The organism is Methanoregula sp. (assembly GCA_041645435.1).
GTDB lineage: Archaea > Halobacteriota > Methanomicrobia > Methanomicrobiales > Methanospirillaceae > Methanoregula.
This window is the reverse complement of record JBAZQB010000011.1, coordinates 1-41,426: the sequence shown is the minus strand read 5'-3', so window position 1 is coordinate 41,426 and position 41,426 is coordinate 1. Positions and strand designations below refer to the sequence as shown.

General features: G+C 49.1%; 50 protein-coding genes and 1 tRNA gene. 46 read left to right on the top strand and 5 right to left on the bottom strand.

Annotated features, from left to right (window positions below):
• The 15 genes from WC593_15220 to WC593_15150 all read left to right on the top strand — a co-directional run.
• The coding region (locus WC593_15220; protein ID MFA4826499.1) for a hypothetical protein at nt 1–379 on the top strand (379 nt) is incomplete at its 5' end.
• A 590-nt stretch (nt 380–969) separates the two neighbouring features.
• Nucleotides 970–1,158, top strand: coding sequence for a hypothetical protein (locus WC593_15215; GenBank protein ID MFA4826498.1), 189 nt, complete (start codon nt 970–972; stop codon nt 1,156–1,158).
• Nucleotides 1,155–1,337: a hypothetical protein gene (locus tag WC593_15210; GenBank protein ID MFA4826497.1), complete on the top strand. Its 183-nt coding sequence runs from the start codon at nt 1,155–1,157 to the stop codon at nt 1,335–1,337. The genes WC593_15215 and WC593_15210 overlap by 4 nt, the downstream gene beginning before the upstream one ends.
• Nucleotides 1,338–1,344: 7 nt before the next feature.
• A tRNA-Gly gene (locus tag WC593_15205) sits at nt 1,345–1,419 on the top strand.
• A gap of 214 nt (nt 1,420–1,633) precedes the next feature.
• Nucleotides 1,634–2,083 carry a hypothetical protein gene (locus WC593_15200; protein MFA4826496.1) on the top strand — a complete coding sequence of 150 codons (450 nt, stop codon included), beginning with the start codon at nt 1,634–1,636 and terminating at the stop codon, nt 2,081–2,083.
• Between the two features lie 50 nt (nt 2,084–2,133).
• The gene (locus tag WC593_15195) at nt 2,134–2,841 is read left to right on the top strand and encodes a hypothetical protein (GenBank protein ID MFA4826495.1); all 708 of its coding nucleotides are present in this window, start codon (nt 2,134–2,136) and stop codon (nt 2,839–2,841) included.
• A 450-nt stretch (nt 2,842–3,291) separates the two neighbouring features.
• The gene (locus tag WC593_15190) at nt 3,292–3,948 is read left to right on the top strand and encodes an HNH endonuclease (GenBank protein ID MFA4826494.1); all 657 of its coding nucleotides are present in this window, start codon (nt 3,292–3,294) and stop codon (nt 3,946–3,948) included.
• Nucleotides 3,929–4,717, top strand: a complete 789-nt coding sequence (locus tag WC593_15185; protein MFA4826493.1) for a hypothetical protein — start codon at nt 3,929–3,931, stop codon at nt 4,715–4,717. Before WC593_15190 ends, WC593_15185 begins: the two co-directional genes overlap by 20 nt.
• Nucleotides 4,678–5,109, top strand: a complete 432-nt coding sequence (locus WC593_15180) for a hypothetical protein (protein ID MFA4826492.1) — start codon at nt 4,678–4,680, stop codon at nt 5,107–5,109. The genes WC593_15185 and WC593_15180 overlap by 40 nt, the downstream gene beginning before the upstream one ends.
• Before the next feature lies 1 nt (nt 5,110).
• Nucleotides 5,111–5,275 carry a hypothetical protein gene (locus WC593_15175; GenBank protein MFA4826491.1) on the top strand — a complete coding sequence of 55 codons (165 nt, stop codon included), beginning with the start codon at nt 5,111–5,113 and terminating at the stop codon, nt 5,273–5,275.
• Nucleotides 5,272–5,403: a hypothetical protein gene (locus tag WC593_15170; protein MFA4826490.1), complete on the top strand. Its 132-nt coding sequence runs from the start codon at nt 5,272–5,274 to the stop codon at nt 5,401–5,403. Before WC593_15175 ends, WC593_15170 begins: the two co-directional genes overlap by 4 nt.
• The gene (locus WC593_15165; protein MFA4826489.1) at nt 5,400–5,618 is read left to right on the top strand and encodes a hypothetical protein; all 219 of its coding nucleotides are present in this window, start codon (nt 5,400–5,402) and stop codon (nt 5,616–5,618) included. The genes WC593_15170 and WC593_15165 overlap by 4 nt, the downstream gene beginning before the upstream one ends.
• Before the next feature lie 289 nt (nt 5,619–5,907).
• The gene (locus WC593_15160; protein ID MFA4826488.1) at nt 5,908–6,657 is read left to right on the top strand and encodes a phage protease; all 750 of its coding nucleotides are present in this window, start codon (nt 5,908–5,910) and stop codon (nt 6,655–6,657) included.
• The gene (locus WC593_15155) at nt 6,658–6,858 is read left to right on the top strand and encodes a hypothetical protein (protein ID MFA4826487.1); all 201 of its coding nucleotides are present in this window, start codon (nt 6,658–6,660) and stop codon (nt 6,856–6,858) included. It begins immediately after the preceding gene.
• Nucleotides 6,855–7,286, top strand: coding sequence for a RusA family crossover junction endodeoxyribonuclease (locus WC593_15150; protein MFA4826486.1), 432 nt, complete (start codon nt 6,855–6,857; stop codon nt 7,284–7,286). Before WC593_15155 ends, WC593_15150 begins: the two co-directional genes overlap by 4 nt.
• Before the next feature lie 578 nt (nt 7,287–7,864).
• Here WC593_15150 and WC593_15145 read toward each other — a convergent pair.
• The gene (locus WC593_15145; GenBank protein MFA4826485.1) at nt 7,865–8,794 is read right to left on the bottom strand and encodes an IS1595 family transposase; all 930 of its coding nucleotides are present in this window, start codon (nt 8,792–8,794) and stop codon (nt 7,865–7,867) included.
• Between the two features lie 168 nt (nt 8,795–8,962).
• The gene (locus WC593_15140; GenBank protein ID MFA4826484.1) at nt 8,963–9,283 is read right to left on the bottom strand and encodes a hypothetical protein; all 321 of its coding nucleotides are present in this window, start codon (nt 9,281–9,283) and stop codon (nt 8,963–8,965) included.
• 207 nt (nt 9,284–9,490) lie between these two features.
• On the opposite strand from WC593_15140, the gene WC593_15135 reads away from it, so the two are divergent.
• From WC593_15135 to WC593_15120, 4 genes are all read left to right on the top strand, one after another.
• Nucleotides 9,491–9,760 (top strand): hypothetical protein, encoded by a 270-nt coding sequence (locus WC593_15135; protein MFA4826483.1) that lies wholly within the window; start codon nt 9,491–9,493, stop codon nt 9,758–9,760.
• Between the two features lie 125 nt (nt 9,761–9,885).
• Nucleotides 9,886–10,068, top strand: a complete 183-nt coding sequence (locus WC593_15130) for a hypothetical protein (GenBank protein MFA4826482.1) — start codon at nt 9,886–9,888, stop codon at nt 10,066–10,068.
• A gap of 215 nt (nt 10,069–10,283) precedes the next feature.
• On the top strand, nt 10,284–10,655 hold the full coding sequence (locus WC593_15125) for a hypothetical protein (protein MFA4826481.1): 372 nt from the start codon (nt 10,284–10,286) through the stop codon (nt 10,653–10,655).
• Nucleotides 10,645–11,862 carry a PBSX family phage terminase large subunit gene (locus WC593_15120; protein MFA4826480.1) on the top strand — a complete coding sequence of 406 codons (1,218 nt, stop codon included), beginning with the start codon at nt 10,645–10,647 and terminating at the stop codon, nt 11,860–11,862. Before WC593_15125 ends, WC593_15120 begins: the two co-directional genes overlap by 11 nt.
• Here the strand turns inward: WC593_15120 and WC593_15115 are convergent.
• Nucleotides 11,859–12,155: a hypothetical protein gene (locus WC593_15115; protein MFA4826479.1), complete on the bottom strand. Its 297-nt coding sequence runs from the start codon at nt 12,153–12,155 to the stop codon at nt 11,859–11,861. The two genes, WC593_15120 and WC593_15115, sit on opposite strands and share 4 nt — an antisense overlap.
• 470 nt (nt 12,156–12,625) lie before the next feature.
• Here WC593_15115 and WC593_15110 point away from each other — a divergent pair, with 470 nt between their 5' ends.
• From WC593_15110 to WC593_15070, 9 genes are all read left to right on the top strand, one after another.
• Entirely contained in the window at nt 12,626–12,811 is a 186-nt protein-coding gene (locus WC593_15110; GenBank protein MFA4826478.1) for a hypothetical protein, read from the top strand.
• Nucleotides 12,789–13,421, top strand: coding sequence for a hypothetical protein (locus tag WC593_15105; GenBank protein MFA4826477.1), 633 nt, complete (start codon nt 12,789–12,791; stop codon nt 13,419–13,421). The genes WC593_15110 and WC593_15105 overlap by 23 nt, the downstream gene beginning before the upstream one ends.
• 215 nt (nt 13,422–13,636) lie before the next feature.
• On the top strand, nt 13,637–13,903 hold the full coding sequence (locus WC593_15100) for a hypothetical protein (protein ID MFA4826476.1): 267 nt from the start codon (nt 13,637–13,639) through the stop codon (nt 13,901–13,903).
• A 126-nt stretch (nt 13,904–14,029) separates the two neighbouring features.
• Nucleotides 14,030–16,102 (top strand): portal protein, encoded by a 2,073-nt coding sequence (locus WC593_15095; protein ID MFA4826475.1) that lies wholly within the window; start codon nt 14,030–14,032, stop codon nt 16,100–16,102.
• Nucleotides 16,102–16,227, top strand: coding sequence for a hypothetical protein (locus tag WC593_15090; protein ID MFA4826474.1), 126 nt, complete (start codon nt 16,102–16,104; stop codon nt 16,225–16,227). Before WC593_15095 ends, WC593_15090 begins: the two co-directional genes overlap by 1 nt.
• A gap of 158 nt (nt 16,228–16,385) precedes the next feature.
• Nucleotides 16,386–17,285: a hypothetical protein gene (locus tag WC593_15085; protein MFA4826473.1), complete on the top strand. Its 900-nt coding sequence runs from the start codon at nt 16,386–16,388 to the stop codon at nt 17,283–17,285.
• A gap of 15 nt (nt 17,286–17,300) precedes the next feature.
• Entirely contained in the window at nt 17,301–18,545 is a 1,245-nt protein-coding gene (locus WC593_15080) for a P22 phage major capsid protein family protein (GenBank protein ID MFA4826472.1), read from the top strand.
• Between the two features lie 11 nt (nt 18,546–18,556).
• The gene (locus WC593_15075) at nt 18,557–19,072 is read left to right on the top strand and encodes a hypothetical protein (GenBank protein MFA4826471.1); all 516 of its coding nucleotides are present in this window, start codon (nt 18,557–18,559) and stop codon (nt 19,070–19,072) included.
• Between the two features lie 262 nt (nt 19,073–19,334).
• Nucleotides 19,335–20,009 carry a hypothetical protein gene (locus WC593_15070; protein ID MFA4826470.1) on the top strand — a complete coding sequence of 225 codons (675 nt, stop codon included), beginning with the start codon at nt 19,335–19,337 and terminating at the stop codon, nt 20,007–20,009.
• Nucleotides 20,010–20,012: 3 nt separating this feature from the next.
• On the opposite strand, the gene WC593_15065 is transcribed toward WC593_15070, so the two are convergent.
• Complete coding sequence (locus WC593_15065) at nt 20,013–20,399, bottom strand: HNH endonuclease (GenBank protein MFA4826469.1); 387 nt, start codon at nt 20,397–20,399, stop codon at nt 20,013–20,015.
• A gap of 55 nt (nt 20,400–20,454) precedes the next feature.
• On the opposite strand from WC593_15065, the gene WC593_15060 reads away from it, so the two are divergent.
• The 8 genes from WC593_15060 to WC593_15025 all read left to right on the top strand — a co-directional run bounded on the left by WC593_15060 (nt 20,455) and on the right by WC593_15025 (nt 32,668).
• The gene (locus WC593_15060) at nt 20,455–21,084 is read left to right on the top strand and encodes a glycosyltransferase family A protein (protein ID MFA4826468.1); all 630 of its coding nucleotides are present in this window, start codon (nt 20,455–20,457) and stop codon (nt 21,082–21,084) included.
• Nucleotides 21,085–21,112: 28 nt separating this feature from the next.
• Nucleotides 21,113–21,595, top strand: a complete 483-nt coding sequence (locus tag WC593_15055) for a class I SAM-dependent methyltransferase (GenBank protein MFA4826467.1) — start codon at nt 21,113–21,115, stop codon at nt 21,593–21,595.
• Nucleotides 21,596–21,647: 52 nt separating this feature from the next.
• Nucleotides 21,648–22,370, top strand: a complete 723-nt coding sequence (locus tag WC593_15050; GenBank protein ID MFA4826466.1) for a hypothetical protein — start codon at nt 21,648–21,650, stop codon at nt 22,368–22,370.
• The gene (locus tag WC593_15045) at nt 22,371–23,951 is read left to right on the top strand and encodes a hypothetical protein (GenBank protein MFA4826465.1); all 1,581 of its coding nucleotides are present in this window, start codon (nt 22,371–22,373) and stop codon (nt 23,949–23,951) included.
• Nucleotides 23,948–24,400, top strand: a complete 453-nt coding sequence (locus tag WC593_15040; GenBank protein MFA4826464.1) for a hypothetical protein — start codon at nt 23,948–23,950, stop codon at nt 24,398–24,400. The genes WC593_15045 and WC593_15040 overlap by 4 nt, the downstream gene beginning before the upstream one ends.
• A 2-nt stretch (nt 24,401–24,402) precedes the next feature.
• Nucleotides 24,403–24,699, top strand: coding sequence for a hypothetical protein (locus tag WC593_15035; GenBank protein MFA4826463.1), 297 nt, complete (start codon nt 24,403–24,405; stop codon nt 24,697–24,699).
• Nucleotides 24,700–25,515: 816 nt separating this feature from the next.
• Entirely contained in the window at nt 25,516–26,550 is a 1,035-nt protein-coding gene (locus WC593_15030) for a hypothetical protein (GenBank protein MFA4826462.1), read from the top strand.
• 4 nt (nt 26,551–26,554) lie between these two features.
• On the top strand, nt 26,555–32,668 hold the full coding sequence (locus tag WC593_15025) for a hypothetical protein (GenBank protein ID MFA4826461.1): 6,114 nt from the start codon (nt 26,555–26,557) through the stop codon (nt 32,666–32,668).
• A gap of 148 nt (nt 32,669–32,816) precedes the next feature.
• Here the strand turns inward: WC593_15025 and WC593_15020 are convergent, their stop codons facing one another.
• Nucleotides 32,817–33,104: a hypothetical protein gene (locus WC593_15020; GenBank protein ID MFA4826460.1), complete on the bottom strand. Its 288-nt coding sequence runs from the start codon at nt 33,102–33,104 to the stop codon at nt 32,817–32,819.
• Between WC593_15020 and WC593_15015 the strand changes: the two genes are divergently transcribed.
• The 10 genes from WC593_15015 (at nt 33,103) to WC593_14970 (ending at nt 40,875) form a co-directional block, all read left to right on the top strand.
• The gene (locus WC593_15015) at nt 33,103–34,269 is read left to right on the top strand and encodes a hypothetical protein (protein MFA4826459.1); all 1,167 of its coding nucleotides are present in this window, start codon (nt 33,103–33,105) and stop codon (nt 34,267–34,269) included. The genes WC593_15020 and WC593_15015 overlap by 2 nt on opposite strands.
• Before the next feature lie 33 nt (nt 34,270–34,302).
• Entirely contained in the window at nt 34,303–34,740 is a 438-nt protein-coding gene (locus WC593_15010) for a hypothetical protein (protein ID MFA4826458.1), read from the top strand.
• Between the two features lies 1 nt (nt 34,741).
• Complete coding sequence (locus WC593_15005) at nt 34,742–35,434, top strand: hypothetical protein (GenBank protein MFA4826457.1); 693 nt, start codon at nt 34,742–34,744, stop codon at nt 35,432–35,434.
• A gap of 12 nt (nt 35,435–35,446) precedes the next feature.
• Nucleotides 35,447–38,947 carry a hypothetical protein gene (locus WC593_15000; protein ID MFA4826456.1) on the top strand — a complete coding sequence of 1,167 codons (3,501 nt, stop codon included), beginning with the start codon at nt 35,447–35,449 and terminating at the stop codon, nt 38,945–38,947.
• An 18-nt stretch (nt 38,948–38,965) separates the two neighbouring features.
• Nucleotides 38,966–39,247 (top strand): hypothetical protein, encoded by a 282-nt coding sequence (locus WC593_14995; protein ID MFA4826455.1) that lies wholly within the window; start codon nt 38,966–38,968, stop codon nt 39,245–39,247.
• Nucleotides 39,248–39,263: 16 nt separating this feature from the next.
• On the top strand, nt 39,264–39,707 hold the full coding sequence (locus tag WC593_14990) for a TIGR02594 family protein (GenBank protein ID MFA4826454.1): 444 nt from the start codon (nt 39,264–39,266) through the stop codon (nt 39,705–39,707).
• Nucleotides 39,708–39,716: 9 nt separating this feature from the next.
• Nucleotides 39,717–39,842, top strand: a complete 126-nt coding sequence (locus tag WC593_14985) for a hypothetical protein (protein MFA4826453.1) — start codon at nt 39,717–39,719, stop codon at nt 39,840–39,842.
• Nucleotides 39,839–40,042 carry a hypothetical protein gene (locus WC593_14980; GenBank protein MFA4826452.1) on the top strand — a complete coding sequence of 68 codons (204 nt, stop codon included), beginning with the start codon at nt 39,839–39,841 and terminating at the stop codon, nt 40,040–40,042. Before WC593_14985 ends, WC593_14980 begins: the two co-directional genes overlap by 4 nt.
• A 273-nt stretch (nt 40,043–40,315) precedes the next feature.
• On the top strand, nt 40,316–40,636 hold the full coding sequence (locus WC593_14975) for a hypothetical protein (protein MFA4826451.1): 321 nt from the start codon (nt 40,316–40,318) through the stop codon (nt 40,634–40,636).
• A gap of 107 nt (nt 40,637–40,743) precedes the next feature.
• Nucleotides 40,744–40,875, top strand: a complete 132-nt coding sequence (locus WC593_14970; protein MFA4826450.1) for a hypothetical protein — start codon at nt 40,744–40,746, stop codon at nt 40,873–40,875.
• Nucleotides 40,876–41,426 lie beyond the last annotated feature (551 nt).

Sequence of the window (41,426 nt, the reverse complement as noted above, 5' to 3'; positions counted from 1 at the left end):
AGCCCCAAACGTGGCCTTTGACTTCCGTGAGCACCGGAAACTGGCAGTTGGTAGCCCAAACGTGGCCTTTGACTTCCGTGAGCACCGGAAACTGACAGTCTTTGCAGTCCCGAACGTGGCCTTTGACTTCCGTGAGCACCGGAAACTGGCAGTTGGTAGCCCAAACGTGGCCTTTGACTTCCGTGAGCACCGGAAACTGGCAGTTGGTAGCCCGAACGTCGCCTTTGACTTCCGTGAGCACCGGAAACTGGCAGTTGGTAGCCCGAACGTCGCCTTTGACTTCCGTGAGCACCGGAAACTGGCAGTTGGTAGCCCGAACGTGGCCTTTGACTTCCGTGAGCGATTCCCAATTCAGGCCAGGGAAATCAATAAGGCTTAAATTTCCATTGATCGTCGTGACTTTGGCTACTTCTTTGGGAGGATAAAAATAATTGGGGCCAACTTTTTTGAGCCAAGTCAGCACTTCTTTTAAATCGTTTGTCGTATTGACTTGATCGGCGATAATCTCGCCAGTTTCAAAATTGAACTCCCATTTATTTAGCCGATCTTCTTTTTCACCTTTAAAGCCGTAGAAGTCAGCAATAGAGGTATGGGAGTCACAGTCGTACGATTTACCTACTAAATCACCCTCATAGATACGCTTTCGTTCTTCCCAGGAGAAAGCGTAGATATTCCCCTTACCGTCACTACAAGCCGAAATCGGCTGGCACATAAAACCTCCTTAATTTTTAGCCTTGCTTCTTTTCTCTTCCCCCAGCCTCCCCCAGGTCTCCATTAACTACAAGTGCTTAGTGGGTTTGGCCCGCTCGGTTTTCCCCTGTGTTAAGCAGCTTGGTAGCTTAGGGTCGGCGTTTGGGTCATTTGATGTTGAGTCTATTATAATCAGCCTTTTCCAAAAGTCCAGAAAAAAATGATGGTCTATTAAATTATTTCTGTACTTTCAGAATTTAGTCATTATAATAGAAAACCATGAGACTCAGGGAATATTTAAAACTGAAAAATGTTAAGGCTAACCGCTGGGCTGAGACCGAAAACTTTCCGGTTTCAATGGTATATGCTTGGCTTGGCGGGACCACTCCAAGAATTGAAAATATAATTAAAATTAAAGAAGCTACCCAAGGCGCAGTTGGTCCTGAGGATTGGGGAGAAAAACCATGACCTCCGACACGCCGACCATCCTGAGCCTCTGTCTTGACAAGGCCCTTAAAGAAACCCCAAACATCCTCCGAGAAGACCTGATCCGGATTATCCGGCATGACGCGGAGCTTGAGCTACGTAACCTGGAGTTGGCGGCAGAAAACGCAAAACTTAAGGCGCAGCTGAAGGGGCTTACTTAGATGAAATGCGGGTGTAGCTCAGCGGTAGAGCACCCCTCTCCCCGAGGGGAAGCCATCTGTTCAAATCAGGTAACCCGCTCCACTAAATTTACGCCTTGCCTGTATAGGCTGGCAGTGAACCCCCCAGACACCAACGCCGGAACGCCCATCCGGTCATATACGCTCAGGCCGTCTGAGGGATTTCATAACCCGCCTTGGTTGTGACGTAATAAGGGCCTGGACGAAAGAAATCGGGCTAAACCTATCGGGGCCTCACCTTCGGGAAAGGCCCCCGGTAGGAATTGGGGGGGGACGGAATGGCCAAAAAACGCTTTTTAACCTGTCCAGAATGCGGCATTACCTACTGGACGTTCCAGTGTGCTTCCCATACGCCCAAGACCTGCGGGGCTAAAGAGTGTCTTAATGTGAGCCGCAAGCGCGATATAGCGAAAGTCAAAAAACACAGCACCGCCCCCAAAGAAGTTAACAGCGTCTGCGAAGTTTGCGGTAAAGCCTTTAAGGGCCGCATTAAGGGGCGCAAGTATGCCTGTTGTGGCGACCCTGCATGTCGGATGGAAGTGAGGCGTAGGCGGGGCCGTGAAGCGACTCAGAAGGCAAAGGAGAATAAAGCCGCGGCTAAGATGAATCATTGTTTGGGCCATGGGTGTGATGCCATGGTTAACCCGCCGCGCCATTTTTGTGATAAGTGCCGAGAATTACAGCGACGTTATTCCGTGCGGTGTTTGGGAACAGGGGAAGCGATTTGACCCCTTCCACCCTCCGCCAAATCCGCCGAGCCAAGGGGATGAACCAAGATATGAAAATGAAAAATTACCTATCCTTTGGCGGCGGCGTCAACTCAGTCGCCATGATGCTCTTACTCATAGATGAGGGTGTGGAGTTTGAGGCGGTTTATGTCTGGATGCCGGATTGGCCCGAGACCCACGAGTATTTGATGATGCTGGAAAGTAAGGGGTATCCGATCACGGTGATATTTCCATCCGAGACGTGCAAAGGCGAGAAGGTTAGTAATCTCTACGAATACGCATGGAAACTCAAAATGTTCCCCAGGCGGATGATGAGATGGTGTACTGCAAAATTTAAGGTTAAGCCCCTCCATGCTTATTTTCAAAAGCCCTGTTTTGTCATGCTCGGGATTGATGCCGACGAATCCCATCGGGCCAGATTAGCAACCGATAGCGGGGTGGAAAATCGCTGGCCTCTTATTGAGCGGGGAATCACCCGGCAGGGGTGTATTGAGATAATTAAGGCTCATAGGCTTCCTATCCCCCATAGGTCAGGCTGTTTTATCTGTCCATTCCAACGAGTTGCCCAAGTCAAAGAAATGCGGCGAAAACACCCTGATATGTTCTGTAAATTGGTCGCATTGGAAGAACGTAATATTAAGGAACTAAAGAAGGGTCCTTATTATAGTTTAGGAAAGCCGTTTAGAGAAATAGTTAATGAACCAGATTCCTTTTTATTTGAGGAACTAGCATACCCACCCTGTCAATGCGGGCTTTAGGAGCCCTAAACTTTGACTAGCCAATCATTGCGTCAATGGCGGCTATGAACCAGGTGGAGTTCGCGGCGTACCTGGGGGTGGCCCCCTCTACCGTGTACGCATGGGAAAATGGTCAGAATCCTATCCCCCGTTGGGCCGTGAAGTTGCTCAGGGCCTTAGAGCGTCTCGAGGCGGTGTTGCAGCCGGAGTTGCCGATGGGGGTGCTGCCGGGGTTATGCGCCTGCGGATGCGGCCGGCCGACCGTCAAAAACTGGCGCACGGATCGCTCAAAGGGCTGGATTAAGGGCGAGTACAGGGCCTACATTAGCGGGCACAATGCGACGTTTGAGAGGGCGGAGAGATGAGAGTTGTTTCTGATAAATCCTTGACTGTTAGGTGGTTTTTGGGGATAATGTAGATGTCCAAGTCTTGCAGAGAAAATAATTATCCTTTAAACTCTAATTTCCCTGAGTGGCCGGTATCCGCGAGGACCGGAAGTCAGCTCTGCTTGACTTGGACCCACTCGGGGATTCTTATGTGCCTGTCCAGGCAAGCGGAGGTAGTGTGATGTCAATTTCCAAAAAAGTGCGGTTTGAAGTATTTAAGCGTGATGGTTTTCAGTGTTGTTACTGCGGCAAAACCCCCCCTGAAGTTATCCTTGAATTAGACCATATCGACCCAAAATCAAAGGGCGGTAAGGATGATATAAACAATCTCCTTACGGCCTGCTTTGATTGTAACCGTGGCAAAAGGGATATTCCCCTCGACAAGGCCCCACCTAAGTTATCTGAAAACCTGGAAGTCCTTAAACTTAAAGAAGAACAGTTAAAAGAATATCGCAAGTTTGTTAAGAAGTTAGAACGACAGAAAAACGCCGATATTGAATTAATCAATGAAATTTATTCAAGTTTCTACCCTGAATATGAATTAGCAGAAAAATTTAGGTCTGTATCGGTAAAACAATTTCTCGACAAACTTCCCTTACATGAAGTTGAAGATGCAATGAGAAAGGCTTGTTATAAATTTGAAAGTGGCAATTCTGCTGATCGAGAAAATGCAATTAAATATTTCTGCGGAGTTTGTTGGGGAAAAATAAAGAGGGATGGCCGTGAGAGCAAGAAATATTAAGCCTGGATTTTTTATTAATGAAGATTTGGCGGAAGTTGATGCTCATGGCCGTTTGCTTTTTATCGGCCTATGGTGCCTTGCCGACCGTGAAGGGAAACTTGAGGACCGGCCCAAGCGGATTAAGGGTGAACTATTCAGATATGATGCAATTTCCTATGAAATCGTTGACGAACAATTATCTAAACTGAATGAGTTAGGATTAATAATCCGTTATGAAATTGATGGTTTACGATACATATTTATTCCTAACTTTTTGAAGCACCAAAGCCCACATTATAACGAAAAACCTTCCACCATACCCGACCCACTTCTAACCAAGGTAGAAAGCACTTCTAACCAAGGTAGCAACAAAGAGCCGATGCAAGGGGGGTCACTACCCCCTGATTCTCTGAATCCTGATTCTCTGAATCCTGATAAAAAAGATATGTCCCCTCCAGAAGGAGGGAACGGCTTTTACCCTCAAGATTTTGAAGCAATTTATTTGGCTTATCCCAAAAACCAGCATGGCAGCAAGAAAAACGCCTACGGTCAATTCAAAAAGGTTAAAGCCTTAATTCCTAAAGACGTTATCCCAATAATTAAGCGCCAAATTGCCGAAAAACAAAAGGCTGATTCATTAGGCATCTTTTACCCTGAATTTAAGCATTTTGAACGCTGGTTAAAGGCGGCGGAATGGGAGAGGGAACCTTTTGATTTTGACGCCGTGAAGCCTAAAGAGGAGCAACCGCAATGGGTCCGGGAACTTTCAAGCAAGCAATCTACGAACTAAGCCTCTATTTCGAGCGCAAGCCACCACGGGATGAAACGATAGCCCAATGGTGTGAAGAGGTTCGGGATATTCCTGAACACCACACCAAAGAGATTATGGCTGTGGCTAAGAGACTGGAATCTTGGCCCAGGAATCTACCGGCCTTTATGTGGGCGAAGTCGATGGAATTTGGCGAGAAGAACGGAGAAAGCAATGCCCAGGTTATCCACGACCGGCGCTTTCACCCTGACAGATGGGCTAACAAGGCGTGTCAAAAATGCCACGGTGAAGGCATAGTGCGGACCCCGATGGATTGGCCGATGAGTCGGACTGATGAGGGTGATTTAATTACCAAACGGATTAACCCCCCGGTTCTTTGTGATTGCACAGAAAAGTTAGCTCACGGAGGTTGACATGAGCAAATACGACCCCACTCCACCCCTAAAGCTCGGAAATTGGGTAAGAATCATCGGCCAATTCGAGAAATTACCCGAAAAGCACCCGGTAGTACAACGGCTGGATATGGCCGGCATGGGACCAGACTTAAAACTCGACAACTATAGCGGAGAAGCGGCATGAAACCCTTTTCAAAGTTCGTAGGCCCACCCCGGAAGGTCTGGACGCCGATCCCGTTTCGGATCATCAAGAACGGGGCGGTGATCGTGGAACGGTACCATAACGGCGAGCAAGGGAGGGTGAAACCATGACATACCTCCTCTATCTCGGGCTCCTGGCACTCGGAAGTGTGGCCGGGTATCTCTGGGCCACCTGGGGCGAAGAAGAACGCTGGCGGGCCGTGGTTAATTATGCGTATCGTATGGGGCGGGAGAAGGAACGGGATAAGATGGCGAATGCAGCGTTCAAGCAAAAAACCGAAATATACGAGACTATAACGGCTTATAGTGAGGGCCAAAAGCCATGACTGAGTCGGTGTGCCAATTTTGTGGGGCTACTAAACTAAAATCCATACCAACCTCAACAGGTGTAAGGGTTTTGTTCGCTTGCTACACGGTTTTTAAAAATGGTGAACTTATTGATTACCGTAATCGGTCTTGCTATAGGGGGCAAATCGCCAACCTCACCGATGAAAACCAGGAGCTTAGACGGGCCGTGGGGGAGGCGGGAGAATTGATTTTTTGGCTTACAGGGCCAACCATAGCCAAAATCCTGCGGGATAAAGCTCAATTATGGCATAGCAAATGGGGGAAGAAATGAAGAAATTTGAGATTACAGAAGAGAGCTTGGCAAAGGCGAAGCTAGTTTACCGTGATATCCGAGAGAAATATTCTAACTACCCGTGGGCCACAGATGCAGCCTTTAATACCGGCCTTGATGCCCTCTGTGTGCCCGTGGAGGAATGCGTGACCATAGCAGAACCGGAATGGGTCAAAATACTCCCCCTTGGTAAGGTGGAATTGGCGGACCACCGGGAGCCCTTTATGGTGGACGAAGCGTCCCTGGAATCCATGGTGGCGGCATTCCGGGATCGGGGGTTTGATCTGGTGATCGACTATAATTACGCCACTTTGAATGGTGGCGCGCCCCTGGCGGCTGGCTGGATCAAGGACCTGGAGGCCAGGAGCGACGGGCTTTGGGTACTGGTAGAATGGACAGACATAGTCAAGAAATATATGAATGTTAGTGAATATCGTTACGTTTCGCCCGTGCTGCGGCTGGACCAGGAAACCCGTAGGCCCACGGCCTTGATACATGTGGCCTTGACTAAGGCACCGGCTATTAATAATTTACCGCCTTTCACTGGGAAACTAAAACAACCCAAACCTTTCGGCCCCGGAACTCGCCTTCGGGCGGCAAATGGGGATGAGATGATGGTGGTATTAAGTTTCGGGTGTTTTAGGGTTGTAAATCTAACCCAAAATATTCTTGATTCAAGGCAATTCGTTTCAGCTCAAGCAGTTAAACAAGCCCTTCTCGCCTCTGGCGCTGTCGTGGAGGACTAAATGACCACCTGTCCCCACTTCAAAGCCTCCCAAGAGGCCAACACGACCCACGACCCGGGCGACTGCCATTTTTGGCGTTACGATATGTACCGGGTGCTCTGGTACTGCTCCTGCGTGGACAAACCGGGTAACGACTGTCTCAGTGAGGGAAAGGGCGAGAAGGGGATGGAACATCATATTGAGGTTGAGAGGGAAAGATGAACACTTACCGCATCACCATCCCGATTTTACCTAAAGCACAGAAGCGGGACCGTATCGGGAGCCGGGGCGGGCATGGTTTTAGCTACAAAGACAAAAGCCAGAAGTTAGAGGAAAACAAACTACTGCTTTGTCTGATGGAGTCGAAACCCCCTGAGCCTCTTTCTGGGGCGATATCTTTAGAAGTGCGGGTGTATCTGCCAATTCCTAAAAGCAAGCCCCGTATCTGGCGGGAGAAGGCCGAGAGGGGGGAGATTATGCCGACAGTAAAGCCAGATATCGACAATTACGCCAAAAACCTCTTGGATGTGATGAACGGGGTGTACTTCCAAGATGATAAGCAAATCACCGATTTAACCGTTTCTAAACGCTACACTTCAATAACTGTTCCATCGCCTTGTTGGGTAGTGGTGATGAGAGGGGATTATTAAATGCCTGACAACTGCGGAATTTGCGCCTGGCGCTGTGATCCTGTCAATACCCAAGAACTCGCTGGGTACTGTTATGAGCAAGACCAACTTATCACTGACTTGAGTGGGCATTGCCCGGAATGGCGGGGGACGCTGAGGGATAAACCACTTCTGCCGGGGCCGATTGAGGAAGCTGCTCCGGTATCGGAAGAAGCGTGGAACACTTTGTTGGAGGTTAATCCAATATGAATGCCATTGTAAGGCTAATGGACCTTATGCGCTCAGACATTCTTAATGTGTTATATGGGCGAAAAGAGGGGAAACCATCAAAGGTTGACCCCTGTATCTCCTGGCCTGGGCCTGTTATGGACTATGATGGTGATGAGCTGTGGGCACTGAGGTTGCCTGTGAGGGTGTCACGGGATATTAGTCAATTTTACCGTTGCCCAGTTTGCGGTACATTCCCCGCCCTATGTTCGACTGATCCTAAATACGCATGTACGGCTTGTTACAATAAAGCTAAGTTTGGCATACCTATTCCAACTCAATTACAACTTCGGGAAATTAATCTCTTAGATTTTATTAAGGGAATTATATAGTTAACTCCCTTGAGGATTGATTAAACCCGCATAAGTAAGGCGTTTGTGAGCGGTTGCAACAACAAAACTTTCAAGGCGTTTAAGACTATGGCGTTTACAGCTTCCATCATTGAGCCGAAAGGTGAACTCATTAACATATCGCCCCAGGTGCTTAGGGCTGGCATGGTGATAAACGCCGTAGATTCCACGCTTCAAGGTGGCCCAAACGCTGTCGATGCTGTTCGTGGTCACGCCGTCCTTAACATAATCTCCGGCGCTGTGATTAACCGATCTGTGTTGGTAAAACAGGCCGCCCAAGCCGGAATAAACCGGGGCATCATCGGTATGAATCATGGAGCCCAGGGCCACATGGTCAAAGATTGCACCATGCAAAGTCGCCTTATCCGGGCTTTTGAACGGCTTGGCAATCGTGTTGCCGCCCCTCTCCCGAAGCCCTACAACGCCCACCTTGCCAACAGAACCACGGCCCTCTTTGAGCTTCTTGCACTCGTGCTTGTTGGTTTCTTTCCCGCCGATATAGGTTTCATCCACTTCGATGATACCCTTGAGTTCCGCAAGGTCATCGCCGCAGGCTTCCCGGAGCCGGTGCAGCATGAACCAGGCCGACTTTTGGGTAATGCCTATCTCCTTAGAGAGTTGCAGGGAGGATATGCCCTTCCTGGCCGTCACAAGCAGGTACATGGCATAGAGCCACTTATGCAGGGGAATGTGACTCCGCTCAAAAATCGTTCCGGTTCTCACGGTGAAATCTTCTTTGCAGGGATTACAGCGGTAAAAGCCCTGCTTTCTGGCGGTGACTCGCTCACCATTTCCACATACCGGGCATTTTACGCCGTGGGGCCACAGCTTAGATTCGAGATATTTCCGGGCCGATTCCTGGTTAGGAAACATCTCGAAAAGCTGAAAGGTGCTGATCGTTATCTTATCCATTGTTCTAAGCAATCCAGAAAGTTAGGCACCCATGCAGGAACAGGACGCCGCCCTGATTCCCATGAATCCACAGCCCATTTAGTGACCCCAAATGCCTCCGCCAAGGCTTTTCGGGACCGGAAGCCAAGGCGGAGGCGGGTGGTTTTAAGTTCGGAAGGGGTCATGCTTCTACCTTTTCTCAGGTCTTGGCCGGTAAAAACCATCGGTTTTGGCATAAACCTTTTTCGCTTTAGCATACAGGGACACCAATTTTTCACGATCAGGGAAACCGTAACCAGCATCCATGATTATCAAAAATTCTTCTACTGTATCCGAAAGTTCCGGGGCGGCGGTGATAAGGTTGGCAATTTGTTGAAATCCCGGGTCATCTGGCCATTGCACTCTTGCAATGGGATAGCCTTCATTATTCCAAATGACGATATGGTTAGGGTCAGTGAGGGGTTTAATTTCTGCCTTCCAAGGGGTTCCGCCAAAGCTTTTAGTTTCCATTTCGTCTGTCCTCCTTCGTTTGATGATTATAATATAGGACAGCGTACAACATTTGTCAAGGGAAAAGTGAGAAAATGCGAAAAAAACTTAAATTAGGGAGTCAAGTATATAATTCCCTTTATTAAGCATCTCAGACAGGAGATTTATTTCCAGAAGCACAGCCCTCCTTGGTTGGGGTTCTGAGCCGAAAGGGTAAAGGAGATTGATATGGATACCAACACAGAAATATCTGCTGGCGAAGTGATTGTTCTGACCAAAGGTGAGTATAGCGATTACGGTATTAATGGATATATCGTGTCGCTCATAGATTTTGATATGCAGGACGCTATTGATGTTTTCAATAAACTACAACTAAAGGGTGATGATTGGGACATTCACACAAAGTTTGTGGCCTGGCTGGTTTCTACAGAAAGGTGTGTGCCGGTAGAACATCGGGAAATTCATATCGGGTCATATGGCGATTTAGCGATAAGTTAAGGAATAAAGTGGGGGCTTCACCTTAAAAAATGCTGCCAAGAGTCAGTAATATATATTACCGTTTGAGTAATTATATTAATTGCAATGTCAATGCCATTTAGACATTGAGGGGATAATTTGTAAAGATGACCCGTACCTTTGAGGAAAAATTAAGCGCCTATTGGGAACAGGTTAAGTTGGATATTCTGACATGCCATCAGAGGCGCATGACTGGACGATTTTCATTTCACATAGACTTCAGGGAAGGCGGTATCGGTGAGCCTGAAATCGACATAAAGCAGAAATTGAAAAAATTAATTGACAAGTAAATGAAAACGTGTATTAGTAGGAACCATTAGGGTTACTTGACGGCCCGGCGCAGTTTTGTCGATTACCGGATGGCCCCGCTGACATTCAGTTGGCGGGGCTTTCTCTTTTTTAAGACCAAGGAAATGGCGATCTGGATTGAACAAAATGAACTATCTCAACAGGAGTGGTTGGAACTGAGGCCACAGGGCTTACAGAAGGGCGGAATTAGAGAGAAATGGCAAGACCTTGCAAAATACCGGAAGACCCAGAGGTTTTAGACCGTATCCTTGAAAATATGGCTTTAGGGCTGTCTTCTCGGTTAATTGCTGAATCTTTGGGAGAAAATGAAAATACCGTCAAGGGTTGGAAAAATAGAAAAGATTTTAACCAAAAGCTGGCTATTAAGAAATTAGAGATTCTTGGGGCACCGCTAAGGGGCATGGCTGACAGGTTTCCTAAAGACTTTATTGAGCGTCACCCGGAGACGAGGGAAGCATTTGCACCGCCAACTCAAAAGAAAGAACTCTCAGGTCCAGACGGCAAGCCTCTGAGCGTCAAACTCAATGTAATATTTGTGGACCCAGTAGACCCGGAAAATGACGTATGACCTGGAATCAGATATACTTACACCCCGTAAGTTCCAGTTCCTCTACAGGCCCAGCCGATATAAGGTTGCTTTTGGTGGGCGGGGTGGTGGCCGGTCATGGCAATTTGCCCGTGGGTTACTCATCTGTGCAACAAATGGCAGAGAGCGTGTCCTTTGTACCCGTGAATACCAAAACTCCATCAAAGAATCAGTGCATTACATCCTCAAGAACCAGATTGAACGCATGGGCCTCTCGTCTTTGTTTACTATCAAGGAACAGAGCATCACAGGCCCCCACGATTCAGAGTTTGTCTTTGCTGGCCTCAAGTCAGATCCCCACAAAATCAAATCGACTGAGGGCATTACAAAGTGTTGGGTCGAAGAAGCCGAAAAGGTTAGTAAGGCATCTTGGGAAATGCTTATTCCTACCATTCGCGAACCTGACTCAGAAATATGGGTGGGGTTTAACCCCGATCTTGAGTCTGACCCTACATACCAAATGTTCATTATCGATCAAAACCCCGATGCCGTTGTCCAAAAGATCAACTGGCGGGATAACCCCTGGTTCCCAGAAGTCCTCCAAAAAGAACGAGACTACATGCGGGGCATTGACCTGGATGCGTATATGCACATCTGGGAGGGGGAATGTCGCAAACGCACTGATGCCCAAATTCTCAAAGAGAAATACGTTGTCCAGGATTTTGAGCCAGAACTTGACTGGGATGGACCATACCAGGGAGCTGACTGGGGATTTGCGGTTGACCCGGCAACCCTGGTGCGGTGTTGGGTCTATCGAAATAAGCTCTATATCGAACACGAGTTCTGGGGTTTAGGAGTGGAGATCGACGCTTTGGCAAGTAAGTTTGAGATTATCCCTGATTCAGCGAATTACGTAACTCGGGCCGACAGTGCCAGGCCGGAGACTATCAGTTATCTCAAGCGCAAAGGGTATCCGAAGATCATCGGGGTGAAGAAGTGGAAAGGATCTATTGAAGACGGCATTGCATACCTTCGGGCCTTTGAGAAAATCATTATCCACCCCAGATGCACCCACACCATTGAGGAAGCGAGGCTGTGGAGTTACAAGGTGGATAGGCTAACCGGCGATATCCTGCCCGAAGTGGTGGACACCCACAACCATTGTTGGGATGGAATCAGGTACGCCTTAGAGCCTATCATCAGAGCAGGACAGAATATCGGCTTCTATGACGGCTGCGATTTTAACTAATCATCTTCATCCGGCCCAAAGGGCGGGGGCGATATCCCGGTCTCATCGTTGTAGTAGATGTTGTCGGGGCTCTGAGAGGAGTAGGGCGAGCCATATTTGCCGTACTTGTTGTTGATGGAGTCCGACGAGTATTGGCTGCCATAGCGCCCATAAGGGTTATTGACGGAGTTGGGGTCGTAAGGATTGTTGGTGGCATTCCCCAGATAAGTGCCATCCCGGGCGTAAAGCTGGACCTGGGCAAAGGCAGGAGCGGCGAGACAGAGGACCAGGGATATGATGACTAAGGTTTTCATTAACATTCGCCTCCGTAAGACTGCAACATTTGGGTTAACCTGGCCTTTAGAAACAGGGAAGCCCCTAAGTAGTCAATATCATGTGAATTGCGTGCGCTGTGCACTGCTCGCACTGCTGAGAGAAACTGACCTATGGGGCGAAGATCATGGTCAATGGGAATATTGTCCGAAAAAATGTCATGGAAGTCGTACCCCATATTGGGAATGATTTTCATGGTGGAGCCTCCTAACCAATAATGGGCATTTTGTAATGAAAAAGCAAGCGTTAATCATAGGCCGAAAATATTATGTCAGGATTTCAAACGAAATCGCCTTTATAGGGACGCTTACCAATCATGATAACCGGGAAATTAATCTTTCAGATGTCACCGAAGTTTATAGCCGTGTTAAATGCAAGTACCCCATTATAATAAACCGAAACAGCTTTATGGTGATAACCCAAGTCGATGATGAGGAAATAAAGGTGTTCAATGCCGGATAAAGGTGTCACCATAATCGTCACGGCCTACCCGGACGGCAAAATCGGGGTGGACCACCCGCCATTAAAGACCCCGGAGGCTATGGCTTTTTATGCCAGCATTTTAGCGGATGGGATCAAGGTGTTGTTGATGCAGGGGGTTATGGAGAGGTCGGATGATCAAGCACCTCAAAGCTGACCTTGACGAGCCTGAACGTTTTATCGATGACGACCATGGCCGCGTCTACAGCCGTGTCGTGGGCGGGCTCGCCTGGCCCGCCAAGGATAAGCCCGGCTTCCTGACGGTCATGGGCCTGGACATGGAGCCGGATGCACAGGGGCACCGGCATTACTGGCTGTTAGCCGAACATGAGAGTGGCGACATCGGCGATTTGGTTCGTATCGCCATGGATATGCGCCAAGAGTACCAGGTCAGAACATGGGTGGGCAATGTGGGTAATAAGCCAGCGATGTATTTGTTAGGCGAGCTAATGCGGGACAAGGACTACAAAGAGCGCCTTTACCTGGACATGGCCCCTCACGCCGCCGACACTCAGGGGTTGATGTTTTACCACACGCTCATTAAAGAGTGCGCCCGCGGCAACCGTAATTTGCTGCATTTGGGAGATTCAGCCTTGATCGGGTATCTATCACAGACCAGTAATGAGGATTTAAGCCGGGCTCCCGAGGACTTTCCGGCGGTTGCGGCCCTGGGGTATGCCCTGGCGGAACTTTACGGCTATCAGTCTGTAATAACCTCTCATGGACCGATCAGTTACAGTGACAGCCCTGGTGCCTGGATGTTATGATGTGCGAATTTTTAAGATTCTTATTTATGCCATGGAAAGAGGATGGCATTGACAAATGGGAGACTTGGCTATTTTGTTGGGCCGTGTTGTTTATAGGGGTAGTGTACCCAATAGTGGCGGGGATGCTATGAACCGCAGAACCTTTCTAAAGATAGTTGTCTTAGGGATAGCGACCTGTGCATTAGACCACTCGCCGCTAAGGTTGGTCGAAGCATTTGAGGCAAAAGATTACTATGTTAGGGAAACATTACCCAGAGGGCGATGGTAACTATTATGCTCGTTATGATGTATTTAATGGGAAAGACCGTTTGCATGTGGCGGTCAGGCTTGATAACGATACCGATGTAGAAAAATATAGACCAATGGCACTTAAGGCTTTAAAAAATGCAATGGAAAACAAGGGATGGAACTTTAACGACCTGCGTCCTTTACCTATCCCTGCTCATTGTAGCGGTCGATACGTTAACATATGCCAAAATTAAATAAAACCACTTTGATTAAGATGGTCCCCGCCCTCTATTGTGGTGAAACCATCGGCTTTTTGGCCTATTACCCGGATGGGACTGTTAAGTATCTTGGGGTTATTCCGTTAATGAGGGCTAAACACCTTGGCTAAACCCACCAAAAAAGACCAGGAAGCAACCAAGAAGGCCCTTGAAGCCAAAGAATCGCTCGTGGCTGAGATGAGGGCGCACTACGACCAGTATACGACCTATGAGAATCACAACACGACTGCTGCCCTGGAAGACCTTAAGTTGCTGGTAGGAGAAGGCCACTGGGATCAGAAAGTTTTAGATGAACGGAAAGAGGACGGTCGCCCCTCCCTGGTGGTCAACCAACTGCCGGTATTTACCCGCCAGGTGATCGGGGACCAACGGCAGTCACGGCCTAACACTAAAGTCATTCCGAGCGACCAGGCCGCAACTCCAGCGAATGCCGAGAAGATAGAAAGCAAACTAAGGGAAATCAAATATATTAGCAAGGCCGACGCCGCCCACGACAATGCTTTTGGGCAGGCTGTAAGGTCAGGTTTTGGGTATTGGAGAATTAAAACCGACTATGAATCGGACGAAACCACAGATCAATGTGTGCGGATAACGTCCATCCCGAACCAGTTCGGCGTTAAGTTCGACCCCCTCTCGACCCAGTGGGATAAGCTCGATGCCAATTGGCTCATCGTTGAAACCATGATCAGCAAAGATGCGTTCAAGGCCAAATACCCGGACCATACGCCAACTACGGATACGTTGTGGGGAGACGGCCTGCTTGAATGGTACAACGAAGATGGGGTGCGCATAGTAGAGTATTTCAAAAAAGAGCACAAGCCTCCAAAGACTTTATGGCTGATGTCGATGGCAACGGATGATGGAATGGAGGAAGTTAATAGCACCGACGATCCCGACGAGAAGGCCAGATTAGAAGAGCAGGGCTTTACCGTCAAAAAACAGAGGAAAGTCAACGCCTATGAGATCGTTCGTTACCTCATGTGCGGGTTCGATATTCTGGAAGATAAAGAAGTCTGGCCGTCAAAATACTGGCCGGTGATCGAAGTTTTGGGCGAGACAGTCAACGTCAACGGGAAGGTTTATAAGCGCAGCTTGATTCGGGATGCCCACGACAGTCAACGCGGATTCAACTACGCAATTTCCAGTGAAGTTGAGACTTTTTCGCTGGCTCCCAAGACTCCGTATGTTGGGACCGTTAAACAGTTCCAGGGGTTTGAAAATAAGTGGCGGCAGGCCCATAAACGCACCTTCGCTTATTTGCCGTTCAATGCCGACCCAACTTTCCCTTCGCCCCCTCAGCGGGTGGACCCGCCCCAACTGTCCTCTGCTATGGTTTCATTCAGAACAGAGCAGAAGCAAAACCTACGGGATGTCGTTGGTATCTTCGATGCCGGCCTTGGCAACCAGAGCAATGAGGTTTCAGGGGTAGCCATAGAAGGGCGCAAGCGTGAAAGCGACACCGGCACCTACATCTACATGGACAACCTGCAATATGCGCTGGAACTTGAGGATCGCACCATTATAGACCTGATTCCCAAGATTTACGACACCAACCGCTCTGTTATGACCCGGAGTGCTGATAATGAGAGTATTCCTATAGAGATTAATAAGCCGGTCGTGGTAGATGGCCAACAAATTATTGAGAATGACTTTACTTCAGGGAAGTATGATGTGGTGGTCACTCTGGGTCCAAGTGCCTCCACGCAGCGTCAGGAGTCCAGGAACAATATGTTGGAATTGATTCGTGTCGCTCCTGAGTTGGCCCCGTTCGTTGCAGATAAACTTGTCCGCTCCATGGACTTCCACGATGCTCAAGATATCGCCCAACGCATTCTCAAGGGTATTGTGCCCCGACAGGTACTTAGTGAAGAGGAGTTAAAAGACCTTCCCCAAGCGGAGCAGCCGCAAGGCCCTGACCCGTTGGTCCTGGCACAGATGCAGTTGGCCGAGACACAGAGTAAGCTCAACCTAGCCCGTGCGGAGAAGGCCCTGGCTGATGTGATGAAAGTCAAGGAAGAAATCCAAGTCCAGCAATCCGAGATGACGTTCAAGGTTATGAAAGAGATTGATGCGAAGCTGATGGGGATGGGTGGACCAGGACAGGGCGGCCCTCAAGGTCCTCAGATGCCTCAAGGCGGGAGTCTTGGGGGTGAGCAGTTCGGGCAGGGTGGTTAATGGACAACCGCGAAATCCTACGTTTTTTAGAAATTATCCGCCAAAAAGCCCCGGAAATGTATAGGGGTATGGCTGGATGGATTAAATCAGTTGCGATGTTCCTTGGTGCACAGGAGATGAAATAGAAGGTTAGTTAAAAACTAAAACTAAATAACCCCAGGCAACGCCTTAACAAAGGTCCTCCCTGCTCCCAGAAATGGGACGTAGTGGAGGACCTTTTTTATTTGGCCCGCACCTGGCCGGGATATGCCAGGGCAAAATTCGCTCAAGGAGCGCATGAAAAATGGATGAACTAAATCAGAACGAAAACCTCGAACCGACTGGCGACGAACTATCGCCTGGTACGCCCGCAGAAGTATTGGAGGCTTCGGGCACTCCTGAAGGAAGCGATGATGCAGGCCAGACTAAGGCTGACGACGGCGGTGCTGGTGATGATGACGTAGTTGAACCAAAACCTGAGAAAGACCGGATTCAGGACCGGATTGACGAAATCACCAGAAAGCGGCGTGAAGCAGAACGGGAAGCGGCTTATTGGAAAGGTCGGGCTGAGGGTGCAACCCCGAAGATTGACGCTTTGCCGACCGCCCCTGTCATTGACCCTATGGCCCCGTTCAGCGAACCTCGTCCGGTTGAGGATGACTTTGAAACCCTTGCTGAGTACGAGGAAGCTGACAGAAAGCATCTGGTCGCCCAGGCTCGATACGAGGCCAGGCAGGAAATGGTTCGGGAGGATGTCAGACGACAGGCGGAGAAGGCGGAGAAGGAACTAAGGGAAAAGGTTGCGGGGTGGTTTAAGAACGCTCCCGCGAACCTACCAGACTTCCAAGCCATTGTCTGTAAGCCTCCTGAGCAGGGCGGCCCTGCGTTCTCCATGGAGATGATTGAGATATGGCAGGACTCTCCTGTCGGCCATCAACTCGCCTACGAACTGGCTAAAAACCCCGAAGAGGTTTGGCGGTTACGGAATCTCCCGCCTCATCGCATGGCAATGGAACTTGCTCGCCGGGAACAGAAGTTATCTGTCGCCCCGGCTCAACCTAAAAAAATCACTAGTGCCCCGAATCCAATTACGCCGGTCACTCCGGCTGCGACGGCCGTAAACAAAACCCTGGAGGACATGCCCACGGATGAGTTTATGGCCCGCCGCGACCGCGAGCAGTTCGGGCCGAATTGGAAGGGGTAATTCAAGGAGTAAGGTATGAGTAACACTTGGGTAAATCCTACCGTTGTCGCTAAGGAAACCCTGCGGCAACTGAAAAACAACTGTGTCATGGCCAATCTGGTCCACCGCGGCTATGAGGGCGAATGGCAGAAACAGCATGATGGGTGGAAGCCTGGATCTTCTATCCGCATCAAGGCTCCCATCTATGCCAGGGTAAAGGACGGAGCAACCCTGGATGTCCACGACATCAATGAGCGTTACCTGACCCTCACCCTCTCTTACCGGAAGCATGTCGCGGTTGAAGTTACTTCCGATGAAATGACCTACAACTCTGAAAAAGGTATCCCTCGTGTAGCTGAGGCGGCGGCCCAGGCTTTGGGTGAATATATCGACCAGACCCTTTTGGGCCTTTACAAGACGGTTCCTAACCAGGTCGGCACCCCTGGCATCACCCCCAAGGACTTTCTGTCTCTGGCTCTCTGTAATGCCCGGATGTCTGACTATTCCGTGCCTGTCGATAACCGTCGCCTCGTGGTCAATCCGACCGCTCAGGCTTACATCGCCAATGAGTTGAAGAATCTCTACAACCCGGCCATGGTTGGCCCCGCGGTCGAGAAAATGAAGTTCGCTACCCTGGCTGGCATGGACTGTTTCGTGTCCCAGAACGTCAACATGCACACCTGCGGGACTGCGGCAGGGGTCGCGGCCCTGGCCATTGATGCAACTGCTCCGGTTGAGGGTGCCACCAGCCTGACCATCGATAATGGGTCTGGCGACTGGACCACCACCCTCAAACAAGGCGACATCTTTACCTCAGCCGCTTCGTATGGCGTAAACCCGGTAACGGGGGCTAACACCGGCCACCTGCGTCAGTTCTGTATAGATGCGGATGTAACCGATGCCGGCACTGAAGCTACAGTGACCTGTACCCCTGGCACTGACCCGCACAAGATTTACTCTGCGTCAGCGACGGAAAAGTTCCTTCCCTATCAGACCGTGACTGTGCTCCCGGCTGAAAACGACGTTGTGTCTGTGGCCGGCACCGCTTCCCTGGTGCATCCGGTCAATCTGGGGTTCCACCGGGACGCCTTTGCCCTGTGCATGGTCCCCCTGGCGGTGCCTGATTCGGTCAGTTGGAAGGGGACCGCTTCTTATGAGGGCTTCTCCATCCGGGTCATTAAGGACTACGATGTAACCAACGATAAGGAAGTGATTCGTTTCGACGTGCTATTTGCCGCTGATGCGATCAACAGAATGCTGGCCTGTCGGCTCGCGGGTTAAAAGGGCAAACCATGTCAAATATCCAATTCGCAAGGAATCTTGAAATCTGGCCGGGTCTGCGGGCCTCGGTCCCGATGATCGTGGCGCAGTCCAACACTGCTTCCACCACTGGCGACGCTGAAACCATCAATGTGACCGGGGCATCGGTCACTATCCCGAAGGGCTTCTTCAGCCCTGGGACAGCCTTCCGGTTCACCCTGTTCGGGAGCCGAACTGGGACCGCTGGCGCTGCTACGATCCTTCTTGACCTTGGTGGAACCACCATTGCCACCATCGCCATTCCGACCAATACCGCGGTTGACTGGATGGCGGTATTGACCGTTACCGAGCATACCGACTTCAAACACCAGAACGTCAGTGAGTTCGTAGCCACCTCCGCCACGGTCTTGAGTGCCTACGATACCGCTACCGGGACCGTAGACGTGAGCAACGATATCACGCTCAAGGCGCAGATCACCCTGGCTAACGCTTCCGACTCTGTGACATGTAATTACGTTTTGGTCGAGTGCTGGAAAGTGGACGAGTAACTCTAACTGAAAGGATACTTTATGTCGTTCGGGCGTGTTCGGCTTTATCACCGGGATAAACCTCAAGGGGAAGTCTTTGAAGACTTAGAGTCTTTTGACCAAGCTGTCGGTGACGGATGGGTAGATTTTCCCTCTAAGATTAAAGAAGCTGCGAAGATTACGGAGGTTGTCGCACTACCAGAGAAAGCATCTTTGCCGCCGCCCAGTATAAAGACCAAGAAAGTACCCGGACGGCCTCGCAGGAAATAAGGAGAATTGAATCATGGGAATACATTATCTTGATCATGCTGGCCCTGATGGGCTTGGTATTAGGACTGGCACCGAACTTGGTGTTGAAAGCGGTGCATCCATCGACTTTGAATCCGGCAGTTCGCTCAAAATTGCCGGGACCGCCATGTCTGCGAGTGCCGCAGAAATTAATGCTTTGGTGGGAAGTTCTCTTACCACAACTTCAACCGCCAAACTCCAGGCGATTAACGCAACTGCGACTGAGATCAATTCGCTCGTTGGTTCGTCCTTAACCACGACCTCAACTGCCAAGTTGCAGGCCATTAATGCTACCGCTACAGAGATCAACTCTCTTGTCGGATCTGCATTAACCACAACTTCCACCGCTAAATTACAAGCTCTGACTCCCACCAGCACCGCCTTGAACCTGATGCTTCAATCGACCACGGCGGGCTATAAACTGGCTCGGGGTACGGCCTCTGTCACCACTTCCTCAGAAATAGCCACCGGCTTGGCAACGGTGGTGGCAGGTGAGGCAACCCTGATTGATGACCCGGATATTACAGCCATGTTCGTCACAATCGCCGCATCCACCACGGCAGGGAATATGCTGTGCAAAATCTGGCAACCTACGGCTACCAACAATGTCACCCCGCAGGCGGCCACCAAAACCAGCGTAGCCGTTCAATGGATGGCTTGCGGGACTTGAGGCTTATGATCTATGATTTTTAATCCACTCCTTACGCTGTTGGGAATTAGCACCGGGTATCCCGTTGGCAGTCTCATGATTACGATGGATACGGCTATGTTCGCCTCTACTCAGTATCATGAGATTTTCGGGGCGATTATCCTGATTGTTATGGTTTATATGATGCACATGTTCTTTTCTCAAAAGGAATCTGCCAATCTTTTTCTCCATAACAAGACGGTGTTCCGGGACATAGTTCCCAACAGCGTTCGGGTGCGTTGGGCAATAAATCAGAATGTACCCTCTTTTATCAATAACCTTACCACCTTTCCAATTAATCGCTTTTTCACCCGTACCTTGGGGGTGATTTTGTTGGGCAAGACGCATTTTTTCTTTAGATGCCTCGCTCATATGGCCACCCAATTAACAAGTTAAATCGTAACCCCTAACCTTAGAAAGGACTTGTATGTTAATCACCATCGGCACCCCGCATAGCGGCTTTCTTGTTCCTGAATATGTCATGAGCCTCTGCCAAACCCTGATGGATACAGGTGGTATAGGGTTTGAGGTTCTGCATTATGAAGGCTGTTATGTGCATAGCCTCCGCAATCTTTTGATGCAAAATGCCAAAGGCGACTACCTTTTATTTATCGACTCAGACATGAAATGGTCTTCATCCAATATTGCTTCTTTAGTGAAGGCCGAAAAGCCTATTATCGGCGGGCTCTATTATAAGCGGCGTTTCCCGTATGGCCCGGTCGTTTACAAGTATGACGCAGTTAAGGGTACTTTCGATTCAGTTAAGGCTGTGCCTGAACGCCTATTCCAATGTGACGGCATCGGTACGGGCTTTCTGCTTATCCATAGAGGGGTAATAGACAAGTTTAAAGAACCAGAACTGTGCGCCGACTGGGGTATGCCGTTTGACCCCATCAAGGTAGAGGCTCCCGGCACGGCCGGCAGCTACTTTATGGGGGAAGACCTGAGCTTCTGCGCTAAGGCAAAAACATTGGGCATTGAAATCTGGTGCGACCCTGAAACCGTCGTGAAACATGTTGGCCGGGGTGAGGTCGGGGGGCCGCTTTATGCTGTATAGGTATCCCGCCAACCATATCCAGGGTTGGATGAGCCTCCCGGAACTGTTGTGGCTATACCGGCAGGCCAAGCAATTCAAGACCATTGTGGAAATTGGTTGTTGGAAAGGGAAAAGCACTCATGCCTTATTGACCGGGGCATTAAAGAACGGCGGGCAAGTGACCGTAGTTGATCACTTTCAGGGAGCTAAAGGTCAGGAATGGTTTTTTAAAGAAGTGGCCTATAGGGATATGTACCACGTCTTTATGTCCAACTTGGGACACTTACCTAACCTGGAAGTTTTAAAAATGTCCAGCGTAGAAGGGGCACAGCATATTGACTCGGCAGAGATGGTGTTTATTGATGCCGGGCATGATTACGAAGACATTAAGGCGGATTTGGATGCCTGGGAGGGTAAGGCCACTAGAATGCTTTGCGGTCATGATTATCAATTCCCAGGAGTAAAGAAGGCAGTCATGGAGCGGTTTGGAGTCCCGATGGTAATCGATACTATTTGGTATGTGGAGGTGTAAAATGAAAAACAAATGTAAGGGCAAAGGCAAGGGTAAAGGAAAAGGCAAGTAGATGCTCAGCATGACCGTCAGAAAGATACTGGAAGTCTCATTGCGGGCTATCCATGTCATAAGCCCCACTGAGTCTCTTAGTTCCGGGCAGGCCATCACCGCCATGGAAGGATTAAACCTCATGTTGGCCTATTGGAGCACTATGGAGGTGGCGGTCCCGGTGATTACCCGAGAGACTTTGAACCTGGTGGCTAATCAGGCGTCCTACACCTGGGGCACGGCTGGCAACCTAACCACGGCACGCCCCCTGGCCCTTACGGACACCTGTTACGTCAATGACGGCTCTTCTGATGTGCCTTTGGACCTGATTGGCGAAGGCCAGTACAACGCCATCCCCGACAAGACCGTCACGGGCATCCCGGAGAAGGTGTTTTTTAAGACGACCTTCCCCCTGGCGACCCTGTATTTCTACCCGGTCCCGGATGCCGTTTATGTGGCGACTCTGAATAGCCAGAAACTTTTAACTGATTACGACAGCCTGACCACAACCATCAGCCTGTCACCGGAATATTACGCTGCCATCGTCCCCAACCTGGCCATTCAGTTATGCCCGGATTATGAGCGGGAGCCCTCACAGACCATCGTGGTGCTGGCGGAACGCACTCTAAATGCCATTATAGCCTTGAACGCGGCAAATCGCCTTGAGCCCATAAAACTGAATCTGGGCTTGGAAGGCAATAGTGCGCCCATAAGTCTGGCGGACTTTAAGAGCGGAGTCTTTTAAGTGAAAGTCCCCTTCGTCAAAGAGGCCCTGAGGGGTCAGGTGCCCGTGAACTGGTTTCCAGTCTCGGATGATGATACCGAAGTCATCATGTTTGGCACTCCTGGCCTGGTGGAGTTCTGCCAGTTGACCGGAGCAATGGCGGTTTGGGGCGGCACCGTCATGGGCAACATTTCCTATGTGGTGGCTCAGACCAGCGAGACGGCCTGCACGCTCTTTGCGGTGGACAACAACGCCAACATCAACACCATCGGCACTATTGCGGCCCGAAGCGGCCCTATCGGGATAGTGAATAATGGGACCCAGGTTCTCGTTACCCATAAAACCAACGGCTATGTTTATGACATCCTACCCAAAGCCTGGGTAGCGGCAACCGATTATCAGGCAAATATCTATATCAGGCCCACGACCCCTAACGGCTTCTATTACAAATCCCAGGATGCCGGGACTTCACATGCCACTACTGAACCGACCTGGCCGACCGCGGTAGGGGGCACGGTAGTAGACAACCCTGGGGGCTCGCAAATCACCTGGATCACTGTGGCCGAAGCTCCGGTTTTTGCTCAGATCACCGACACTAATTTTATTGGCGGGGCAGCCTGTGCCTTCCAGGACGGTTATGGGATCGTCGTGCAGCCTGATAGCCGGTACTGGCAGGTAAGCGATCTTTACGACTTCACCACCTGGCCGGCTAATGCTCAGGCTGCAAAAGAAGGTGGCAGTGACAACATCAGTGCGGTCATTGCCGACCATCTGAACATTTGGTTGTTTGGGGAGCGCACCACGGAGATTTGGTACAACTCCGGGGGGTCGCCTTTTCCCTTCTCCCGACTGCCAGGAACTTTCGTGGAAAAAGGCCTAGCAGCAACAGCCTCTTTAGCCAAAGGGGACAATGGCTTGTTTTGGCTCACCAATGAGGGTCAGATGGTCCGCAACGTTGGGTATCAGGCTAAGACTATCAGCACCCGCAAGTTTGACCGGGAAGTGGCCAAGTATTCCCGGATAGACGATGCTATCGGCTATATCTACGTCATGGAAGGGCACACCTTCTACGACCTGCATTTCCCCGAGGCTAACGTCACCTGGAGTTATGACGTAGCGACCGGGGAGTTGCACAAGAAATCGAGTTATCCGGGCACCAGCCGGCACCGGGGTAACTGCTACATCCTGTTCGACAACAAGCATTTAGTCGGGGACCATTCTAACGGCAAACTCTATCAACTGGATATGGACCGCTACACCGATGATGGGAACGCTATTAAGGCGGTCCTGGAATCGAACCAATATTTTGATGGGGGCAAGCGCATCTTCTTCCCGGATATGCAGATCGTCTTTGACCATGGCAAAGAAGTCCCCGCCGACGCCTATTACGATCAGGATAATGAGCCTCAAGCGATGCTGGCCTGGTCGAAGGATGGTGCCAGAACCTTCCCTACGGAGATATGGGAACCTATTGGACAGGTAGGGGAATACGAAAAGCGTACCATTTTCCGGCAGTTGGGATCAGACTATAAGCGGACCTATCGGCTGATGGTCAGTGCCCCGATTTGCCGGGATATCTTGAGCGTGGAGGTTTTGAAGTGACCAAAAGGATAATACAAAGTCCGGCTAAATCGGGGACTCGGACCCCGGAGGAAGTTGCTGAAGCAGTCAAACAAGTGGCGGCAATGCGCTATCAGCCTGTCAAAATTTCCGGCTGTGACGTAGCCAACAATTACTACCGGGAAGGCAAAAAGGTATGGCTGGTAACTTCTCTCATCGAAAAAAGCAAAGACCTTGAAGTGTTCGACCTTCCACTACGCTGTTTTTGTATCGGGTTTGAGATTTGGAGTCCGATCACCACGGCCAAAGTTTTAGCGGAACACATGAAGCGAGTGCAAGAAACGGACATGAATTTTCCGGTTATTATGGACGATGAGGGATTTATCATGGACGGCTGGCACCGGGTAACTAAGGCACTGCTTGAAGGGCGGGCTACTATCAAAGCTGTGCGTTTCGATAAGACGCCTTCTTGCGATTACGTTGAGGATTAAATATGACCGACCCGCCCATCAAGCAACCGTTCTACGAAAAATTTAAGGACGAGGCGATACTGTCCCGCCCCTGGCATATGTGGTTCTGCGTGGTCAGTGATCAGGTGGTTGGGTCAGCACCCCCGCCAGTGCGTCAGGACGTATTGGAAAACAAGGTTATTAGTAAGCCGTGGGTGGTCTGGCTTCAGGCTTTAGGAACTTTGCAGGGTATCAGCGAAGCGCCATTTCAAGAGCCTTTGCTTGAGGGTGATTATGTCTCAGAACCATGGAGCAAATGGTTTGCGCTGGTGAGCGCATAAAGGAGGTGTGCCATCGGAGTTTTCGATGCGATTTTTGGCGGTGACGGAGGCGGCGACACAGCCCAACAAGCCGCAGATGCAGCGTGGGGCGGTTCCAGGTCAATAAATTATGCGGTAAATAGCGGCCACGACCTTCTTAAGCAGGGGTTGGCAAATGCCCTGGGTTACGTTCAACCCTGGAACACGGCTGGCAAAAGTGCCCTAAATGTCTATTCTAGCCTCTTAGGGCTACCGGGTTACGAGACCACTTTCAGCCCACAGGAATATCTCTCTAATACTCCTGGATACCAGTGGCAGTTTAATCAGGGCCAAAAGGCTTTGGATGCCGGGGCTGCATCCCGAGGAATGCTCTTGAGCGGGCCGCAGCGTCAGGCTACCACTCAATACGGTCAGAACTATGCCAGCAACTACTATGACAAGCTCATGAACCAGTTGAACGGCCTCAGCACGCAGGGGCTTGGCACTGGGCAGACCATGGGTAACTGGGAAAACGAGGTTGCGAACCGGAGGGCAGGTCTGCAAATGAGGGGGGCTGAGGGCACCGTCAACGCCTTCGATAAGGTATTTCAAGGGCAGGTGGCACAACATCAAGCAGACCAAGCCGCTGACCAGCAGGGGTTAAACAATATCTTGGGTATCGCTGGCACTGTAGGAGGTATGTTTGGAGGTGGAGGCGGAGGAATGGTCAATGCCTTGAGTGGAATGTTTGGTGGTGGCAGTGGAGGAAGTTCTTATGGAGGCGCTGGTAGTTCTTACGCCCTACCAACTTCTTCCTGGAACAACTCGTACTCCAATTGGTTGTCCGGGAGATAGACCATGGCTGATAATTATAATTTCCTCTCCAATTATTACCGGCCTCAACCCAGAACGGATATTGTTGACTCTCTGGGCCGTGGTGTCCAGTTAGGCCAGAATATCGCCAACATCCCCTACGAAAACTCCCTACGACAAGAGAAGTTGGCTGAACTGGAACGCATGAAACAGTCTAGAAATGCCATGAGCGAGTACGGCAAGAGTGGTGATATTAACCCTCTTATGCAGGTGGCCCCGGAAAAGGCGTTTGAGTTACAGGATAAACAAGCTGCCCTGGAACTAAAAAAAGCTGGAGTATCTGAAAAGAATATGGAACTTGGTATTGATGCCATTACTAAACTATCTCCGTTGATTAATGACCAGAACTATGCTCAAATGAAAGGCAAAATTGACGGTCTATTCGGGACCAATGTCATGCCTGATAAATACAATCCCGTAGCACTCAAGCAAGTATCCGACTTCGCCCTACGGGCTAAAGAAAAGTCTCCCAGTTGGGTTTATGATGCTACAAAGGGTAATTTTATCCAAGCGCCGGGGGCTGGAACTGTTTCTGTAGTGCGTCCCTACAAAACACCGGAACAGGAACTTGATTTGGCCACTCGTAAAGAAGGAATGAAGTTTAATTTCAAGAAACAGTTTGAGGATTACAAGGGCGGGAAAGAGGGGGGTCGCCAGACCGGAGAACTTAAAATGTATGTGGATACCCTTAAAGAGTTTGGAGAATCACCGGATGGCCCCAATGGTAAATATTCTGAAGAACAGATTGGGAAGATGCGAGATTTCTATACCAAGAATAAGAAAGATCCGGCATCGCAAGTTACCCAAAAGGCACATGCGGCGGCTATGTCTGAATTAAAAGCAGGGGGAGAATATAATTCCAGTGATTCCCAAACAAAGGCGAGAATGTTTAAGGAGGCCATGGATCGCCATGAGGCTTTGTTAAATCGGGGGAGTAAGGGCAACAAGGTCTCAAAACGCCTACAAGACATGACTACAGAAGAATTGCAGGCCCTTAAAAACCAGATGCAGGGGCAATAAATCAATGGCAGATATTAGCCTGGACGATATTAATGCTGAACTGGATCGCAGAGAGTCGCAGCCTTGGACTTTGCCAAGAGCCGATAAAGTGAATTTTGAGCTAAAGTCTCGTTTTGAAGATATGGCCATGGATTTTTATGACATGACGGGCACTCCGCTAAGGGTGACGGATTCCTATCGGACAAATACGGAGCAACATGACTTAAAAAAACGCAAACCTTATTTAGCTGCTACTCCGGGAAGGTCCAGACATGAAGTTGGAGAAGCTTTAGATATTGATCAGGATCAGATTGCTAAATTTGGACAAGATAACTGGACAAGGCTACTGGATAAGCATGGTTTTACAAGGCCAGCACTAAGCAAAGGTGAACACTGGCATATCGAACTTCCCAGGTTTGAAAGGGCAAGCAAAATAGCGGGAAATGCAGGACAGAAAATAAGCCTTCAAGATATAGACGCAGAATTGCAAAGGCGCGGGATAGAAGATAAACCGCAGTTCAGTCTTGAAGATATCAACGCTGAATTACAAAAGAGGGGCGTTGCGGCCAAGACACCTCAAGAACCTAATATACCTTTTGCCATGCCGGACACTGACACCCTGGCGCAATTCTCTGGAGTAGGAAGCAATCTGGATGCGCCAAAACCTAATCTTGTGGTAGATCCGGCTAAATCTGTGGTCATACAGGGCGTTGGTGAAGCGGGTGACACTCTGGCTCAATTCTCGGCTCCCGCTGGTGAAATGGTCGGGCAAGCCATGGACCTGCCGTTCGTACCTCTACGGAAAGGACTAGAATTATTTCATCAAGCCGTGATCGAGCCAAGTCGGGAACGCACTATTCAGGAATGGGCTAATGCCATGCAAAGCGGTGCAGATCAGGCCGCACCTGAAGCATTCGCAGCACTTCCATCCAAGGAGGCTTTTGTCCCAACGATGGAATTTGCTCTGGCCCCTGCATATTTGAAAATGATTTCCAAAAGTATCGGGCTTTTAGGAGAGGTCGGTAAGGCTGCATTCCACAGCTATGCCCCCGATGCCTTTTTTAAATACACTGCCAAAGGTGGAATGCCGGTTCCCTACAGTCCCACAGAAGTTCAAGAACGCCTTATGTCCATGACAGGATCGGAGCGGGCGGAGATGGTTCGCAAATATCCGCAGTTCCGCGAAGTCATGGAAGAAATAGTGGGGGCAAAGAAAGGTCCGCCCATTGAAGAACCTCCCATATCGGCGGCACCTACACCTGAATCTCAAACTCCACCTATTCAACCGACTATCCAGGCGACATTAAGGAAAGCCACGCCTGTCGGTGAAGTGCCTGTAGCCTCCCCTATGCCTCCCATAGTCGAACCGATTTCGGAAGTGCCAATATCCCCTGTACCAGAAGAAATCTCCGCTCCTGCCCCGCCTGAGGCCCAATCCCAGGCCATGAGCAACCTCACCAACGCCGTCCAGGACGACTTGGCCGCACAGATTAAGACCGGCCAGTATGTCCCGACCCCGGATGAAAAGGCGCAAGGCGGGGTATATGCAACAGGTCCGAAGAGCACAACTCCCCAAGTCTACCGTGACGAAAACAAGTGGTGGCGAGTCCAGGGCAGCGAAGCGAAATTTAGTTCCGAGAAAGCAGCGCAAAAGGCCGCTCAAGTTATCGCTAAAAACCAGGCACAAACTCCTGAGCCTCCCCAGGTTGAGACTTCTTCACCCACCCAAGCCAAGGCCCCCGGCACCCAAATCTATCCTGAAGGGCAGCAATGGAAGGTTGAGGGCGACGGCACCTACGCTGATAAAGCCACAGCAGAGAAAGCGGCCCAGGCGCTTACTGGTTACAAGCCTGACCCAGCCGAGATTGAAGCGTCCAGGAACGCACTGGCAAAAGAGCGCGGCGTTAAACCCGAAGAACTGACCTACGCCTACACGCAGAACAAGGCCGATGGGGTAACTCCCGGCTGGCACGTTTTTGATTATGCTTTGGAGGGTGGAAAAAAGACCGGGTGGGCGCAGGAGATTGGAAAAGCAGGACCGGCGCAGGGTGGGGGGAAGGAACCTTGGGAGATGACACAGAGAGAGCACGCAGCAGAAACATTGCGTTCCCAAGTTGATTCTCCTGATTATAAATATACGAGGTTAGTTTTAGATAAAGGACATAAGATAGAGGTTGAACAAGCACTTTCTCGTGGAGATAAAGTTCCCGCTAAAGTCCTGGTCGAATATCCAGATTTGGCAAAGAAGTCCGCCCCCACGCCCCTCACCGAGAAGGCCGGCCTGAGGAAGGTTGACCCCCTCGACACCCTCATCGAGCAGTACAACGCCACGGGCCGGACGGCGACCCGCTACCCCAAGAAGAAAGCCGTAAGTGTAGATGGCCGCACTATGACTGAGAAGGCCGCGGCATTGAAGATGAAAGATGTCGTGGGGAAGGGGGGGGCGAGTAAAGCGGGAACTGACATAGCCGCCGTCGCCGCCATGCGCGCCAAGTTCGATTCCCGGCAAGGTGCGCCGGAGGGGTTGGTAAGTCAGGAGACCCCGGAACAGGCCCAAGATAGGCTTAAGACGGAATTAGCCAACAGGGAAAAACGCAAAGGCGCTGATTGGCAGGCAGCGGTTGAGAAAAACGATCTTGCTGCCCTGGTGCATAGCGTAGGCGGCATCACGCCTAAGTCAGTACGGGATTTTGTCAGCACAGCCGAAGAACGGCAAAAGTTAGGCAGATTGATTCTCCGAAAAGACGGCTTTGGAGTTGACGTTCTACTACCGGAACTAAAAGCCCATTACCCTGACCAGTTTGCCCATTTTGAAGACCCCGGCGACCTAGTGCGTTATTTTCTTGACGGCAGGTACGAAAAGTTTAAAAATAAGAAAGGCGTAAGCGAAGCTGACCGCATCTTAACGGAGCAAATCGAATATGACCGAAAACGACTCGGACTATCGGACGCAGAGTTTGAACGATTTGAAAGAGAAGCTGAAGCTGAGGTGCAGGCTGAGACAGAATATGCAGCCAGAGAACTTGAAGCCAAGCGAACCGAATCAGCCAGCGCCGACACATCCTGGGAGTCCGAACCTGCATTAGACCTTCCCGGGGGCAGACCTAAAGCCTCCAAGATTGAATCTCGCCTTAACGAACTCCAAGTCGAATACCCTGACTTAGACGCAAAGCACCTTGAAATTGTCTTGAAAACCTTCCCTGACGGCCCTGATGATCAAATTATCAGAATGGCTAAAGACCCAAAGGTCTTTGATCAGTTGCGCCGCCAACGTTTGCAGAAAATGTCTGACTCTGGGGGCGACTCTCACCAAATGCAGTCTTTGCCCGGTACGGGGGGGTTGTTTGGGGATGAGGGAAAGCCCAGAATCACCGGACTTGACACTGCTATCGAAAAGACCTCTACCACCATTGACGATTTCGCGGACACCACTCTCAAGGTTGGCCTTGCCACACAAGACATATCTCGGTTACAAAAAGCCAACGATGATTTAAAGGTTCCTGGCGACCAACGCGCCATGTCCGATGATCCAGAGGTGGAACGCCGTTATCGGGCCGCAAAGGGACTGACCCGGAAAGGCATGTTGGTGCGTATGCAGAAGCATATTGCCGATGCCAAGGAAAATTTCAAACATGTTCCAGGATTATCCAAGGCTGAGGATGCCAAGGTAATTACGATCCTACGGCGGTTTGAGGCAATCCCGGAATATTCGCAAGCCATGTCAGCGCACACCACTGCCGGAATCTTGGCGGGGCTTGGTCCTAAGAAATATGATGTGTTTACCCGTAACCTTATTCTTGATGACCTTATAAAAGACATTGATAATGGCCTTTATGAAGGCAAGAGCGATTTGCCTTTTGGGTACAAAGATCGGGGGGCGGTTGAGCGGGATTTGGAAAAGTTTAAGAAACTTGCCGCCGCAAATCCAGATATTCAGGCAGCATTAGAGCGGCGTCAGAAGTTTAACGAAGTCCTGAAAGCTGAATTAATATCCCGTGATTTACTCCCGGAAGAAGTCAAAGACGACCCTCGATATTTTCATCATCAGGTCTTGATGTATATGGATGCCCAACGCAAGGGGTTATCATCGGGGGACGTGCGGTTACATAAAAAGGGGTGGCAGAAAGGCCGGAAGGGTTCTGGCCTTGATTTTAACACCGAATACATTGAAGCCGAACACCAGTATATCTCCCAAGCCATAGCCCAGATAAAAACGCATGATATCTTGCAAGAGATTAAGGCTGCTACCGCTATAACTGTCAAGAAAGGCGATCCGCTACCGGATGGTTATGTCGCTTGGCAGCCAAAGCCCGGCACCATTTGGTATCGGACGGCCAGTGTGCCGCAAAAAGTTATAGATGAGGTGATAGCTGGCAATCGTTCCCTCACCGCGGAAGATTTTAAAACCATCGTGGCTATGGGGCAGAAACGGCCAGCCTGGACAATCCCGGATCGGGTAGCTCAGGTCTTGGATAACTTCCGGGATTTTGATAAAGACGAAGGTTTTGACCGTTTTGTCAGGGCCACCATGGCGACATGGAAGCAATGGACCCTGATAAACCCCGTTAGAGTCCTAAAATACAACCTCAATAATATGAGTGGTGACTTAGATATCGCCCTGGCTTATGATCCCAGGATCCTAAAATACTTCCGGGAATCGGCGGAAGAAGCTTGGGGCTACCATAAAGGCAAGGCCATGACTCGTGATATGCGGGAAGCCTTGGAATATGGGGTAATCAGTTCAGGTTTCTCTATCCAGGAGATCCCCGACATTAAAGACATCGGCCTTTTTCGTGTGCTGCTTGCCGATAAGCCGAACATTATTGAAAAGTTTTGGGAGAAATCTAAGGGCTTGACTCAGGCCAGGGAAAATATTCTGCGTATCGCCGCTTATAAGTATTTTAGAGATGAAATTGGGCGTGGCAAGAGTCCTTATGGAGCATCAGACCCAAAGATGGTAGATGCCGAATCTGACCCCAAGAAGAAAGCTGCGCTGTTGGCTCGTGACCTGATCGGAGATTATGGCAACCTTTCTAAGGCAGGACAATGGCTCAGGACGCACATGATTCCGTTCTTCTCGTGGATGGAAATCAACACCCCGCGCTATATTCGACTGTTCCGCAGTGCTAGCCGGGAAGGGCGAGCGGCTGGTGCGGGAGCCCGGATAGCAGGTGTGGGCGCTAAAAAGCTTATTATGGGCACAGCAAAAGTAGCCATACAAGCCTTAATGCTCTATGGGCTGGTCTCCCTTTGGAACGAAGCGGCTGTTAGGGTGTTGGGCCTGAATGATGATGAGAAACGGCGCTTATTTGAAAATCGCCATCAATTGCATCTGATCTTGGGTCGCCGTCAAGACGGTACGGTACTGAGTATCCGTTTTCAAGGTGCCTTTTCTGATGTTCTGGATTGGGTTGGTTTAGGTGATCCATTGGCTACTATTCATGATATCCAGGAAGGAAAGAAATCTGCCAAGGAAATCGGCAAGGATATGGCGATGTCCGCCCCCAATAAGATCGTTAATGCTTCTCACCCGTTTATCAAGACTGGGCTTGAAGTCTTAACCGGCCAAAGCTTATTCCCGGACATCTCGAAGCCCCGGCCTATTAGGGACAAGGCGGAGCATGTTGCCCGATTATGGTCACTCAATCTGCCATATCAGTACCTCACAGGGAAGCCTACCCGCGGCATCAGACATGATCTTACTGGGATGGTTCTATACAGCAACGACACCGGTGAAGCGGCTTACTGGACGGCGAAACGGTTAGAATACCGATTCATGGATAAGCAAGGGATGGACCGCCCAACAGCGACTCCCACTGACAAGAGTAACGCCCTTTATTACTGGAAGCAGGCTCGGCGCTTTGGTGATCAGAAAGCAGCCTTGAAATATCTTAAGGAATATGTTAAACTTGGGGGCACCACTCAGGGGGCCATTGACAGTATTGAACGTGGTTATCCAGAGAAAAACATCCCCCTACGTCTGCGTAGTCAGTTTAAAAAGACTTTATCTACCGCGGATATGCGGGACATTCAAGCTGCTAAAGATTGGTATAAAAGCAATATGAAACTGAAATCAGAAGATTTTGTAGAAATTAAGCAGGCGATACGGGAACATCGGGCGACTAAACAAGGAAAATAGGGTATGGCCGATTATAGACACAGTGGTATACCCGCTGGCGGAGAGACAATATTAAGCATATTCTCCGTTGCAATCATAATCTTGATGATATTTTGTCTATCAGGTCCGCCAGATTATCGGGAGTACCCAGAACCAGAAATGGCCGATTTTATGGGCCGATGATTTGGTTTCTTATTTCTTGACAAGTTAAGACTGAATATGCCTTGATGTTTCCAAACAACTGAATATTCCCAGGCACCGCCGCAAGGCCATCCCTGAACCCCGCAAGGGGTCTTTGGGTGGCCTTTTTTATTTGGAGTAAAAACGTGGGCGATAAGAAAGGTAAGGCTAAAAAGAAGAAAGCAGGACCAAAACCGCAAAAGAGGTTAAGGCTCTGCAAGGTACGGGGTGCGGCAAGCCCACCTAAAAGCAAAAAGGGTAAGAGGTAATCAACCATGTCAAGCCCGGTATTAAGTCCACGATTTAAATGGTGGGATAGCAATAATATTCCCCTATCTGGCGGAGTGCTTTACACTTATGCCGCCGGAACCGACACGCCCACCCCTACCTATGCCGACCCTCTATTCGCCACCAGTAACGGCAACTTCGTTACTTTAGATGCCAACGGTGAGGCGTTAATCTATTCCAAGACCATCCTTAAATTACTTTTAAAAGATGCGGATGGCGTAACAGTAGACGGCTTCCCAATTGATAATGTTGAATTTCCCCCATATCATTCCTATATTTTGCTTGGCCCTACCGTGCCAGCCACGCCCTCGGCTAATGTGGTCGCCTTATACGCCTCCGGTACTTCTATTTACACAAAAGATTCGGCAGGAACTATCGGAACTTTTATCACAAGCTCAGGGATTCAACAGCAATCATACACCGCCGCCTCTGCTGGTGGGTCTGCCAACGCCATTACTGCCACATTCACCCCTTCTATTCCGGCACTGACTGATAAATTACGGGTTTCGGTTTTATCGACCGCAGCCAACACCGGGGCCGTAACCTTTGCGCCTGACTCCTTGCTTGCCAAACCTGTCATCTCATATTCTGGGGCACCATTGGTAGGCAATCAAATCCCCGCTGCAAATTATCCTCTCGACCTGCAATATGTTCAGGCGTTGGATTCCTGGGTGCTGCTGAACCGAGGCACCTATGGGTCTATCGGGAGAATTGCTGTACTGCAAAATAGGCAAGCTCAAAACGTGGCAGGTGGCACAGCGACGCAAGGCTCATGGCTTATTGTGCCGATAAATACGGAGCAGGAAGATAATCATAGCATTGTGGACTCATCCGCTTTACCTGCTTTTAGTTTGAATGCCGGAACTTATCTTATCGAAGCATCCTGTCCTTTTGTGTCAACCGCTCTTAGTCAGATCAGGTTGTACAATGTCACTGATGCGGCCGTAGTAGCGTCTTTGATCGGCAAAAGTGCTAAATCAGCTTCTGCCGACTCCATTGACTCTACAGCAAAGGGTATTGTTACCATCACCGCTACTAAACAGTTCCGTCTCGAATACCAGGTTGGAAGCACGGCAGCAACATATGGTCTTGGTATCGCTGCCAACTTTGGGGTAGAAGTGTATGCCCAGATTATGATTACCCAGATAGCGTAGTTGGGAAAATTCTAAAAAGATAGGAGTCAAACCATGGCCGGAACCGCAGTTTTTTCTTATGAAGAATCGCCTTCGGGTAAATCCGTTGAATTGACGTGGATTTTGACTTCAGATAGTTCTGGGAACGTCAGTTCTCCCACACTGAGTCAAGCAGGGTGCACTAATAGTTACCAGCCCAAATCCCCTATTACCGGCACCATCGTCAGGGCGGAAATTATCCCCGGTACTGGAAGCGTACAACCTACCGACCTTTACGATGTGGAGTTACGGTCACAGAAAGATAGCACCATAGATTTCCTGGGAGGCTTGGGAGACAACTGCTCGCAGACTACTACCAAGTGGGATATGCCGATTACCGAGACTAACGGGGTAGCGGTGCAGTTGGTAGTGGATCAGTTGATTCCTTATGCTGCGAATATGGGTGATAGCAACCAGTGCACCATCAAGCTCCTGGTGGCTTTGGAGGCATAACATGAGAGCACTCCTTGGTTCCATAAGGCGCTACGTTGATACCAACCTTCTAAACAAAATCACCGCGGCCAACGACTTCTTTGTCGGTTCTGGGATCGGGTCCGTGGTCAAAAAGACCCTGGCAGAGACCAAGGTAATTTTGGGTTTAGATGATAGCAGTATTGATCCAGGCCATAAACACTCGAAGGTCTGGGCCAGTGATGGTTCTCCTGAAGCGGTGACAGTAGATGCGGCAGGCCAGGTTGGTATTGGGGCAACTCCGGGTTCTAAGCTATATGTCCAGGGCACTGGAGCCGCGATCCAAGTGAAAGATCCCGGGGCATCCAACACGGCAGGTTTCGGGGTTGATGCGACAGGAGGAAATTTCGGGGTCGGTATATGGCATGGAGCCACACAACAGGCAACCTTTTACAACAGAGGATTAATCCTCGGTAGTTATGTAGCAGCCGGCAACGATCCACCAGCAGATGGAGCGATTATAAGTGGCGCTGTCGGTATTGGCACTGCTGCTCCTAACGGCGCAGCCTTGTTGAACCTATCCAGCACTACCAAAGGCTTTCTGCCTCCAGTTATGACTACGGCTCAAAAAAATGCTGTTGCTACTCCCCCAGCCGGATTGATGATCTTCGATTCTAACTTGGCCAAACTCTGTGTTTATACCGGAGCCGCCTGGGAAACTATAGTAAGCTCATAAAGGGGAATAACGATGGGAATTGCTAAACACACTATTGGCAGCGGAGTAATTGAAACAATCAACAAAACTATAGGCGAGACTGCTCCTTATAATACTCTGGATGCTGCTCTAGCTGCTAGTCCTCCCTCTGGAACTGTAATTGTTATACCTCCCGGCTTAGCTGAGGCTGCTCGTACTATTACCGCCAACCGAACAGTACCAGCTGGCGTTGTTTTGGATATTTACTCAGGCTCTCCGGTTAAGATTGCTGCTGGAGTTACTCTTACTATACTTGGTACAGTTATAGACTATAATCATCAAATTTTTGACGATGTAAATACTTATAATCTCCTTCCAAGATCGTTTTCCGTCTCTGCACCTGAAGCAGGACAGCCATTAACCTTAAGCGTTACTGATCATGGGTTTCGAGAAAACGAGCGTATCTTTCTTGCTATAAATACAACTATTGATGATGGTACAACGGATGGAGGACTACATTCTGCTCGTGTTGAAGTTATGGTTAAAAACATAGTAGGCAATACCTTTCAGGTTTATCCTCATCGTGTGGATAATGTGTTTAAGAGTAATGGTGCATCACTTACTGGCACTCTATTACCACAAGAAGGGTTTGGAGTAAAGTTCTTAAATTCAAACCAGCTATTTGTTCGCCCTCAATGGTGGGGGATGCAACCTAATATTATAGCGGATGCAGCAGCAAACAGAAACGCACTCCAACATGCCCTCTTCGCAACTCGTGCAGAATGGTACAGTTCAAATGATATAGCGGAGAGGATTCCTGTCAATCTTGGGTCTGGCACATTTTACATCAATGGCTTTATTATGTTACCAGTTGGGACAATGATGTATGGTGCAGGGCTTGGGGTAAGTGGTTTCTTTGAAAGATCTACAACTATTGTTGCCAAGGCCACCTTGGACCAAGCTCGTCCTTTTATGACAGCAGACTCAACAGCAAGTGTGCGGCTGAGAGATTTTTACATAAGTTGTGATGTAACTGCATATGATTATTATACAGATGGATTGCATATTGGATCTTCCGGTTCTTGGAAATCTGTTAATACTCGTTTGAATATGCTACGGGTGGGTGGATTTAAGATTTACCAAGTCTATGCTGGTCCAACAGGTATGATGACCTATATGAAGGATCTTTGGATTAACCCAACTAAAACTTCTACTGGGGGGGTTTGGGTTGATGCTGATAGTCGTTTAACAAACAGTCGGGTAAGTGGTGGAACGGAAGATGGGGACTACAGCTTAGATGTAGCGTCTGGCATTACCTGTGCTGGTGGTATGTTAAGAGGCAACATTGTGGAGACTTGCCAAACTGGTATTACAAATATTACTTCCGCATCTGGGAGCGATATTCAGGGTAATTGGGTCCGGCAAGTTAATTCTGCTTTAGATCTAACAAGTGGTTACTCTAAAAATACAATCGTCGGCAATTTATTGGGCGCTGCCTCAACAGCGATTAAGACTACCAACAAGGCTCTCGTTCGTAATATAATCAGCAATAATAAAATAGCATCGGACCTGGGTTATGGTTTTGATGTTCAAGGGTTTATTGATTGCGTAGTAACTGGAAACGACGCGCAGGATTGCGCTCTTGGCCAAATAAATTACACAACCCTTGTTCATGGATTTAATAATGGTTCTTGGAAAGATAATATCGGTGTTGATTTAGACACCACACCACAGATTATTACAGAGACTGCAAACCCATATAGGGCGTTTGCCTTTGGTGGGGATTCATTTGTAACTGGAAATAATGCAGCAACCAATTTACAATATCTAAATGGTTTTTCTTCTACCCCACGAAGGGAAATTTCTATTACTCTTGGTGATCTTAATACTAAATTCTATAAGTTTAGGGCAAGGCAAACCGGACAAAGCCCATATGTATATTGTTATACAAGAAGTGGTGGCTTTTCTGCTGGTTATTATAACACGGCAGTTTTCAACATTTGGTCTTCTCCTGCTGCTCTTGGGGATGCTATTTATGTAGGGGATGCATATGCTCCGATAGTTGGAGTTAAATTTACCCTATCCACTCCGTCAATCGGCAACACCATAGTCGCCGAATACTACGATGGCTTTGAATGGGTAGCTATTCCCATAGTTAATTCAGGTGGGGCCAGTGGGTACGAGTGGACTTGGCAACCGCCTCCATTAGGTCGCTACCGTATGGCTCCTGGCGCTACTGGAGCTGTCGTAGACCAAAGCGATCAAAGATTTACCTTAGCCTATGCAGGTAATTACTTTCCTGTAGGGAACATGACCTATGGCTCGCATAAATTACGGGCTGGCGATTATCTTATTATATCTGGTTTTGTTGGAGTAGGAAAGATTCGGAAACTGGGAGCGGCTCCGGTAGCAGGTGGAACAGGTTATGTAGTTGGTGATACCTTAACTATATCAACTGGTGGTGGAGATGCAACTGCCACGGTTTTAGGTATAGATACTACTGGTGGAATTAATTCAGTTAAAGATATCGTCCTTGCTAATCCTGGCACTTTGTATGCTCATGGTACTAAGGAAACTACAGGTGGTTCTGGAACTGGATGTACAGTAAATGTGATCGCCAGTGGCAACAATGGAAAATTCAAAGTTACCGCTCTTGGAGTTGATGTAGGTGGCTTGAGTTACATAACTGTAGACGACGCCAACTTGGTTGATGAAGTCAGACCGGCTTCGGTTTATTTTACTCAAGCTGGTTGGCCGTCTGGATTAACAGGGGCGGTTAATCCTGCACCAAACATGACCGCTATGGGACTGCCCTGGACAGTTCCAAACGTTGCAGGATATTTTATTAGGTTTAGGATTGCCGGAATAGGTGGGGTCCAGGCAGTAAGTTCAGCGGTTCCGCAGTATAGTTATATGGGAATCCAAAGTGACTTCGGACCTACTACAGATATAACAAAGAAAGAAACAATATGGTTGAAGGAACAAAACGGAGTCCATGTTGAGCAGCGTCGTTCTTCTGCTCAGGGAGTTGGTGCAGTAGTGTTAGGTAAGGCTGTTGCTACTGAATCACAAGATGGCTTTGTAAATAAAACCGTCCTTGAGCTTACCCTAACTGGTGCCAACGATTTGGATATGGCGGATGGAGCGGATAAAGGAGCAGGAGTCAAGGTTTACGATTTCCCGGCAGGTCGTATCATGCTCTTGGGGGCCATATTCGACGGTCATTTAGTGAGCAATGATTGTTTTAATGCCAGTCCAAACGATGTTTATAAGTTTGGGGTAGGTTCAGTAGATGCAACAAGCGCCTCGGATGGTGATTTGACCGGCACAGAGCAAGACATTATCCCAGCCCAAACTGTTGATTCGGTCGGCAACACCGTCCTGACGAATGCAGTCAAGGCGGCTTTAGCATCCTCGGCTCAGTTCGATGGAACCACCACGGCCCTTGATGTTTATGTCAATGCGGCGGTTCTTGATGCTTCTACCACCAAGGCAATGACTTTGGCTATAACTGGATTTTTAACACTATATTGGATTAACCTTGGCGATTATTAAACATCCACAGGAGACTTCATGGAAAATGGAAACGATAATTGGAAGAATTGGGCTATTGCTGGCCTATGGGCTGTGTCTATGGGGCTATCTGGTTTAGGTTATCACTCTATTAAAGGTTCGATTGAGGATATATCTAAAGCTTTTCAAGTAGCTCAAACAAAGGACAATGAATGGAAGTTAGAATATGAAAGACATCGAGCTGTAATCTGGCGAACTATGGATAAACTGTGTAATTACCAAGCAGAACGTCTATATAGGGAAGGCAAAACGCCTAACTATAATATTCAAGAAGTAAAATAGAGTTGGAGATATTATCATGAAATACTGTGTACCACCTTGGATGAGGCTAATCGAAGCTGAGTTTAACCGGGATACTCAAGAGGTTAGCGGTTCCGAGAATAACCCCAGAATTGTTACTTACCATCAGGCCACTACGCTTAAGGCAAGTGATGATGAAACTCCCTGGTGTTCCAGCTTCGCAAATTGGGTTATGCAGAATTGCGGGGTTGGATTCGAGGGAACCAAATCGGCGCAGGCAATCTCCTGGCTAAACTGGGGTAAGGAGATCATGGGTAGGTATGGCGCCATTGCTGTGAAGAATAATGGCAACGGCACCGGCCATGTAACCTTCTTTCTTTATGCAGACGAAGACGGCTATGGTTATTTCATTGGCGGGAACCAGTCAAATCAGGTGTGCATCGCCCGCTACCCTCTGGATGATTACGAGTTCCGGTGGCCTAATAGTTTTTCTTACGGATAAGGTGACAACATGAACTGGTTCTGGCGAATCCTCTCTATCTTCTCCACGCCGTTTTGGATTATCTATATTGTCTTTGCCGCTATCGGAAGTGGGTGCTCGCAGTTATGGCGCAAACTTAAAGGAGAAAAATCATGATGGACTTTACCCCATTGACAGATGCACTAACCGAATTTGAATCAAAGGTCTCTCTCTTCGTTACATCGCAGCAGTTAGTGGACCAGGAAAGCCAACAGCAGATTGAACAAGATCAGCAACGGCTGGACCAAATCACGGCCAAGGTGCGGAACCTAACCGAGGTCGTAAACAGCTTAATCAAGGTTCCGGCAAGCGCATGAGTTGGTGGCAGATATTTATTGATCCTTCGTCAGGCACTCCATCTGCCAGTCGAGTTTGCTTTGTATTACTGGTAGTCAACATTATCCTCATGTCGTGGATACGGCTTTGTGGGTGGGGGACTGGCGGCTTTGAGAAGGTCATCACTTACTTGGTCACGATTCTGGGGATAGACGCCGGCGTCTACCTCACAAACTCGACAGCGGGGGCGTGGAAGGCCCAGGAGTGCAAAGAAACGGTAGTGGTCAATGGCAAGTCTGCGATGTGAGGAGATTATGGGAATCTTAACCTACATTAAAGTTGGCGTTTTGGTAGCAGCTATGGCTATCGGGGCCGGGGGAGCTTGGACAGTTCAAGGATGGAGACTTGACTCTGTAAGAGCCAAGAACGATCTACTTATCCGACAATTAAATGGTTACAAAAAGGCCGTGGAAATTCTCAAGGCTGACGCCAAAAAAGATGCGGAGACCCAATATGAAAAGGATAAAATTGATGCTTTGGCTCCTGATCAGTTTGCCGATTATTTTGAGCAGTTGCGCCGGCGTGCAGGGAGTGGAGACAGTGCAGATTCCAAACCCAAAAAGGCCGGTGATTAGTCAACCCTATCAGGATTTACTTATTAAGGCCGGGCCTGAGACAACTAAAGAAGGTTTGAAGCACGAGGCTGATTGGTTGGGGTATGCCGACAAGATGGAGAGTCGTTATGGATTTTGAGGCCGTGGTTATCAAATTATTACTTGCTATTTTCAGGCGAGTAATGGGCAGGGCCAGGATGACTGAGGATGAAAAACTTCTGGTTAATCAGGCGGAACAATTTACTAAACGAGGGCGGTAAGGGGAGAGTTAAAAATGCCTCTACTTAAGGCTTTCAGACTACTAACCAAAGACGTAAGTATCTTTACTCTTCAAGATATCCAGCAGAGCCTGACCACAGCCCAGCGGGAATTGGCAGAACCGTGCCCTTGTATTGCTAAACTGCTGCTGGTAGTAGAAGAAAGAATCCAAATAGCACAGCCCCCACTATGGGAAACCTGCCTACGGTGTGGAGAAGATTGTAAACAATAGGGGGAGGTAATGGATGATAATGACCTGTTATGTCAGGTGTGTAAACATCCAGAATCATGGCCTGAATATGTTGTAAGCGGATGCCTGTTTATTTGCTCAGACTGCAAGCGCAGATTCGCAAACGAGATACTTTTGGTATGCCAAAACTGCAATGCTATGAGTTTTATAGTTAAAAGTCCAAAGAATATCGAACGCGGTAGTGTATCAGTTTGAATTTTTGGGGGATTGATTTTTAGGGAAAGCTCAGGCATAATCTAACCATGCCTGACCAATCAAGCAAGAAGCCGAAGCGCCCCCGTGATCTGAATGTCTTGGCAAAGA

Excerpts from the sequence above, each read along its gene's own strand:
- WC593_15215 (MFA4826498.1), top strand. The coding sequence starts at position 970 with ATGAGACTCAGGGAATATTTAAAACTGAAAAATGTTAAGGCTAACCGC.
- WC593_15210 (MFA4826497.1), top strand. The coding sequence starts at position 1,155 with ATGACCTCCGACACGCCGACCATCCTGAGCCTCTGTCTTGACAAGGCC.
- WC593_15200 (MFA4826496.1), top strand. The coding sequence starts at position 1,634 with ATGGCCAAAAAACGCTTTTTAACCTGTCCAGAATGCGGCATTACCTAC.
- WC593_15195 (MFA4826495.1), top strand. The coding sequence starts at position 2,134 with ATGAAAATGAAAAATTACCTATCCTTTGGCGGCGGCGTCAACTCAGTC.
- WC593_15180 (MFA4826492.1), top strand. The coding sequence starts at position 4,678 with ATGGGTCCGGGAACTTTCAAGCAAGCAATCTACGAACTAAGCCTCTAT.
- WC593_15175 (MFA4826491.1), top strand. The coding sequence starts at position 5,111 with ATGAGCAAATACGACCCCACTCCACCCCTAAAGCTCGGAAATTGGGTA.
- WC593_15170 (MFA4826490.1), top strand. The coding sequence starts at position 5,272 with ATGAAACCCTTTTCAAAGTTCGTAGGCCCACCCCGGAAGGTCTGGACG.
- WC593_15165 (MFA4826489.1), top strand. The coding sequence starts at position 5,400 with ATGACATACCTCCTCTATCTCGGGCTCCTGGCACTCGGAAGTGTGGCC.
- WC593_15160 (MFA4826488.1), top strand. The coding sequence starts at position 5,908 with ATGAAGAAATTTGAGATTACAGAAGAGAGCTTGGCAAAGGCGAAGCTA.
- WC593_15155 (MFA4826487.1), top strand. The coding sequence starts at position 6,658 with ATGACCACCTGTCCCCACTTCAAAGCCTCCCAAGAGGCCAACACGACC.
- WC593_15150 (MFA4826486.1), top strand. The coding sequence starts at position 6,855 with ATGAACACTTACCGCATCACCATCCCGATTTTACCTAAAGCACAGAAG.
- WC593_15145 (MFA4826485.1), bottom strand. The coding sequence starts at position 8,794 with ATGGATAAGATAACGATCAGCACCTTTCAGCTTTTCGAGATGTTTCCT.
- WC593_15140 (MFA4826484.1), bottom strand. The coding sequence starts at position 9,283 with ATGGAAACTAAAAGCTTTGGCGGAACCCCTTGGAAGGCAGAAATTAAA.
- WC593_15135 (MFA4826483.1), top strand. The coding sequence starts at position 9,491 with ATGGATACCAACACAGAAATATCTGCTGGCGAAGTGATTGTTCTGACC.
- WC593_15130 (MFA4826482.1), top strand. The coding sequence starts at position 9,886 with ATGACCCGTACCTTTGAGGAAAAATTAAGCGCCTATTGGGAACAGGTT.
- WC593_15125 (MFA4826481.1), top strand. The coding sequence starts at position 10,284 with ATGGCAAGACCTTGCAAAATACCGGAAGACCCAGAGGTTTTAGACCGT.
- WC593_15120 (MFA4826480.1), top strand. The coding sequence starts at position 10,645 with ATGACGTATGACCTGGAATCAGATATACTTACACCCCGTAAGTTCCAG.
- WC593_15115 (MFA4826479.1), bottom strand. The coding sequence starts at position 12,155 with ATGAAAACCTTAGTCATCATATCCCTGGTCCTCTGTCTCGCCGCTCCT.
- WC593_15110 (MFA4826478.1), top strand. The coding sequence starts at position 12,626 with ATGCCGGATAAAGGTGTCACCATAATCGTCACGGCCTACCCGGACGGC.
- WC593_15105 (MFA4826477.1), top strand. The coding sequence starts at position 12,789 with ATGATCAAGCACCTCAAAGCTGACCTTGACGAGCCTGAACGTTTTATC.
- WC593_15090 (MFA4826474.1), top strand. The coding sequence starts at position 16,102 with ATGGACAACCGCGAAATCCTACGTTTTTTAGAAATTATCCGCCAAAAA.
- WC593_15085 (MFA4826473.1), top strand. The coding sequence starts at position 16,386 with ATGGATGAACTAAATCAGAACGAAAACCTCGAACCGACTGGCGACGAA.
- WC593_15080 (MFA4826472.1), top strand. The coding sequence starts at position 17,301 with ATGAGTAACACTTGGGTAAATCCTACCGTTGTCGCTAAGGAAACCCTG.
- WC593_15075 (MFA4826471.1), top strand. The coding sequence starts at position 18,557 with ATGTCAAATATCCAATTCGCAAGGAATCTTGAAATCTGGCCGGGTCTG.
- WC593_15070 (MFA4826470.1), top strand. The coding sequence starts at position 19,335 with ATGGGAATACATTATCTTGATCATGCTGGCCCTGATGGGCTTGGTATT.
- WC593_15065 (MFA4826469.1), bottom strand. The coding sequence starts at position 20,399 with ATGAGCGAGGCATCTAAAGAAAAAATGCGTCTTGCCCAACAAAATCAC.
- WC593_15060 (MFA4826468.1), top strand. The coding sequence starts at position 20,455 with ATGTTAATCACCATCGGCACCCCGCATAGCGGCTTTCTTGTTCCTGAA.
- WC593_15055 (MFA4826467.1), top strand. The coding sequence starts at position 21,113 with ATGAGCCTCCCGGAACTGTTGTGGCTATACCGGCAGGCCAAGCAATTC.
- WC593_15050 (MFA4826466.1), top strand. The coding sequence starts at position 21,648 with ATGCTCAGCATGACCGTCAGAAAGATACTGGAAGTCTCATTGCGGGCT.
- WC593_15035 (MFA4826463.1), top strand. The coding sequence starts at position 24,403 with ATGACCGACCCGCCCATCAAGCAACCGTTCTACGAAAAATTTAAGGAC.
- WC593_15030 (MFA4826462.1), top strand. The coding sequence starts at position 25,516 with ATGGCTGATAATTATAATTTCCTCTCCAATTATTACCGGCCTCAACCC.
- WC593_15025 (MFA4826461.1), top strand. The coding sequence starts at position 26,555 with ATGGCAGATATTAGCCTGGACGATATTAATGCTGAACTGGATCGCAGA.
- WC593_15015 (MFA4826459.1), top strand. The coding sequence starts at position 33,103 with ATGTCAAGCCCGGTATTAAGTCCACGATTTAAATGGTGGGATAGCAAT.
- WC593_15020 (MFA4826460.1), bottom strand. The coding sequence starts at position 33,104 with ATGGTTGATTACCTCTTACCCTTTTTGCTTTTAGGTGGGCTTGCCGCA.
- WC593_15010 (MFA4826458.1), top strand. The coding sequence starts at position 34,303 with ATGGCCGGAACCGCAGTTTTTTCTTATGAAGAATCGCCTTCGGGTAAA.
- WC593_15005 (MFA4826457.1), top strand. The coding sequence starts at position 34,742 with ATGAGAGCACTCCTTGGTTCCATAAGGCGCTACGTTGATACCAACCTT.
- WC593_15000 (MFA4826456.1), top strand. The coding sequence starts at position 35,447 with ATGGGAATTGCTAAACACACTATTGGCAGCGGAGTAATTGAAACAATC.
- WC593_14995 (MFA4826455.1), top strand. The coding sequence starts at position 38,966 with ATGGAAAATGGAAACGATAATTGGAAGAATTGGGCTATTGCTGGCCTA.
- WC593_14990 (MFA4826454.1), top strand. The coding sequence starts at position 39,264 with ATGAAATACTGTGTACCACCTTGGATGAGGCTAATCGAAGCTGAGTTT.
- WC593_14985 (MFA4826453.1), top strand. The coding sequence starts at position 39,717 with ATGAACTGGTTCTGGCGAATCCTCTCTATCTTCTCCACGCCGTTTTGG.
- WC593_14980 (MFA4826452.1), top strand. The coding sequence starts at position 39,839 with ATGATGGACTTTACCCCATTGACAGATGCACTAACCGAATTTGAATCA.
- WC593_14975 (MFA4826451.1), top strand. The coding sequence starts at position 40,316 with ATGGGAATCTTAACCTACATTAAAGTTGGCGTTTTGGTAGCAGCTATG.
- WC593_14970 (MFA4826450.1), top strand. The coding sequence starts at position 40,744 with ATGGATTTTGAGGCCGTGGTTATCAAATTATTACTTGCTATTTTCAGG.